At 72.3% G+C, this 57,156-nt stretch carries 51 protein-coding genes and 1 tRNA gene (1 of these 52 only partly in view); 34 read left to right on the top strand and 18 right to left on the bottom strand.

Annotated elements, in window-relative coordinates; genetic code table 11:
• Positions 1-150 carry the beginning of a PPA1309 family protein gene (locus TAE01_RS10905; protein ID WP_147066304.1) on the bottom strand. 381 nt of this gene lie to the left of the window's left edge, so 150 of the gene's 531 nt are visible here — the first part of the coding sequence; it begins with the start codon at positions 148-150; its stop codon lies beyond the left edge, outside the window.
• A gap of 221 nt (positions 151-371) precedes the next feature.
• Between TAE01_RS10905 and TAE01_RS10900 the strand changes: the two genes are divergently transcribed.
• The 3 genes from TAE01_RS10900 (at position 372) to TAE01_RS10890 (ending at position 4,262) form a co-directional block, all read left to right on the top strand.
• Positions 372-3,398 (top strand): UPF0182 family membrane protein, encoded by a 3,027-nt coding sequence (locus TAE01_RS10900; RefSeq protein ID WP_147066302.1) that lies wholly within the window; start codon positions 372-374, stop codon positions 3,396-3,398.
• Positions 3,399-3,542: 144 nt separating this feature from the next.
• A tRNA-Met gene (locus TAE01_RS10895) sits at positions 3,543-3,616 on the top strand.
• Positions 3,617-3,758: 142 nt separating this feature from the next.
• Positions 3,759-4,262: a hypothetical protein gene (locus TAE01_RS10890; RefSeq protein ID WP_147066300.1), complete on the top strand. Its 504-nt coding sequence runs from the start codon at positions 3,759-3,761 to the stop codon at positions 4,260-4,262.
• A 56-nt stretch (positions 4,263-4,318) separates the two neighbouring features.
• On the opposite strand, the gene TAE01_RS10885 is transcribed toward TAE01_RS10890, so the two are convergent.
• Positions 4,319-6,550, bottom strand: a complete 2,232-nt coding sequence (locus TAE01_RS10885; protein ID WP_147066297.1) for a glycogen debranching N-terminal domain-containing protein — start codon at positions 6,548-6,550, stop codon at positions 4,319-4,321.
• A 155-nt stretch (positions 6,551-6,705) separates the two neighbouring features.
• On the opposite strand from TAE01_RS10885, the gene TAE01_RS10880 reads away from it, so the two are divergent.
• The 6 genes from TAE01_RS10880 (at position 6,706) to TAE01_RS10855 (ending at position 13,196) form a co-directional block, all read left to right on the top strand.
• Positions 6,706-7,758, top strand: a complete 1,053-nt coding sequence (locus tag TAE01_RS10880; protein ID WP_147066295.1) for a LacI family DNA-binding transcriptional regulator — start codon at positions 6,706-6,708, stop codon at positions 7,756-7,758.
• A gap of 1 nt (position 7,759) precedes the next feature.
• The gene (locus tag TAE01_RS10875) at positions 7,760-9,019 is read left to right on the top strand and encodes a sugar ABC transporter substrate-binding protein (RefSeq protein ID WP_147066293.1); all 1,260 of its coding nucleotides are present in this window, start codon (positions 7,760-7,762) and stop codon (positions 9,017-9,019) included.
• An 81-nt stretch (positions 9,020-9,100) separates the two neighbouring features.
• Positions 9,101-10,285, top strand: coding sequence for a carbohydrate ABC transporter permease (locus TAE01_RS10870; RefSeq protein ID WP_246111275.1), 1,185 nt, complete (start codon positions 9,101-9,103; stop codon positions 10,283-10,285).
• Positions 10,282-11,142, top strand: coding sequence for a carbohydrate ABC transporter permease (locus TAE01_RS10865; protein WP_147066291.1), 861 nt, complete (start codon positions 10,282-10,284; stop codon positions 11,140-11,142). The genes TAE01_RS10870 and TAE01_RS10865 overlap by 4 nt, the downstream gene beginning before the upstream one ends.
• Positions 11,143-11,230: 88 nt before the next feature.
• Positions 11,231-12,163, top strand: a complete 933-nt coding sequence (locus tag TAE01_RS10860; protein ID WP_147066289.1) for a hypothetical protein — start codon at positions 11,231-11,233, stop codon at positions 12,161-12,163.
• Between the two features lie 133 nt (positions 12,164-12,296).
• Positions 12,297-13,196, top strand: coding sequence for an NADP-dependent oxidoreductase (locus TAE01_RS10855; protein WP_147066287.1), 900 nt, complete (start codon positions 12,297-12,299; stop codon positions 13,194-13,196).
• 22 nt (positions 13,197-13,218) lie between these two features.
• On the opposite strand, the gene TAE01_RS10850 is transcribed toward TAE01_RS10855, so the two are convergent.
• Together TAE01_RS10850 and TAE01_RS10845 are read right to left on the bottom strand one after the other, a co-directional pair.
• Complete coding sequence (locus TAE01_RS10850) at positions 13,219-14,931, bottom strand: aminotransferase class V-fold PLP-dependent enzyme (RefSeq protein WP_147066285.1); 1,713 nt, start codon at positions 14,929-14,931, stop codon at positions 13,219-13,221.
• Positions 14,932-14,992: 61 nt separating this feature from the next.
• On the bottom strand, positions 14,993-15,382 hold the full coding sequence (locus TAE01_RS10845) for a hypothetical protein (protein WP_147066283.1): 390 nt from the start codon (positions 15,380-15,382) through the stop codon (positions 14,993-14,995).
• Positions 15,383-15,503: 121 nt separating this feature from the next.
• Between TAE01_RS10845 and TAE01_RS10840 the strand changes: the two genes are divergently transcribed.
• Both TAE01_RS10840 and TAE01_RS10835 read left to right on the top strand, forming a co-directional pair.
• Positions 15,504-16,910: a M16 family metallopeptidase gene (locus TAE01_RS10840; protein WP_246111274.1), complete on the top strand. Its 1,407-nt coding sequence runs from the start codon at positions 15,504-15,506 to the stop codon at positions 16,908-16,910.
• Positions 16,907-18,295: a M16 family metallopeptidase gene (locus TAE01_RS10835; RefSeq protein ID WP_147066281.1), complete on the top strand. Its 1,389-nt coding sequence runs from the start codon at positions 16,907-16,909 to the stop codon at positions 18,293-18,295. The genes TAE01_RS10840 and TAE01_RS10835 overlap by 4 nt, the downstream gene beginning before the upstream one ends.
• 76 nt (positions 18,296-18,371) lie before the next feature.
• On the opposite strand, the gene TAE01_RS10830 is transcribed toward TAE01_RS10835, so the two are convergent.
• The 5 genes from TAE01_RS10830 to TAE01_RS10810 form a co-directional block, all read right to left on the bottom strand.
• Positions 18,372-18,998: a GNAT family N-acetyltransferase gene (locus TAE01_RS10830; RefSeq protein ID WP_147066279.1), complete on the bottom strand. Its 627-nt coding sequence runs from the start codon at positions 18,996-18,998 to the stop codon at positions 18,372-18,374.
• A gap of 55 nt (positions 18,999-19,053) precedes the next feature.
• The gene (gene hisN / locus TAE01_RS10825; protein ID WP_147066277.1) at positions 19,054-19,845 is read right to left on the bottom strand and encodes a histidinol-phosphatase; all 792 of its coding nucleotides are present in this window, start codon (positions 19,843-19,845) and stop codon (positions 19,054-19,056) included.
• Positions 19,846-19,911: 66 nt separating this feature from the next.
• The gene (rsgA, locus tag TAE01_RS10820; protein WP_147066275.1) at positions 19,912-20,958 is read right to left on the bottom strand and encodes a ribosome small subunit-dependent GTPase A; all 1,047 of its coding nucleotides are present in this window, start codon (positions 20,956-20,958) and stop codon (positions 19,912-19,914) included.
• Positions 20,955-22,316 carry a 3-phosphoshikimate 1-carboxyvinyltransferase gene (aroA, locus tag TAE01_RS10815; protein WP_147066273.1) on the bottom strand — a complete coding sequence of 454 codons (1,362 nt, stop codon included), beginning with the start codon at positions 22,314-22,316 and terminating at the stop codon, positions 20,955-20,957. Before aroA ends, rsgA begins: the two co-directional genes overlap by 4 nt.
• Before the next feature lie 37 nt (positions 22,317-22,353).
• Complete coding sequence (locus TAE01_RS10810) at positions 22,354-22,884, bottom strand: DoxX family membrane protein (RefSeq protein WP_147066271.1); 531 nt, start codon at positions 22,882-22,884, stop codon at positions 22,354-22,356.
• 147 nt (positions 22,885-23,031) lie between these two features.
• On the opposite strand from TAE01_RS10810, the gene TAE01_RS10805 reads away from it, so the two are divergent.
• From TAE01_RS10805 to rsrA, 4 genes are all read left to right on the top strand, one after another.
• Positions 23,032-23,886, top strand: a complete 855-nt coding sequence (locus tag TAE01_RS10805) for an SOS response-associated peptidase (RefSeq protein ID WP_147066269.1) — start codon at positions 23,032-23,034, stop codon at positions 23,884-23,886.
• Complete coding sequence (locus TAE01_RS10800) at positions 23,883-24,524, top strand: alpha/beta hydrolase family protein (protein ID WP_147066267.1); 642 nt, start codon at positions 23,883-23,885, stop codon at positions 24,522-24,524. The genes TAE01_RS10805 and TAE01_RS10800 overlap by 4 nt, the downstream gene beginning before the upstream one ends.
• Before the next feature lie 113 nt (positions 24,525-24,637).
• Positions 24,638-25,456 carry a sigma-70 family RNA polymerase sigma factor gene (locus TAE01_RS10795; RefSeq protein WP_246111273.1) on the top strand — a complete coding sequence of 273 codons (819 nt, stop codon included), beginning with the start codon at positions 24,638-24,640 and terminating at the stop codon, positions 25,454-25,456.
• Positions 25,453-25,746, top strand: coding sequence for a mycothiol system anti-sigma-R factor (gene rsrA, locus TAE01_RS10790; protein WP_147066263.1), 294 nt, complete (start codon positions 25,453-25,455; stop codon positions 25,744-25,746). The genes TAE01_RS10795 and rsrA overlap by 4 nt, the downstream gene beginning before the upstream one ends.
• Before the next feature lie 120 nt (positions 25,747-25,866).
• Here the strand turns inward: rsrA and TAE01_RS21195 are convergent, their stop codons facing one another.
• Complete coding sequence (locus TAE01_RS21195; protein ID WP_369791897.1) at positions 25,867-25,941, bottom strand: 50S ribosomal protein bL37; 75 nt, start codon at positions 25,939-25,941, stop codon at positions 25,867-25,869.
• 463 nt (positions 25,942-26,404) lie between these two features.
• Here TAE01_RS21195 and TAE01_RS10785 point away from each other — a divergent pair, with 463 nt between their 5' ends.
• From TAE01_RS10785 to TAE01_RS10775, 3 genes are all read left to right on the top strand, one after another.
• Positions 26,405-27,718: an HD-GYP domain-containing protein gene (locus TAE01_RS10785; protein ID WP_246111272.1), complete on the top strand. Its 1,314-nt coding sequence runs from the start codon at positions 26,405-26,407 to the stop codon at positions 27,716-27,718.
• Between the two features lie 29 nt (positions 27,719-27,747).
• The gene (locus TAE01_RS10780; RefSeq protein ID WP_246111271.1) at positions 27,748-29,007 is read left to right on the top strand and encodes an HD-GYP domain-containing protein; all 1,260 of its coding nucleotides are present in this window, start codon (positions 27,748-27,750) and stop codon (positions 29,005-29,007) included.
• Between the two features lie 172 nt (positions 29,008-29,179).
• Entirely contained in the window at positions 29,180-30,406 is a 1,227-nt protein-coding gene (locus tag TAE01_RS10775; RefSeq protein WP_246111270.1) for an NAD(P)-dependent malic enzyme, read from the top strand.
• Between the two features lie 3 nt (positions 30,407-30,409).
• On the opposite strand, the gene TAE01_RS10770 is transcribed toward TAE01_RS10775, so the two are convergent.
• From TAE01_RS10770 to TAE01_RS10760, 3 genes are read right to left on the bottom strand one after another with little or no spacing between them, the layout of a single operon-like run.
• Positions 30,410-31,042 carry an energy-coupling factor transporter transmembrane component T family protein gene (locus TAE01_RS10770; RefSeq protein WP_246111269.1) on the bottom strand — a complete coding sequence of 211 codons (633 nt, stop codon included), beginning with the start codon at positions 31,040-31,042 and terminating at the stop codon, positions 30,410-30,412.
• Between the two features lie 26 nt (positions 31,043-31,068).
• Entirely contained in the window at positions 31,069-31,779 is a 711-nt protein-coding gene (locus TAE01_RS10765) for an energy-coupling factor ABC transporter ATP-binding protein (protein ID WP_147066258.1), read from the bottom strand.
• A gap of 22 nt (positions 31,780-31,801) precedes the next feature.
• Complete coding sequence (locus TAE01_RS10760; RefSeq protein ID WP_246111268.1) at positions 31,802-32,536, bottom strand: biotin transporter BioY; 735 nt, start codon at positions 32,534-32,536, stop codon at positions 31,802-31,804.
• 52 nt (positions 32,537-32,588) lie between these two features.
• On the opposite strand from TAE01_RS10760, the gene TAE01_RS10755 reads away from it, so the two are divergent.
• Positions 32,589-33,560 (top strand): zinc-binding dehydrogenase, encoded by a 972-nt coding sequence (locus TAE01_RS10755; RefSeq protein WP_147066256.1) that lies wholly within the window; start codon positions 32,589-32,591, stop codon positions 33,558-33,560.
• Positions 33,561-33,587: 27 nt separating this feature from the next.
• Here TAE01_RS10755 and TAE01_RS10750 read toward each other — a convergent pair whose 3' ends face one another.
• Both TAE01_RS10750 and cofD read right to left on the bottom strand, forming a co-directional pair.
• Positions 33,588-34,646 carry a coenzyme F420-0:L-glutamate ligase gene (locus TAE01_RS10750; protein WP_147066254.1) on the bottom strand — a complete coding sequence of 353 codons (1,059 nt, stop codon included), beginning with the start codon at positions 34,644-34,646 and terminating at the stop codon, positions 33,588-33,590.
• The gene (gene cofD, locus TAE01_RS10745; protein WP_147066252.1) at positions 34,643-35,638 is read right to left on the bottom strand and encodes a 2-phospho-L-lactate transferase; all 996 of its coding nucleotides are present in this window, start codon (positions 35,636-35,638) and stop codon (positions 34,643-34,645) included. Before cofD ends, TAE01_RS10750 begins: the two co-directional genes overlap by 4 nt.
• 245 nt (positions 35,639-35,883) lie before the next feature.
• Here cofD and TAE01_RS10740 point away from each other — a divergent pair, with 245 nt between their 5' ends.
• The 3 genes from TAE01_RS10740 to TAE01_RS10730 all read left to right on the top strand — a co-directional run bounded on the left by TAE01_RS10740 (position 35,884) and on the right by TAE01_RS10730 (position 40,920).
• Positions 35,884-36,150, top strand: coding sequence for a WhiB family transcriptional regulator (locus TAE01_RS10740; protein ID WP_147066250.1), 267 nt, complete (start codon positions 35,884-35,886; stop codon positions 36,148-36,150).
• A gap of 154 nt (positions 36,151-36,304) precedes the next feature.
• Positions 36,305-39,457: a glycosyltransferase family 2 protein gene (locus tag TAE01_RS10735; protein WP_246111267.1), complete on the top strand. Its 3,153-nt coding sequence runs from the start codon at positions 36,305-36,307 to the stop codon at positions 39,455-39,457.
• Entirely contained in the window at positions 39,454-40,920 is a 1,467-nt protein-coding gene (locus tag TAE01_RS10730; RefSeq protein WP_147066246.1) for a DUF5719 family protein, read from the top strand. Before TAE01_RS10735 ends, TAE01_RS10730 begins: the two co-directional genes overlap by 4 nt.
• A 124-nt stretch (positions 40,921-41,044) precedes the next feature.
• Here the strand turns inward: TAE01_RS10730 and map are convergent, their stop codons facing one another.
• A complete protein-coding gene (gene map / locus TAE01_RS10725; RefSeq protein WP_147066244.1) occupies positions 41,045-41,821 on the bottom strand; it encodes a type I methionyl aminopeptidase in 777 nt (258 codons plus the stop codon).
• A gap of 63 nt (positions 41,822-41,884) precedes the next feature.
• Here map and TAE01_RS10720 point away from each other — a divergent pair, with 63 nt between their 5' ends.
• The gene (locus TAE01_RS10720; RefSeq protein WP_147066242.1) at positions 41,885-42,217 is read left to right on the top strand and encodes a helix-turn-helix domain-containing protein; all 333 of its coding nucleotides are present in this window, start codon (positions 41,885-41,887) and stop codon (positions 42,215-42,217) included.
• A gap of 41 nt (positions 42,218-42,258) precedes the next feature.
• Here TAE01_RS10720 and TAE01_RS10715 read toward each other — a convergent pair whose 3' ends face one another.
• A complete protein-coding gene (locus TAE01_RS10715) occupies positions 42,259-42,693 on the bottom strand; it encodes a metallopeptidase family protein (RefSeq protein ID WP_186815153.1) in 435 nt (144 codons plus the stop codon).
• A gap of 127 nt (positions 42,694-42,820) precedes the next feature.
• Between TAE01_RS10715 and TAE01_RS10710 the strand changes: the two genes are divergently transcribed.
• From TAE01_RS10710 to ahcY, 7 genes are all read left to right on the top strand, one after another.
• Positions 42,821-43,213 carry a DUF3499 domain-containing protein gene (locus TAE01_RS10710; RefSeq protein WP_147066240.1) on the top strand — a complete coding sequence of 131 codons (393 nt, stop codon included), beginning with the start codon at positions 42,821-42,823 and terminating at the stop codon, positions 43,211-43,213.
• A gap of 8 nt (positions 43,214-43,221) precedes the next feature.
• Entirely contained in the window at positions 43,222-44,724 is a 1,503-nt protein-coding gene (locus tag TAE01_RS10705) for a phosphomannomutase/phosphoglucomutase (protein ID WP_147066238.1), read from the top strand.
• Positions 44,721-44,960: a Trm112 family protein gene (locus TAE01_RS10700; protein WP_147066236.1), complete on the top strand. Its 240-nt coding sequence runs from the start codon at positions 44,721-44,723 to the stop codon at positions 44,958-44,960. Before TAE01_RS10705 ends, TAE01_RS10700 begins: the two co-directional genes overlap by 4 nt.
• A 5-nt stretch (positions 44,961-44,965) precedes the next feature.
• On the top strand, positions 44,966-46,114 hold the full coding sequence (locus tag TAE01_RS10695; RefSeq protein ID WP_147066234.1) for an SIS domain-containing protein: 1,149 nt from the start codon (positions 44,966-44,968) through the stop codon (positions 46,112-46,114).
• A gap of 94 nt (positions 46,115-46,208) precedes the next feature.
• Positions 46,209-47,600 (top strand): mycothione reductase, encoded by a 1,392-nt coding sequence (locus TAE01_RS10690; RefSeq protein WP_147066232.1) that lies wholly within the window; start codon positions 46,209-46,211, stop codon positions 47,598-47,600.
• Between the two features lie 42 nt (positions 47,601-47,642).
• Positions 47,643-48,584: a DUF808 domain-containing protein gene (locus tag TAE01_RS10685; RefSeq protein WP_147066230.1), complete on the top strand. Its 942-nt coding sequence runs from the start codon at positions 47,643-47,645 to the stop codon at positions 48,582-48,584.
• Between the two features lie 361 nt (positions 48,585-48,945).
• The gene (gene ahcY / locus TAE01_RS10680; protein WP_147066228.1) at positions 48,946-50,382 is read left to right on the top strand and encodes an adenosylhomocysteinase; all 1,437 of its coding nucleotides are present in this window, start codon (positions 48,946-48,948) and stop codon (positions 50,380-50,382) included.
• 100 nt (positions 50,383-50,482) lie between these two features.
• On the opposite strand, the gene TAE01_RS10675 is transcribed toward ahcY, so the two are convergent.
• Positions 50,483-51,889, bottom strand: coding sequence for a hypothetical protein (locus tag TAE01_RS10675; protein WP_147066226.1), 1,407 nt, complete (start codon positions 51,887-51,889; stop codon positions 50,483-50,485).
• A 230-nt stretch (positions 51,890-52,119) separates the two neighbouring features.
• Here TAE01_RS10675 and TAE01_RS10670 point away from each other — a divergent pair, with 230 nt between their 5' ends.
• From TAE01_RS10670 to TAE01_RS10655, 4 genes are all read left to right on the top strand, one after another.
• Complete coding sequence (locus TAE01_RS10670) at positions 52,120-52,671, top strand: hypothetical protein (RefSeq protein WP_246111266.1); 552 nt, start codon at positions 52,120-52,122, stop codon at positions 52,669-52,671.
• A 166-nt stretch (positions 52,672-52,837) separates the two neighbouring features.
• Positions 52,838-53,515 carry an MtrAB system response regulator MtrA gene (mtrA, locus tag TAE01_RS10665; RefSeq protein WP_222594112.1) on the top strand — a complete coding sequence of 226 codons (678 nt, stop codon included), beginning with the start codon at positions 52,838-52,840 and terminating at the stop codon, positions 53,513-53,515.
• Position 53,516: 1 nt separating this feature from the next.
• Positions 53,517-55,256, top strand: a complete 1,740-nt coding sequence (gene mtrB / locus TAE01_RS10660) for an MtrAB system histidine kinase MtrB (RefSeq protein ID WP_246111265.1) — start codon at positions 53,517-53,519, stop codon at positions 55,254-55,256.
• Positions 55,253-57,046 (top strand): LpqB family beta-propeller domain-containing protein, encoded by a 1,794-nt coding sequence (locus tag TAE01_RS10655; RefSeq protein WP_147066223.1) that lies wholly within the window; start codon positions 55,253-55,255, stop codon positions 57,044-57,046. The genes mtrB and TAE01_RS10655 overlap by 4 nt, the downstream gene beginning before the upstream one ends.
• Positions 57,047-57,156 lie beyond the last annotated feature (110 nt).

The following is a 57,156-nucleotide window of genomic DNA, read 5'->3' as shown; positions in this document are numbered from 1 at the left end:
GTCGCGCAGGTGCGGCTCGCGCTCGAGCAGGTCCGCGGTGCGGACGAGGGCGAAGAGCCGGGCCGGTTGGTCCCACCCCGCGGCGGCGACGTGGCGCTCGGTGTCGAGGGCGGCGATGGCGAGGGGGTCGATGACGGGCTGTGCGTTCACGTGCCCATGCTGCCGTATGCCGGCAGGTGGGGTGTCCGTGGGCGGGCCCGATGGGCGGTCGGCAGGCCCTCGGCGATCGGCTTGGTCTCGTGCCGGTCACGTTGACGTATCACGCCGCGGGTGCGATCTGAGCGCGGGTTATGGTTGCCGCAGGCGGCCGGAGGAGGCTGCCCACGGGTCCGCCCGACCACCTGCCCGCCCCAGCACCCAAGGCACTCCACGTGAGCGACAGCAACTTCGGCCCCCCGCCGGGCAACTTCAACGACGACGACTCCGGCTCGCCCCGACGAGGCGACAGCGCCACGCTGCCACCGACACGACGCCCGTTCGTCACCGCGCTCGTCGTGGCCGCGGCCCTGCTCGTGGTGATCGCGATCGCCGCGCAGTACTGGACCGAGGTGCTGTGGTACCAGTCGGTCGGCTTCTCCGGGGTCTTCACGACCCAGGTCGTGACGAAGATCCTGCTGGGCCTCGTCGGCGGTCTGCTCACCGCGGCGATGGTGTGGTCGAGCATCCACTTCGCCTTCCGCAACCGGCCGATCTACGCGCCGGCCCCCGACACCCAGGCGATGGAGCACTACCGCCAGCTCGTCGAGCCGATGCGCCGCACCGCGACGGTCGCCGCGCCGCTCGCCGTCGGTCTCTTCGCCGGGCTGTCCGCCGCCACCCAGTGGGACACCTTCCTGCTCTGGCGCAACGGCAGCCCGTTCGGCACGACCGACCCGGAGTTCGGGCTCGACATCGGCTTCTTCGTCTTCGACCTGCCGTGGATCAACTTCGTCGTCGCGTTCCTGACGATGATCCTCGTCATCGGCTTCATCACGGCCGCCTTCACGCACTACCTCTACGGCGGCATCGTCGCCGGCACGAAGATGCGCTCGACGCAGGCGGCCCGCGTGCACCTGTCGGTCATCGCCGCGGTCCTCGTGCTCGTGCGTGCCGTCGCCTTCTGGGTCGACCGCTACAACCTCGCCACCGCCCAGTCGACGAAGATCACCGGCATCCAGTACACCGAGTCGCACGCGATCATCCCGACCAAGGGCATCCTCGCGATCGCCGCCGTCATGTGCGCCGTCATGTTCCTCACGACGATCTGGACGCGGTCCTGGCGCCTGCCGCTCGTCGGCGTGGCCGTCCTCGCCGTCATCGTCGTCGCGGTCGGTGGCATCTACCCCGCGCTCGTGCAGTCGCTCAAGGTCCGCCCCTCGGAGAAGTCCCTCGAGGTCCCCTACATCAAGCGCAACATCGACGCGACGCGGGCGGCCTACGGCTTCGGCGACATCAAGGTGTCCTCCTACGACAGCAAGACGGTCGCGGCCCCGGGCCAGCTGCGTGGAGACGCGGCCACCGTGCCCGGCATCCGGCTCATCGACCCCAACGTCGTCGGCCCGACCTTCAAGCAGCTCGAGGCGAGCAAGGGCTACTACCAGTTCGCCGACGTGCTCGACGTCGACCGCTACCAGATCGACGGCAAGTCCCAGGACACCGTCATCGCCGCCCGTGAGCTCGACCTGAGCGGTGTGCCGGACGCGCAGCGCAACTGGCTCAACGACCACACGGTCTACACGCACGGCTACGGCGTCGTCGCCGCGAAGGGCAACACCCGCGAGAGCGACGGCCGTCCCACCTTCTTCGAGTCCCAGATCGGCACCGAGGGCGCGCTCGGCGCGTACCAGCCGCGCATCTACTTCGGCGAGAACTCGCCGGAGTACTCCATCGTCGGCGGCAACAAGCAGGAGTTCGACTACCCGGACCCGCAGGGCACCGGGCAGATCAACTACACCTACGCCGGCACCGGGGGCGTGCAGCTCGACGCCCTCAAGCGCCTCGCGTATGCCGTGAAGTACCGCGAGATCAACTTCCTCCTCTCCGACGCGGTGACCAACGACTCGCGCGTGCTCGACCACCGCACGCCGCGCGACCGGGTGCAGCGCGTCGCCCCGTGGCTGACGCTCGACGGCAACGCCTACCCGGCCGTCGTGGACGGCCGGGTGCTGTGGGTGCTCGACGGCTACACGACGTCGGCCAACTACCCGTACTCGGAGAACACGACCCTCGACACGGCGACCGAGGACGCCGTCACGAGCACCCGTACCTCGGTGCGCGCCGTGCAGGCCGGTCAGGTCAACTACGTGCGCAACTCGGTCAAGGCGACGGTCGATGCCTACGACGGCACGGTGACGCTCTACCAGTGGGACGAGCAGGACCCCGTGCTCAAGGCGTGGATGTCGATCTTCCCGGGCACGGTCAAGCCGCTGAGCGCCATCAAGGGCTCGCTCATGGCGCACCTGCGCTACCCCGAGGACCTCTTCAAGGTCCAGCGCACGCTGCTCGAGAAGTACCACGACACCGACGCGGCGTCGTTCTACGGCGGCCAGAACTTCTGGCGGGTCCCGGACGACCCCACCCAGGCCGGCGAGAGCCTGCCGCAACCGCCGTACTACCTCTCGCTCGCGATGCCCGACCAGACGAGCCCCGCCTTCTCGCTCACCTCGACCTTCATGCCGACGGGTGACCGCAACGTGCTCTCGGGCTTCCTCGCGGTCGACGGCGACGCCGGCACCGAGACCGGCAAGAAGTCGCCGAACTACGGCAAGCTGCGCCTGCTCGAGACGACGGGCGGTTCGGTCAACGGTCCGGGTCAGGTCTACAACGACATGCGGACCTCGACCGTCACCTCCAACGACGCCTCCCTCGGGCGGCAGCTGACCCTGGCGCAGTTCATCTCGACGACGTCGTCGACCGGGGCGAGCGTCATCTTCGGCAACCAGCTGACGCTGCCCGTCGGTGGGGGACTGCTCTACGTCCAGCCGATCTACGTCCAGGCCCGATCGACCGGTTCTGGCACCTATCCGCGCCTGTCGGCCGTGGCGGTCGCCTTCGGTGACAAGATCGCCTGGGCCGGCTCGCTCGACGGGGCCCTCAACGACCTCTTCGGTGGCTCGTCGGGCGCCCAGGCGGGAGACAACGGGACGACGCCCACGACGACGCCCACCCCGACGCCGACGGGCACGGCGACACCGACGCCGACCCCGTCGGGGACCGCGTCACCGGCCCCGTCCGGGACCCCGAACGCCACGGCGCTCTCGCAGGCGCTCAAGGACGCGGAGACGGCATATGCCGACGGTGAGGCCGCCCTCAAGCGTGGCGACTTCGCCGCGTACGGCCAGGCGCAGACCAAGCTCAAGGAGGCGCTGAAGCGCGCCGTCGACGCCTCACCGCAGACGCCGCCGACGACGAAGCCCTGACTGTCGGGCACCGGACACCGCCTGTGGCAGTACGCGAATCGCGTGCTGCCACAGGCGTTTCCGGTCGCGGCGGCCTTGGTCTTCGAATGCCGACGGGCTCGATTTGGTCCTGCGCCGGGTTTCGCGTAACGTTGCTCTTGCCGACGCGGGGTGGAGCAGCTCGGTAGCTCGCCGGGCTCATAACCCGGAGGTCGCAGGTTCAAATCCTGCCCCCGCTACTGATCGCGTCAGCGAGAACGAAGGGCCCGGAGAGATCCGGGCCCTTCGTCATGTCCGGTGCAGGTACTGGCGCGGGGCTGCTCCCCGCGGGACGCTGGAACCCACGGTGCCACGGACGTGCGCCTTGGAGGGGAGGGCGCCATGGCCGACACCACCGCGGACCGCGCGGCGCGGCTCATCGCCCGCCGCAACCCGTCGGGTCTGCTCTACGGGGCGATCATCACCGGCGCCGTCATGAGCGCGACCGCCGGCCACGCACCGTCGACCGTCCGGGTCGTCGTGGCATCGGTCTTCGTGCTCGTCGTCTACTGGCTGGCCGACGTCTACGTGCGAGCCTTCGCCGACCAGTTCGACCACGGTCGGTCGCCCCTGCCCCGACGCCTTCTCCTCGCGGCGCGGCACGAGTCCCGGGTGCTGCTCGGCGGAGTGCCCGCCGTCGTCCTGGCGCTCGTGGCCTCGATCCTCGGGGCCGGCACCGAGCTGGCCGTCGACCTCGCCCTGTGGCTCACCGTCGTCGAGCTCGGGGCCGTCGGCTACCTCGCGGCCCGCCTCGTGGGGGCCGACCGCCGGGCCGCCGTGGGGGAGTCGCTCGCCGCAGCCCTGCTCGGGCTCGGCATGGTGCTCGCCAAGACCCTCCTGCACTGAGCCCCACGAGCCCATTGAGCCACCACTAGCCCACTCGGCCCACTGAACCCGGCGGGCTACGGGGTGACGGTTCCGACGAGTGACGCCCGCGGCGCGCCCTGTGGCAGGTCGAGCGCGTAGTCGGCGGGCAGGCCCTCGACCGACACCTCGCCCGAGGCGTCGACGACGACCGAGACCGTCGCCTCGCCCACGCGCAGCCCCTTGACGGCGAGGGCGCCGAACGGGAGGGACGACGGGGGACGCACCCGCACCCGGCGCGCCGGCACGTCGACCGTGATGCCGAGCGCGACCGTGAGCATGGCCACGGACGACGCGGCGGCCCAGGCCTGCGGCCGGCAGGAGGCCGGGTAGGGCGCCCACTGCCCGATCGTGGCCGAGTCGGCGAAGAGCTCGGGCAGCCGGTAGTCGAACGCCTCGCCGACGTCGAGCAGCTTGGTCACGACCCGTGCGGCCTGCGCCGAGTGTCCCTCGCGCGCCATGCCGAGGGCGCAGATGGCGGTGTCGTGCACCCACACCGAGCCCGTGTGGTAGCCGATGGGGTTGAAGCCGCCGTTGTCGGTGGCAAGGGTCGCGATGCCGAAGTCGCCGAGCATCGTCGACCCCACGAGGGTGTCGGTGACCTGCTGCGCCTCGGCCGGGGTCAGCGACCCGGTGCCGAGGACGTGACCCATGTTGGACCCGACGCCGTCGACCGGACGCGCCGTGCTGTCGATGGCCATGGCGAGGTAGCGCTGCTCGGCGGGGCCGACCCAGAAGCGGTCGCGGATCCGCTCTCGTAGCAGGCTCGCCCAGCTCTCGAGCTCTGCCGCTCGCGCGTGGTCGGCCGAGGGCGACGTGCCGTCGGCAGTGTCCTCACCCAGCGCCCGGAGGAGGGCGGCGGCCCCGACGGCGGCCTCGACGGCATACGCCTGCGCCTCGACGAGCGCGATGGGAGCGGCAGCGAGCGAGCCGTCCCGGAAACGCATCGAGTCGCCCGAGTCCTTCCAGCCCTGGTTGGCCAGGCCGTGGCCGCTCTCGTCGACGTACTTGATGAAGCCGTCCTCGTCGGGCGAGGCGTGGTCGGTGAGCCACGACGCGGCCGCCCGGAGGTGCGGCAGGAGCGAGCGCACCTCGTCGGCAGGCAGGCCCCAACGCCAGGCGTCGTGGAGCAGACAGATCCACAGGGCGGTGGCGTCCACGGTGCCGTAGTAGACGGGCGGGAGGGTGAAGTCGACCGACACGTCCTCGTATGCCGTGCGGCGCAGCTCGTGGGGGATCTTGCCGGGCGCCTCGGCCGTGTCGACATCGTGGGCGACGCCCTGGCGGCGGGCGAGGGCTCGCAGCGTCCCGGCCGCGAGGGTCGTGCCGAGGGGCAGCATCATCCGCGCGGTCCACAGCGAATCACGGCCGAAGAGCGTGAGATACCAAGGGGTTCCGGCAGCGGCGAAGACGTCTCGAGGGTCGGCTGGGTCCTTGAGCAGCAGGCTGCGGAGGTCGTCGAGCGAGGCGTCGAGAAGCTTGCCGAGGCGTGGGTCGCTGGCATCGACCGAGAGGCTCCCGGGCCAGTCCACGGCGTCCGAGCCGGCGTCGGCGGCGAAGTGGCTCTCGAGGCGGCGCTCCGTCTGCACGACCACCTCGAGGTGCCGTTCGGTGCCCGGGTCGACCGTGAGGTCGAAGGTCGCCAGCACGCCGTCGGGGCCTGCCTCCAGTCGGTCGGGGGCGGGGGAGAAGGACACCCGGACCGACTGGGCGTCGGTCTGCCAGTGCGCGTCACCACGCCGGTCGGTGTCGGGCCCCGGCTCCCCGTGGCCGGCGTGAGCCTCCAGCAGCTCCCCGGTCGCGACACCGGCCTTGACGGGGCCGATGTCTGCGCCGTCGCCGGCGATCCGGATGACGAGGGGAGCGGCGACGGGCTGCGAGGCGCGCGAGGCCACGATGACGTGCTCGCGGAGCGTGCCGCCGGTGAGGACGCGCCGGCGACGCAGCTCGACCGTGGGGTCGGGCCCCGGGTCCCCGAGTCCGCGCGCCGACGTGAAGAACTCGCTGCGCGGGCCGCGGCTCGAGTGCGCCACCTGCACGAGGTGAGCCGTTCCGAGGGCCACGGTGAAGCGCGAGACGACGCGCTGGTCGTCGACGAAGTAGCCGTGGGCGCCCTGCCCCGTCATCGAGCCGTCCGACCCGCTCAGGGCCGTCCCGTTGCCGTCGACGCAGATCGCCAGGTCGTGCAGCCAGGGCTGCTGGCCGTGCGGAGCGGAGGTCGGCGCCCCCGGCTCCGTGGTGCCGTCGTCCTCGTGGCGGTGCGTGGTCATGGGGCCCTCCGGCTCCTGTTCGTAGCTGCGGCGTCAGTCAGGAAGTGACCCACCCTCTTGACACTCCCGCGCCGAGAGCACAGTATCCGGATGGCCATATGTGCATCTAAATCAGCACGGTTTGAACGTTCCACTCCGAAGAGGCGGCGTCAAGGGTGACATCGAGTTCTTCCGCACGGCGGACGACGATCATCGATGTCGCGCGCGCTGCGTCGGTCTCGCGCCAGACCGTGAGCAACGTCATCAACTCCCCGGAGCGGGTCGCGCCCGAGACGCTCGCCCGGGTCCAGGCCGAGATCGACCGACTCGGGTTCCGTCCCAGCCGTGCGGCGCAGTCCCTGAAGCAGGAACGTGCCGGGGCCTGGGGACTCGAGCTGAACTCCGCCGGCTTCGGCCGCCTCGGCGCGATCCTCGACATCTTCCTCATCGAGCTGACCACGGGCGCCGCCGAGCGTGGCTCGCACGTCGTCCCGTTCACGGCAGCGGACTCCGCCGCTCCGCTCCCGGCCTACGAGCGCCTCGTCGCGAGCCGGGTCGCCGACGGTTTCGTGCTGACCGACACCCGTCGCGACGACCCGCGCCCGGCCTGGCTCGAGGCACACCACGTGCCGTATGCCGCGTTCGGCCGCGTGTGGGACGACCCGGGCATCACCTCCTGGGTCGACGTCGACGGCGCCTCGGGCGTCGAGGCCGCCGTGCACCACCTCGCGGGCCAGGGCTACGAACGCATCGGCTACCTCGGGTGGCCGGAGGGCTCGCCCGTCGGCGACGACCGCCGCTCCGGGTGGGTCCGGGCCACCACCGACCTCGGTCTCGCGAACCCGGAGTGGCAGGCGAGGAGCACGCAGTCGCTCCCGTCCGCGTGCCGCGCCGCCGCCGGCCTGCTCGACCTGCTCGGACGCGGCGCCGCGATCGTGTGTGCCTCCGACACCCTCGCGCTCGGCGCCTGGCGCGTCCTGCTCGAGCGAGGGCTCGAGCCGGGCGTCGACATCGGCCTCGTCTGCTTCGACGACACCGACATCGCCGAGGCCCTCGACCTCAGCAGCCTCCACCAGCCCCTCGACCGCGTGGCCGACCGCGTGCTCCACCTGCTCGCCACCGGCCCCGACCCCCGCGACCCAGCGGGTGGTCTCCTCCTCCCCCCCGAGCTCGTCGTCAGGTCCAGCTCGAAACCTGCGGGCAACCGCACGACACGGAAAGAGAAGTGACATGAGAGCACCCAGCACGCGCGGCGCAGCCGCGCTGGCTCTCGCCGCCACCGGCGCGCTCGTCCTGAGCGCCTGCGGTGGAGGCGGCTTCAGCAGCAGCAACAACCAGGCCCCGCAGAGCACCGCCAAGGGCCCGGTCAAGCTGACCATCATGATCGGCAGCTCCGGTGACGCCGAGACCAAGGCGGTCAAGGCGGCGGCCGACGCCTGGGCCAAGAAGTCCGGCAACCAGGTCGAGGTCATCGCCGCCGCGGACCTCGGACAGCAGCTGGGCCAGGCCTTCGCGTCGACGACCCCGCCGGACGTCTTCTACACCGACGCCTCCAAGGTCGGGACGTTCGCCAAGGCCGGCAACCTCTACGCCTACGGCGACCAGGTCAAGGACGCCGGCTTCCTCCCGGCCCTCGTGCAGGCCTTCACCTACGACGGCAAGTTCTACTGCGCGCCGAAGGACTACTCCACCCTCGCACTCGAGATCAACACCGACCTGTGGAGCAAGGCCGGCCTCACCGACGCCGACATCCCCAAGGACTGGGCCGGTCTCGAGGCCGTGGCCAAGAAGCTGACGTCGGGCAAGGTCACGGGACTCGTCATCGGCAACGACATCAACCGCAGCGGCGCCTTCATCAAGCAGGCCGGCGGGTGGGTCGTCTCAGCGGACGGCAAGACGATGACGGCCGACAGCGCGCCGGCCAAGGCGGGTCTGGCCGAGGTGCAGAAGATGATGAAGGAGGGCAGCCTCAAGTTCAGCTCCGACACCTCGCCGGCCACCGGTTGGGGTGGCGAGGCGCTCGGCAAGGGCGTGGCCGCCATGACGATCGAGGGCAACTGGATCAGCGGCGCCAAGAAGGACTTCCCGAACCTCAAGTACAAGGTCGTCGAGCTGCCGGCCGGTCCGGCCGGCAAGGGCACCCTGCTCTTCAGCAACTGCTGGGGGATCGCGGCCAAGTCGGCCAACCACGGCCCGGCGGTCGACCTCGTCAAGTCGCTCATCACGACCGACCAGCAGATGGCCTTCGCCGACGCCTTCGGTGTCATGCCCTCCACGGAGGAGGGCGCCAAGGCGTTCGCCTCGAAGTACCCGGACTCGCAGGCCTTCGTCACCGGCGGGCAGTACGCCCAGGGCCCGGTCAACCTGCCGGGCTTCGACGACGTCATGAACAAGTTCAACTCGCAGCTGGCCACGATGGGCAAGGGCGGCGACCCGAACGCCTGGCTCGCGGAGCTGCAGAAGAACGGCACGGCGGCGCTCGCCGGCTGACCCCGGACGTGTGGCGTCCGCCCGACCGCACGGGCGGGCGGACGCCACCTCCACCTCGTCACCCACCACAGAGGAGGGGCCATGGCCCGCATCGACGACGAACGTCCCCTCGAGGAGGTCGTCATCTCCCGAGGCGCCCGACACGCCGGGTCGACCTCGGACCAGGTCGGCCGGCCTACCGGCCGGCCCGGCGGCCGCGGGTCCCGGACCCCACGCTCGCGGGGCGGCATACGCGGTCGCGAAGGCACCGCGGGCTGGGTCTTCGTGGCCCCCATGATCATCATCCTGGGGCTCTTCCTCGTCATCCCCATCGGGATGGCGCTGTGGGTGAGCTTCACCAACTGGCAGGGCAACACGAACCCCTTCGCCGTGGGGCAGGGCACCGACGTCGTGGGACTGAAGAACTACACCGACCTGTTCGCCAAGGACGGTCTGACGCGCGACAACTTCATGCAGTCCATCGGCAACACGTTCTACTACGTGCTGCTCGTCGTGCCGCTCCAGACGATCCTCGCCCTCGGGTTGGCCCTCCTCGTCAACAACACGATGCTCAAGGGGCGCAGCTTCTTCCGCACGGCCTTCTACTTCCCCTCGGTGACGAGCTCCATCGCCATCGCGACGGTGTTCCTCTTCCTCTTCTCCAACACGGGCGCCGTCAACGCGCTCCTCGGCTTCTTCGGCATCGACGGCCCACAGTGGTTCAGCGACAGCCGTGGACTGCTCCACCTGGCCTTCAACGCGGTCGGGGTCGACAACCCGGGCTGGGCACAGGGCCAGATCCTGGGCCGAAGCCTCTGGGACTGGCTGTCGGGCCCGTCGGTCGCGATGTTCGTCATCATCTTCCTCGTCGTCTGGACGACCTCCGGCACCTTCATGCTGATGTTCATCGCCGCGCTGCAGGACCTGCCCGTCGAGATCGACGAGGCCGCCGCCCTCGACGGCACGACCGGGTGGCAGAAGCTGCGGCACGTGACGCTGCCGATGATCAAGCCGGCGCTCTTCCTCGTCATCACGCTCGGGCTCATCGGCACGTGGCAGGTCTTCGACCAGATCTACGTCATGGGCAAGGGCGCCCCGGCCGGCACCACGCTGAGCCCGGCGTTCCTGTCGTACCAGCAGAGCTTCGGCAACTTCCGCTACGGCTCGGGCGCGGCCATGGCCTTCGTGGTCTTCCTCATCATCGTCGTGCTGACACGCGTCCAGCGGTACGTGCTGACCGACAAGGACGAACGCAAGCCCATCTTCGGACTCGGAGGACGCAAGTGAACGCCCGCAAGTCCAACCCGGTGAAGACGATCCTGCTCTACACGGCGCTGCTCGCCTTCGCGGTCCTCTTCATCTACCCGTTCCTCATCCAGATCTCGACGTCGTTCAAGACCGACCCGGACGCGGCGAACAACCCGCTGTCACTCGTCCCCAACCCCTTCACCACGCAGACGTGGCAGCGGATCTTCGGTCAGGGCGGCGACACGTCGGTGCCGATCACGACGTGGCTGCAGAACTCCGTCATCATCACCCTCGTCGTCACGGCCGCCCGGGTCTTCCTCGACTCGCTCGCCGGCTACGCGCTGTCGAGGCTGCAGTTCCGTGGGCGCAAGGCGGTCTTCGCCGGGCTGCTCGCCGTCATGTCCGTGCCCGGGGTGGCGCTGCTGATCCCGAAGTTCCTCATGGTCAACTACCTCGGCATCTACGACACGTACACCGCGATGATCCTGCCCCTCGTCGTCGACGCCGCCGGCGTCTTCATCATGAAGCAGTTCTTCGACTCCGTGCCGATCTCGATCGAGGAGGCCGCCCGCCTCGACGGGGCGAGCATCTTCCGGACCTTCTGGTCCGTGGTGCTGCCCATGGCCAAGCCGGCGCTCATCACCCTGACGATCCTGTCGTTCCAGGGCTCGTGGAACGAGTTCTCGCACTTCCTCGTGGTGACCAGGGGGACCCCCGAGCACCAGACCCTCGTCACCGGCCTCGCGAGCCTGACGAGCGGCCAGCTCGGCGCCGGCACGCAGTACCCCCTCAAGCTCGGCACCGCCCTGCTCACGACCATCCCGGTGGCCCTGATCTTCTTCGCGCTCCAGCGCTACTTCATCCGGGGCGCCAACGAGGGGGGCATCAAGGGCTGAGAGCGCGGCGTCCGCGCATTCTCCTGCCGAGCCCGTGTCGGGTCTGGGAGAGTCGCAGTCTCGGGGTCAGGCACGCAGGAGGTGCGTCATGACAACGAGCCCGCCCCGCACGACCGCCCTGCGGCGGTCCCGCACCAGCAGCGGGCAGGTGCGTGGTCGGGTGCGTGCCCGGGCCCTCGCCGCGGCTGCCATGCTCGTGCTCATGGTCGGATCGGTCGTGCTCTCCGCGCAGTCCGCGGCCGCCGCCACGACGCCGGGGCGCGCCCTCTGGGTGTGGTCGTGGACCGATGCCGGGTCGGTCGTGCAGCTCGCCCAGAACCGTGGGGTGAGCACCCTCTTCGTCGCCGTTCCCGTCGACCTCCCGACGAGCGCCGACCTGCCGAAGGTGCGTGACCTCGTGGCGCAGGCCCGCGCGGCAGGGCTACGGGTCGACGCCCTCGGAGGCGACCCCGGGTGGGTCGACAACCCGACGTGGGCGGTCGACCACTGGGTCAGGCCCACGGTCGCAGCAGGCCTGTTCACCGGGCTGCACGTCGACGTCGAGCCGTGGACGACCGCCGCCTGGACGACCCGACAGTCCGCCATGGTCTCGGCCTACCTGACGCTGCTCGACCGCATCGTCTCGGCGAGCACCGGCCGGAGCGTCGAGGCCGACATCCCCTTCTGGTTCAACCAGGTCAAGGCCGGGAAGAGGTCGACGCTCGACCGGGAGACGATGCGCCGGGTCTCGGCCGTGACGGTCATGGCCTACCGCAACACCGCGGCCGGCACCGACGGCACCCTCGCCCTCGCCGCGGCCGAGCTCGCGTCGGCGGCGTCCCTCGGCAAGCCGGTGCGCCTCGGGCAGGAGACCACCTACCTCGGGCCCGACCCCACCGAGGTCAAGCAGACCTTCTTCGGCCAGACCCTGAGCCGGATGAACGACCAGCTCGCCCAGGTCGACGCGGGCGCCTCGGCCTACGCGACGTACGCCGGCATCGCCGTCCACGACGCGACGGGGTATGCCGCGATGGCTCCCTGAGCGCCCCTCAGCCGTCGTGGCCACGGCGCGTCCCCGCGGTGACCACGGGCCGGACGCGACGGCATACGCCGGCGGTCGGCGTCGTTGTTCTGATGACGTCGCCCACCGGGCGGCCCGCGCACCAGGAGGCACCATGAAGGCCATCGTCATCGACCGGTTCGGCGGACCCGAGGAGCTGCACGAGGCGCAGCTGCCCGACCCGCAGCCCGGACCCGGGCAGGTCAGGGTCCGCGTCGAGGCCGTCGGGGTCAACCCCGTCGACGGCAAGGCACGCTCCGGGGCCATGGCCGCGCCCGACACGGTCTTCCCGCTCGTGCCCGGACTGGAGGCGGCCGGCGTCGTCGACGTGCTCGGTGACGGTGTCACCGACGTCACGGTCGGCGACCGCGTCGTCGGCTTCGCGGAAGGTGGGGCCTACGCCGAGCTCGCCGTGCTGAGCACGTATGCCGTGCTGCCCGACGCGCTCGACGCCACCGTCGCCGTGTCGCTGCCGGTCGCGGGAGAGACGTCCCGGCGCGTCCTGCGCCTGCTCGACGTGAAGCCCGGCGAGACGCTGCTCGTCCACGGGGCCAGCGGCGTGGTCGGCGAGGTCGCGACCCAGCTCGCCGTGGCCGGTGGAGCCACCGTGATCGGGACGGCCTCGGCCGCCAACCAGGAGCGGGTGGCGGCGCTCGGCGCTACGCCGACGACCTACGGTGCGCGCTGGCTCGAGCGGGTGCGCGAGCTCGCGCCCGGCGGGGTGGACGCCGTCCTCGACGCCAGTGGCGCCGGCGTGCTCGACGAGTCCGTCGAGCTGCTCGGCGGCAAGGACCGGCTCGTCACCATCGCCGACCCCGCGGCCTTCACGAAGGACATCACCTTCAGCGGCACGGCGCAGCGCTCGGCACAGGAGCTCGCCGAGCTCGTGGCCCAGCGGGCCTCGGGCGCCGTCACGACGACGGTCTCGAAGGTCCTGCCGCTCTCCGAGGCGGCGGCGGCCCAGGAGCTGAGCGACAGCGGCCGGGCCGGAGGCAAGCTCGTGCTCGTCCCCTGAGCCCGGGGCCGCAGCCTCGCCCTCAGTCCGACGGACCGAGGGCGAGGCTGCGGACGGGCAGCTCGAACCACCTGAGGTGGTCGAAGTCGACGTTGACGTGGGCCTCGTCGCACCGCTGCGGCGTCGCGGCGGCGAGGACGGCTCGCGCGTCCGCCAGGTGGTCGGCGAGCGCGTCCTCGCCGAGCCGTTCGTGCTGGGCCGGGTACGTCAGGTGGCCCTGCTCGAAGCCGACCTGGTGCAGCCGCAAGGGCGGTTCGACCGGACCGTCGTGATGTCTCCAGAGGCCGGTGGCCGGCTCGAAGACGTAGTCACCGAGCAGACGCCACCCGTCGCGCGCGACGAGGCGCACCGCCTCGATGACGTAGTCGGCGACGACGTCGGAGATGAAGTAGTTGAAGTTGACGCGCACCCAACCCGGTTTGATGCCCTCGCACCCCCGACCGATCTCGCGCTCGAACTCGTGCGAGCGCTCGAGGTCGATGCCGAGCAGGTGGTGGCCGTAGGGTCCGGCGCACGAGCAGCCGCCTCGGGCCTGGATGCCGAAGAGGTCGTTGAGCACCGCGACGACGAAGTTGTGGTGCAGGTAGCGCTCGCCCTGGGCGTGGACGACGAACGAGACGATCGAGAGCCGCTCGGCGTCGAGGTTGCCGAGGATCTCGATCGTCGGTTCCTCGCGCCACGCCGCGACGGCCCGCTGGAGGAAGTGGTCCTCGCGGGCCCGGATCGTCGGCGTGCCCACCGCCTGCTTGAGCTTGAAGACGAGGCCGGCGCGGATCGACTCGATGATGGCGGGGGTGCCGCCCTCCTCGCGGTGGGCGGGGTCGCCGAGGTACGCGTGGTCGTCGGGGTTGACGTAGGCGACGGTCCCGCCGCCGGGCACGTCCGGCACCCGGTTGGTCATGAGCTCGCGGCGCACGACGAGCACCCCGGGCGTGCTCGGTCCCCCGATGAACTTGTGCGGGCTGAGGAAGACGGCGTCCTTGTATGCCGCGGGGTCGGCGACCCCGGGTCCACCGCGGCCGTACATCTCGATGTCGACGTACGGGGCAGCGGCGGCGTAGTCCCAGAAGGCCAGGGCGCCGTGCGCGTGAAGCAGCGAGGAGATGGCGTCGGTGTCGGTGACGATGCCCGTGACGTTGCTCGCGGCCGAGAACGAGCCGATGAGGAGCGGACGGTCGGCGTGCTCGACGAGGCGCTCGCGGAGCACCTCGATGTCCACGTGCCCGTCGAGGTCCTGGGGGATGACGACGACGTCGGCGACGCACTCACGCCACATGACCTCGTTGGAGTGGTGTTCGTAGGGTCCGATGAAGACGACGGGTCGTTGGTCGGCGGGCACGAGATCGCTGGCGTGCCAACGGTCCTCGAAGTTCGACGGGATGCGCAGACCGAGGATGCCGACGAGCTTGTCGATGGCCCCGGTGCACCCGGAGCCGGCGAAGACGACGACGGTCTCGTCGTCACCGCCGACGGCGTCGCGGATCGTGCGGCGGGCGTCCTCGCGCAGCCGCGTCGTCTGCAGACCGGTGCCCGAGCTCTCGGTGTGGGTGTTGGCGTAGCGGGGGAGCACCTCGTCGCGGATGAAGTCCTCGACGAAGGTCAGGCCGCGACCCGATGCGGTGTAGTCGGCGTACGTGACGCGGCGCGGTCCGTAGGGGCCGTGCATCACCTGGTCGTCGCCGATGACGCTGCCGCGGATGGTGGCGAGGAGGTCGTCGTCACTCGTGGGTGCCATGCAACGCAGCATAGCGGCATGTGATGCTATCCCAAGAAATGATAACTGTTGATTATGACTGTCATGACGTCGGGCGATCGTTCACCGACCGGCGCGGGTCGGCCACGCAGATGACGGTGCCCGCGCCGCCGGCGGAGTCAGCGCTCGTGAAGGCGCCCTGGGCCCCGTGCGCGGAGCAGAGCCGGAGAGCCGAGGCCTGGTCGGTGGGAACGTTCGTCTCGATGAAGGTGACACGGCCCAGCGACGTCGGGTCGGCGCAGTCGACCTTGCTGAAGTCGTCGGCGCCCACCGCCGCGACGCACTCGCCGGTCCGGATGCCGTGGGTCCCGTCGTCAGCCGTCAGGGCACGGAAGAGGAGGAACGCCAGGATCGCGACGAGCGGGACGGCGAAGGGCCGAAGGCGGGCCAGACGACCGGGGGGAGCGGCCGCGGGCACGGGACTGTCGGTCATGGGTGAGCGGCTCCTGACGGGTCGGTGGCGGGTGCGCCGAGCGCATTGTCCACCGGTCCGGCACCCATCGGGTGCAATCACGCCCACTCACGAGCAGGGCGGCGTCGCATAGGGTCGAGCCGTGACAGCGATCTCCTACCCGCTCGCCGAGCGCACCCTGGCCAACGGCCTGCGCGTCATCGTCAGCGAGGACCACACGGTGCCCAACGTCGCGGTGAACCTCTGGGTCGGCGTCGGCTCCCGCCACGAGACCCCCGGTCGCACCGGGTTCGCCCACCTCTTCGAGCACCTGATGTTCCAGGGCAGCCGCAACGTCGCGTCGGGCGAGCACTTCTCGGCGCTCATGGACGAAGGCGCCCGGCTCAACGCGACGACGTGGTTCGACCGCACGAACTACTTCGAGACCGTGCCGACCGGTGCGCTCGAGCTCGCGCTGTGGCTCGAGGCGGACCGGCACGGACACCTGCTCGACGCCCTGACGCAGGAGAACCTCGACAACCAGCGCGACGTCGTCAAGGAGGAGAAGCGCCAGCGCTACGACAACGTCCCCTACGGGTCGGCGCTCATCGACATCTACGCGACCGTCTTCCCCGAGGGCCACCCCTACCACCATCCGACGATCGGCTCGATGGAGGACCTCGACGCCGCGACGCTCGAGGACGTCCACGCCTTCTTCCGCGCGCACTACGGGCCCAACAACACGGTCCTGACCCTCGTCGGAGACGTGACCCCCGAGGAGGGCTTCGCCGCCGCGGAGACGTACTTCGGCCCGCTGCCCGCGATCGAGCTGCGCGAGCGCGAGCGGCACCCCCAGCTGCCGCCGCTTCGCGAACCGGTGCACCTCGACCGGGTCGGTGACGTGCCGAACGACCGCCTCTACATCTCCTTCCGGCTCCCCGTCGACACGACGCCCGACTACCTCGCGTGCCAGGTCGCCGTCGACGTCCTCGGTGGCCTCGCCAGCTCCCGGCTCGTGCGTCGCCTCGTGCGCACCGACGAGACGGCCGTGGCCGTGGGTGGCTGGACCATGGGTCTCGTCGACGGGTCCGGGCTCGGCACGATCACCGTGGACGTCTCGGTGGGCGCGGACGTCGACGAGATCGAGGCCGCCGTGTGCGAGGAGATCCGGCGGTTCATCGAGGAGGGGCCGGATGCCGCCGAGCTCGAGTCGGTCATCGCCGACACCGAGCGCTCGTGGCTGAGCGCGCTCGCCAGCATCGAGGAGCGGGCCGACCACATCAGCCACCACGCGTTGCTCACGGGCGACCCGGCCTATGTCAACACCTTCGTCGACCGCATTCGCGCGGTGACCGCCGAGCAGGCGCGAGCCGCGGCGGCGGCCTGGCTCGACCCGGCGTCGCGGGCGGTCGTGCGCTACCTCGCCGACGAGACCGACGAGACCGACGAGACCGACGAGACCGGCGAGACCGGCGAGACCGGCGACGGTGCCGGTGCCGGTGCCGAGCAGCCGGCCCCCGCCGACGACCAGACCGACACGGACCGCCGCGAGGCGGAGGAGGCCTCATGACCACCGTCGCCCGCCCCGTCGTGGCACCCCCCGAACCGTGGGAGTTCCCCGAGGGTGCCACCTACGACCTGCCCAACGGCCTCCGGCTGGTCACCTACGACGTCCCCGGCCAGTACGTCGTGTCGGTCCGGCTCGGTCTGCCGGTGTCGCTGCGTGACGAGCCGCGCGACCGCGAGGGGGTGGCCTCGATCATGGCCCGAACCCTCGACGAGGGCACCGAGCAGCACACCGCCGAGGAGTTCGCCCGGCTGCTCGAGCGCAAGGGGGTCAGCTTCGGCGCCGGGATGGCCGACGCCGGCCTGTCGATCGACCTCGACGTCGTCAAGGGCAACCTCGAGCCGGCGCTCGACCTGCTGCGGCAGATCCTGACCGAGCCGGCCTTCCCCACGTCCGAGGTCGCCCGCCAGGTGCGCACCCGGATCGCCGAGATCGAGCAGGAGCGCTCGATCGCCGCGCACCGGGCGGGCCTCGAGTTCGTGCGGACCTTCTATGCGCCCGAGGACCGGTCGTCGCGCCCGACCGGTGGCACGCGCGAGACGGTCTCGTCGATCACCCGCGACGACGTCGCGGCCTTCCACGCCGAGCACGTCGTCGCCTCCGGCGTGACGGTCGTCGTCACCGGTGACCTCTCGGGACTCGACGTGCCGGTGCTCGTCGAGGCGGCGCTGGGCGGCTGGGCCAAGGGGCCGCGCCAGCGGGAGCGGCACCTGCAGCACGCCGCGGCCCTCGCGCCGGACCGCGGTCGCATCGTGTTCGTGTCCCGACCGGGGTCGGTGCAGACCGAGTTCGTCATCGGCGCCCCCGGCCCCGACCGGTCGGTCGAGGGCGGGTGGGCGCCCTACCCGGTGCTCGGCTTCGTCCTCGGCGGCTCGCCGAATGCGCGCATCGACGCCGTCCTGCGTGAGGAGAAGGGCTACACCTACGGCATCAGGTCGAGCTTCCGCCCGCGACGTCGCGGTGGTGTCTTCCTCACCTCCGGGTCGGTACGAGCAGACTCCACCGCCGAGTCGCTCCGCCTCCTCGTCGAGATCCTGGAGGGCGGCCGAAACGGGTTCAGCGACAAGGAGATCCGCTCGGGCGTCGACTTCATCTCCAAGACGGCCCCCGGCCGCTACGCCACCGCTGACGCCATCGCCGACGAGGCGGTCGGCATGGCGCTCGACGGTCGGACGACGGCCTTCACGACGGCCAACCTGCGCGACCTCGCAACGGTCGACCGCGCTCGGGTCGCCGCGGCCTTCGCGCACTTCGCCGAGGGCGCGGGCATCGGCGTGGACGCCCCGGGGGCGGGCTGGACCATCGTCATCGTCGGTGACGCCGCTGCGCACCTCGAGGCGGTCGAGGCGCTCGGACTCGGCGCCGTCACCGTGGTCACCGACCCCTGACCCTCGATCCGACGACCCCCGCGGTTCGAGGTGGTGTCGGCACCCTGGCGAAGTGCGGGATCACCTCGAACCACCGTCACGTCGAGCCGTGGGCACCTCGGTCCGGAGCGCTCGGCCCGAGCGAACGCTCCATGACGTAGTCGTCCTCGTGGACGCCGCCGACGAGGAAGCGCTTGGTGCCGACCCGCTCGAAACCGCTCTTGCCGTAGAAGCGCTGGGCGCGCTCGTTCTGCTGGTTGACCCCGAGCCACACGCCGACGGCACCCACGCCCCGCGCCCACTCGAGGGCGGCGGCCATGAGCAGCGACGCGGCTCCGGTGCCGTGGGCCTGCGGCAGCACGTAGATCTTCGACAGCTCGACGGTCGGCCGGAGCCGGATCGCGGCCCGGACGTCGTCGTCGGTCGGCTCGCCGACGACGAGCATCGCGTAGCCGAGCGCGAGCCCGGGACCCTCGGCCAGCAGGAGGTGGCGCGCCGGGTCGGCCAGGTAACCGGCGAAGCGCTCGGGGGAGAGGACCTCGGCGATGAAGGCCTCGACCCGGTCGAGGCTCATCGACGGCGGGCAGGCAAGTCCGAACGTCGCCGCTGCGACCCTCGCCAACGTCGCGATGTCGTCGGCTCCCGCGGGACGCACGGTCACGCCCGGGGTCGTCGGGCCGAGCGGGCGGGCCCCGGTGCGCGAGTCTCCGGGACGGCTGTTCATGCCGAGAGGCTCAGCAGCCCGGCGTGGCTCGCCCGTTCGTGGATGCTCGACGGTCTCACTCCGATGCCGTCCCGATGCGCGAGAGGACCTCGTCGTGCAGCAGCCCGTTCGTGGCCAGGGCGTTGCCGCTCCAGCAGCCGTCGCGGCCGTCGAGGCCGGTGAAGCGGCCGCCGGCCTCCTGCACGATGGCGACGAGAGCCGCCATGTCGTGCACGGCGAGCTCCGGCTCCGCGGCGATGTCCGCAGCCCCCTCGGCGACGAGCATGTAGGACCAGAAGTCACCGTAGGCGCGGGTGCGCCAGCAGTCGTCCATGAGGTCGAGGAAGTCGTCGCGGCGGCCACGGACGCGCCAGCCGGCCAGGGAGGAGTACGACAGCGACGCGTCGCCGAGCCGCCCCACCTGCGAGACGGAGATGCGCCTGGCCGACGACAGGGAACGACCGCTCCAGGCGCCCGAGCCCGTGGCGGCCCACCAGCGGCGCTGCAGCGCGGGTGCCGCGACGAGTCCGAGCACCGGCACGTTGTCGACGACGAGGCCGATGAGGGTGGCCCACACCGGCACGCCGCGGACGAAGTTCTTCGTGCCGTCGATGGGGTCGATGATCCAGCGACGCGGGCCGTGGCCCGTCGCCTCGAACTCCTCGCCCTCGACGGCGTCACGCGGCCGGGTGCGTTTGAGCTGGAGCCGGACGAGCTCCTCGGCGGCGCGGTCGGCGTCCGTGACGGGCGTGAGGTCGGGCTTGCTCTCGACGACGAGGTCGGCGGCGCGGAAGCGCGCCATGGTCACCCGCTCGACGGCATCCGCCAGGACGTGGGCCAGCCGGAGGTCGTCGTCGTAGGAGGTCACCGGGTCAACCTAGCGGCATCCGGCACGGGCGGGGGAGTCGACACCGGGGCCGTATGCCGCTGCGGCTCAGTGCTCCTCGGTCGTGCTCCTGCTGCCGAGCAGGCGACGGAGCGACTCGAGCCGTGACGCGCCCGCAGGGCCGGCGTGACCGTCGGCGACCCAGGCGTCGAGCGCACACTCCTCCTCGTCGTGCGTGCAGCCCCGGGGGCAGTTGTCCGTCCCCTCGGCCAGGTCGGGGAAGTGGTCGATGATGTGGTCGACGTCGATGTGGGCGAGTCCGAACGAGCGGATGCCGGGCGTGTCGATGACCCAGCCGTCGTCGGAGCCGTCGGCGGCGCGCAGGCGCAGCGCCACGGCGTTGGTCGAGGTGTGTCGGCCGCGACCGGTGGTGTCGTTGACGATGCCTGTCGCCCGCAGGGCCCCCGGCACGAGTCCGTTGACGAGAGTGCTCTTGCCCACCCCGGAGTGTCCGACGAGGACGGAGACCTTCCCGGAGAGCCGGGCCCGCAGGTCGTCGAGGCCCGAGAAGTCCCCGTCCTTCCACGACGTGACGACGTGCTGGACCTCGAGAGGGGTGTAGTTGGCGAGGAAGTCGGCGGGGTCGACGAGATCGGCCTTGGTCAGGGCCAGGAGCGGCTCGAGGTCGGCGTCGTAGGCCGCCACGAGGCACCGGTCGACCATCCGCGGTCGGGGCTCGGGGTCGGCCAGGGCGGTGACGATGACGAGCTGGTCGGCGTTGGCCACGATGATCCGCTCGTAGGGGTCGGTGTCGTCCGCGGTGCGACGCAGCACCGAACGGCGCTCCTCGATGCGTACGATCCGGGCGAGCGCGTCCGGCCCGCCCGCCAGGTCACCGACGAGGGCGACGTCGTCGCCCACGACGACTCGGGTGCGCCCGATGTCGCGGGCCTTCATCGCGGTGACGACGCGCTCGGGCTCCTTCTTGCCCAGGACCCCCTGGGGGATCAGGCACGTGTAGCGACCGCGGTCGACCCCGATGACCATGGCGACGACGGCGTCGGCGTGCGCCGGCCGCTCCTTGGTGCGAGGCCTGGACCCCTTGCGGCTCGGCCGGACCCGGATGTCGCCCTCGTCGAGGTCCCTCCAGCTCATCGCGCGAGCACGACGCTGCCGGAGGGGTCGAGCATGCCCTGCCACAGGCCGACGAAGTCGGGAAGGGTCTTGCGCGTCGTGTCGATGTCCTCGACGTGGACGCCAGGCACCCGCAAGCCGATGATCGCGCCGGCAGTGGCCATGCGGTGGTCGTGATAGGTGCGGAAACGCCCGCCGCGCAAGGGTGCCGGCGAGATCCGGAGGCCGTCCGCAGTCTCGACGACGTGCGCGCCGACACCACCGAGCTCGGCGGTCAGGGCGGCGAGGCGATCTGTCTCGTGGCCCCGGATGTGGGCGACACCCCGGATCCAGCTCGGGGTCGAGGCGAGGGCGGCGAGCGCGGCGACCGTCGGGGTCAGCTCGGCGGCGTCGTGCAGGTCGATGTCGATGCCGACGAGCTCGCCGCTGCCGGTGACCGTGAGTCCCGACCGGTCGAGCCGCACGTCTGCCCCCATGGTGTCGAGGATCTCGCGCAGGAGGTCGCCGGCCTGTGTCGTGTGCTGCGGCCAGCCTGGGACGCGCACGGTCCCGCCGGCCACGAGCGCTGCCGCGACGAAGGGTCCGGCGTTGCTGAGGTCCGGCTCGACCGACACGTCGAGCGCGTTGATCTCCGAGGGCTCGACGCGCCACGTGTTCGGCTCGCTGTCGTCGACGATGGCGCCGGCGTCGCGCAGCGTCTCGACGGTCATGAGGATGTGCGGCTCGCTCGGCACGGGCTTGCCGTCGTGGTGGACCGTGACACCGTCGTCGTACCGGGCCCCGGCCAGCAGCAGGGCCGAGATGAACTGCGACGACGCCGACGCGTCCATCGTCACGGCGCCGCCGGGCACGTGGCCGCGCCCGTCGACCGTCACCGGCAGGTGTCCCTCGTCGTCGTCGACGTGCACGCCGAGGGTGCGGAGCGCGTCGATCACCGGACCCATCGGCCGCACCCGGGCCTGCGGGTCGCCGTCGAGACGGACCGGCCCGTCGGCGAGGGCGGCGACTGCCGGGAGGAAGCGCATTACGGTGCCGGCCAGCCCGCAGTCGATGCCGACTCCACCGGTGAGCCGCTCGGGTGGCGTGATGACCCAGTCGGGGACGGTCTCGCCGCCCACCGCCTCACCTTCCGGCACGACGTCGTCGATGCCCACGCCCAGCGACCGCAGGGCGTCCGCCATGAGGAGGGTGTCGCGGGACCGGAGGGGCGCCCGCAGACGGGACCGCTCGGTCGCGAGGGCCGCGAGGACGAGGTAGCGGTTGGTCAGCGACTTGCTGCCGGGCAGGACCACCGTCGCGTCGAGCAGGCCCGGGGCGACCGGCGCGGCCCAGTCGGGCTGCGCCGAGGTGTGGGCGGCGCCGTCGGTGTCGGTCGTCACGGACGTGGGGTGGGGCGATGGATCGGCGGGACTCAACTCAGCTCACGACGTCCTGTGCTCGATGGGCCAGCAGGCGGGCCTCGCGCCGGGCGGTCCGCTGGGCGTGGCGGGCCTCGCGACGCGTCGTCTTCGTGGCGTGCTGGGCGCGCCAGGCGAGGCCGGGTCGGCCCTCGGTGTCGACGGCGGCGAGGAGCAGGCCGCCGAGCAGGCCCACGTTCTTGAGGAAGAGGCTGCGGCTCTGCGACTTGCGCGTCGGGTCGGTCTCCTCCCAGAAGGCGTGCTCGATCGCGGTCGTCGGGACGACCGAGGCGGCGAGCACGGTCGAGGCGAGGCGCGGCATACGACCGGTGGCGAGCAGGAGGCCCCCACCGAGGAGGGCGGCGCCGTTGACCCGGACGAAGAGGTCGGGGTCCTTCGCGGCGACGTCGGCTCCGGGGACCTGGCCCGGCACCTTCTGGAGCAGGTGTGCAGCCTGTGGGGTGCGTGCGGCGGGGTTGCGCAGGGCCTCGACGCCGGCGGCGACGAAGACGGACGCGAGGAGCGGACGGGCGAGACGGCGGACGATCATACGATTTCCTCCTCTGGCCGCAGTGCGTGCGAACGCGCCGTGGCCATCGTGGACGTGTGGACACCTACGGTATCGACATACCCCGAGGAGCCGGGGGCACGCCCACGTCGGGACGCCGGGCGGCCGCCCCGGCATACGCTGTGGCGCATGTGCGGGAGGTATGCCGCGAGCGCGCGGCCCGACGAGCTCATCGAGGCCTTCGACGTCGACGAGGACCACACCGGCGAGCCGGCGCGCAGCGTGCTCAAGAACCCGCAGAGCCCACCGGCGGGTGAGCCGGACTGGAACATGGCTCCCTCGAAGCAGGCGCCGGTCGTGCTGACGCGTCGTCCGCGGGGAGACGACGCGGCAGACCCCGCGGACGGGCCGGTGCCGGCCACGCGCCAGCTCCGGCTCCTGACCTGGGGCCTGGTGCCGTCGTGGTCCAAGGACGTCAAGATGGGCCTGCGGATGACGAACGCGCGGGCCGAGTCGGTCCTGGGCAAGGGCGCCTTCGCCAAGGCCGCGCTCTCGCGGCGCTGCATCGTCCCGGCGGAGGGCTGGTACGAGTGGCAGGTCTCGCCGACCGCCGTCGACGCCAAGGGCAAGCCGCGCAAGCAGCCGTTCTTCATCCACCGCGCCGACGGCGCCCCCGTCGCCTTCGCCGGCCTCTACGAGTTCTGGCGCGACCGCGAGCTGCCCGACGGCGACCCGGCGGCCTGGCTCACGACGTTCACCATCATCACGACCGCGGCCGACCCCGGCATGGACCGCATCCACGACCGACAGCCGCTCGTGCTCGAGCCCGAGCAGTGGGAGCAGTGGCTCGACCCCGACGAGAAGGACCCGGGATACGTGCAGGGGGTGCTCGACTTCGCCGACCCCGGCCGCTTCGAGGCCCACCCCGTCAGCCGGGCCGTCGGGGCCACGGGCAACAACGGGCCCGCGCTCGTCGAGCCCGTCCCGGAGTCCGAGCTCGAGGGCGTCGTCGACCCGATGACCGGCGAGGTGATCGGCGCGTGACGGCACTGACCCGCACGACCGTGCGCGAGATCGAGACCCCCGGCGGTCCCGGTCGCGCCCACATCCACCGACCGCCGCGCCCCTGCGGCACCGTCGCGCTCGGTCACGGCGCGGGGGGAGGGCTCGGCGCGATCGATCTCGCCATCGCCCGGGAGGTCCTCGTCGCGGCAGGCTGGGCGGTCGTCATCGTCGAGCAGCCGTGGCTCGTGGCCGGCCGTCGGGTGGCCGGCCGCCCGCCGACCCTCGACCTCGCCTGGGTGCCGATGGTCGAGGCGCTCCTGACCGGCCGCGGACACCTGCCCAGACCGCTCGTCGTCGGCGGCCGCAGCGCGGGGGCGCGCGTCGCCTGCCGCACGGCGGGGGCACTCGAGGCGGACGCGGCCCTGCTGCTGAGCTTCCCCCTCCACCCGCCTGGACGGCCCGACCGGTCGCGTGCCGACGAGCTCGCCCTCGCCCCCGACCCCTCGTGGGTCATCCAGGGGTCGGGGGATGCGTTCGGCACCCCGGACGAGGTGCGCCCCCACCTGCCGCGAGGCACCACGCTCCTCGAGGTGCCCGGCGCCCACAGCTTCCCCGGCAGCTCACGCGCGGCGCTCACCGAGGCGGTGACCTCGGTCGCGGGAATGCTGCCCGGCTAGGCGTCGTTGCACCGGGCATGGTCACCTGCCCCACCCGTGAGCCCGAGAGCGTCAGGACCGTGCCGGTCGAGCGCGGTCTGCTGCCGCAGCCCACCGGTCTAGGCTGGGAGGCGATGGCAAAGGACAAGAAGACCGATCCGAGCGCCGCCGTGCGGCTCGCGGACCCCAGCACCGAGGCCGCCACGACGGCCGCTACGGCCACGACCTCCTCCGCGACCTCCCCGGCGACCTCCCCGGCGACCTCGACGCCGGTCCCGGCCCCGGGTGCCGACCCCGAGGACGTCGCGCGGGCCGACGCGAGCGTCGACGTCTCGAGCGAGACCGAGCCGCAGCGCCGGGCGCGCTTCGAGCGTGAGGCGATGCCGCTGCTGGACCAGCTCTACAGCGCCGCCCTGCGCACGACGCGCAACCCGAGCGACGCCGAGGACCTCGTCCAGGAGACGTTCGCGAAGGCGTACGCCGCCTTCCACCAGTACAAGCCGGGCACCAACCTCAAGGCGTGGATGTACCGCATCCTCACCAACACCTACATCAACAGCTACCGCAAGAAGCAGCGCCAGCCGCTGGAGTCCGACGCGGCCCAGATCGAGGACTACCAGCTCGCGCGTGCCGAGTCGCACACGTCGGTGGGGCTGCGCTCGGCCGAGGCCGAGGCGCTCGACCACCTGCCCGACAGCGACGTGAAGCGGGCGCTGCAGGCGATCCCCGAGGAGTTCCGCCTCGCGGTCTACTTCGCCGACGTCGAGGGTTACTCCTACAAGGAGATCGCCGAGATCATGGACACGCCCATCGGCACCGTCATGAGTCGTCTGCACCGCGGTCGACGCCAGCTGCGCGAGCTGCTGTCGGAGTATGCCGCCGACCGGGGCTTCGCGGCCGCCGGCACGGCCAAGGGCGCCAAGGACGCGAGCACCGAAGGAGGTCGGTCATGAGCGACCAGACGACTGCCGGAGCACCGGGCGGGGAGACGTCTCGCACGGACTGCTCCGAGGCCCTGCTGCGGGTGTACGAGTACCTCGACGGCGAGCTGGGACCCGACGAGTGCGCGAAGATCCAGGCGCACCTCGACGAGTGCGGGCCGTGCCTCAAGGAGTACGACCTCGACACGACCCTCAAGTCGCTCATCAAGCGGTCGTGCGAGTGCGAGCAGGCGCCCGAGGCGCTGCGCATGACGATCATGTCGCGCATCTCGATGACGATGATCCAGGTCGACCGGGGCTGACCGCACTCCCGACGCCACTCCCGACGCCACTCCCGACGACGACGATCCAGGTCGTCGGCCCCCGGACACGACGAAGGCCCGCCCCGAGACGATCGGGTGCGGGCCTTTGACGTCTGCGGCTCAGGCGTTGGGCTTGCGGCCGTGGTTGGCGGCGTTGCCCTTGCGGGAGCGGCGCTTGCGGGCGCGCTTGCTCATCGTCGGCTCTCCTTGGAACTGCTGGGTGCTTCGGCCCGTGCGGGCACGATGCACCGATTCTTCCACATCGGCACCCAGCCGGCCCAATCGGCTGCGGGGTTGCCCCTCGAACCTTAAAATCTTGGTATAGATCCGCCCGTTTCGGTCGGGTCTTGTTCCGTGCGCCTTCCTATCGTGGGCATCATGAGCGCTGAGGGAAACCTCAGTTGTTCTGTGCTGCCGCGAGCACCGCCCCTCCATGGCGCACGCATCCGGAACATCAACGCAATGAAGGAGCCCCCACCATGTTCGCTGCCCTGCTCTCCGCTCTCGCTGCCAACTCCTCTGACTTCACCACCCGTGCTCTGGCCTACTTCGCCAACACGTGGACGTGGGGCAGCTGAGACACGTCCTACCAAGACACCGTTCGGTCCTGCGGCCTCCATGGTTGCAGGACCGAACCGTCTTCGGGCATGAATAGGACGTGACCAGCCGAACCGAGATCCCGTCGCCGTCGCGGGCGGGTCCGTACTACATCGCAGGCCTAGCGGTCGCGTCGATGGCGCTCGGCCTGCTGGCCTGGCGCTACGGGCGCCACCCGGACCTGGCCCCCCTGCTGCTGCTGTCGGCGATGGGGATCCTCAGCTTCAACTTGCGCGAGCCCACGGTCACGTCGCGGATCGGCTTCTCGTTCCTGTCGATCATCCTGCTCGCCTCGGCCGCGATCCTGGGTCCGTTTGGTGCGTGGTGTGTCGGAGTGCTCTCGCAGGCCATCGAGCGCGACCCCAAGGTCATGTGGTTCCAGCGGGTCTTCAACATCGCGATGACCGGCATCATCGGACTCGTCGGTGCAGGCGTCTACCTCGCCATCGGTGGAGCCCAGGATCTCGACCAGGTCTCCGGATTCGGGCAGCTCGCGCTGCGGGTCGGGCTACCCCTCATCGTCGCCGACGTGATCCAGTGCCTGACCAACGCGGTCCTGCTCTCCGGCGCCATCACCCTGTTCCAAGGGGTCCCCTTCTGGGTCTTCGTTCGCCGAGTGCTCGTGAGCTCGGGCGTCGCCTACGTCGGCTACGGCGTCATCGGCTTCCTCTTCGTCGTGCTGTGGTACCCCGTCGACCTCGGTGCCTTCAGCGCCCTGCTGATCATGGCGCCGTTGCTCGCCGCCCGATGGGCCTTCGTCCAGTTCGGTGAGGAGTTGCGCTCCCACGAACGCGTCGTCGAGACGCTGGTGACGGCGCTCGGCACCAAGGAGCCGTCTGCGGTGGACCGGAGCCGGCGCGAGGCTCGCCTCGCCGAGTGGATCGCCGAGGAGCTCGGGCTAGGACCGCACCAGATCGAGACGGTGCGCTACGCCGCGACTCTTCACGAGATCGGTCACCTCGGGGTACCGACGCGGCTGCTGCGGCGCGCCCCCGAGGCGGTCAGCGTGGCCGAGCGGCGCGTCATCGACCGGCACTCCGTCATGGGAGCACGGATGATCGAGGGCATCGACTTCCTCGAGGACGCGCGGTCCGGCATCCGCCACCAGCACGAGCGCTTCGACGGTGACGGGCGTCCCGACGGTCTGGTCGGGACGGAGATCCCCATCGCGGCCCGGATCGTCGCCGTCGCAGGGGCGGTGGAAGATGTGACGGGCATGGCAGGCACGCTGCTGCCCGACATCGACACCGCCGACGTGGCGCGCACGCTCCAGTCCGACCCGGGCCGATTCGACCCGACCGTCGTCACCGCGGTTCTCGCAGCCCTGGAGAAGCACGGTCGCCCGCAGGCCGCGTCGACAGTGGTGGACCGGTGATCGGCGCGGCCCGACGGCCTTTCGCCCTGGTGCTCGGGCTCTCAGGCCTGCTCATCTCCGTCGTCGTCACCTTCGTGACCGGTGACGTCCCCACCGGCGGTGCCCGGGACGGGCTGTGGCTCTCCGCCGCCTTCGCCGTGGCCATCGTGCTGGGCGAGTGGCTTCTGCTTTCGGCGCCGGGGTTCCGTGGCTCGGCACCCATAGCGATGGCCAGCGCCTTCGCCTTCGCGCTGACGACCGAGATCTCGCCCGGGCGCTTCGTGACCTACGGTGCCGCATTCGTCGTGGCCGTCACTGCCTTCGCGATGACGGTGGGCACTGCCACGCGCGTGCTGGCCGGCCGCGCGTCGAACATCGTCGAGACGACCGGGCGCCTCGTGGCGATCGCCGTCGTGACCATCCTCTACCGGGTGGCCCACCTCGGTCAGTCGCCCGGGGCGCCGGCCCCGCCCGACGGCCTCGTGCCGTGGCAACGCGCGGTCGTGATGCTGGGCATCACGATGCTCGCCCTCGTGGCCGACACCCTGTTCACCTCGGTCTTGCGCGTGCTGTCGGCCGCCGCCAACCTGCGACGCACCTTCGTCGAGGAGGTCCGGTCGTCGTTCGCCATGTCCATGGCCGTCGCGGTCACCGGCGTGCTCATCGCGCTGGCCGCGCCGGCGATGGGCATCGCGGCGCTCCCGCTCTTCCTCATGCCGCTCGTGCTCACCCTCTTCGCCTTCCGCCGGTACGTCAGCATCCGCGCCACGTACCTCCAGAGCATCAGGACCCTGTCGCGACTGACCGACGTGGCGGGTTACACGCCGTCCGGACACTCCGAGCGGGTGGCCGCCCTGTCGGTCCGCGTCGGCAGGGAGCTGGGACTCTCGGAGCGCGAGCTGCTCGATCTCGAGTACGCCGCGCTGCTGCACGACATCGGGCAGGTGGCGCTGGTCGAGCCGATCCCCGGCGGGGCCACGGTCCTGGCCGCGCCGGCGGACCAGCGCCGCATCGAGGCCGACTCGGTGGCCATCGTCCGCGAGACCGGCGTCTTCGAGGGCGTGGCCCGGATCCTCGAGCACCAGACGACGCCCTACCGCCAGGTGCGAGAGCTCGGGGAGGAGATCCCGCTGACGAGCCGCATCGTCAAGGTCGTCAACGCCTACGAGGACCTCACCGCTGGAGCGCGGAGCGCGCGGGCACGAGAGGCAGCCGTCGAGCGGATCTACCTGGGGCTCGGCTACGAGTACGACCCGCGCGTCGTCGACGCCCTGCTCACCTCGATCGGCCCGGGCGCGGACCAGGACTGAGAGAGGCGTCACAAGGGCTCCGAGGCCCTTGGGTGCGCGCCGCAGGCGTGCCATGATGGCGACTTCGGGCAACCCCCGTCGCGAGAACGAGCTTGCAGGCCAGACCCCCGGCACTGTCACACCGGTGAGGGCGTCTGCCCTCGCCCTCTCCATGCGAACGAGGTGTCCCAGCATGAGTGCGTTGCCCTGTATCCCGCCCTTCGACCCCGCCGACCCGGTCTTCCGCGTCCACGAGGGAGGCAAGCTCGGGGTGCACGCCACGTCGGACCTGCGCGATGCGGCCGACCTCTCCCTCCTCTACACCCCGGGCGTCGCCCAGGTCTCGCTGGCCATCGCCGCCGACCCGATGCTCGCCTCCGTCTACACGAGCCGGCGCAACACCGTCGCCGTCGTCAGCGACGGGACCGCGGTCCTCGGGCTGGGGGACGTCGGGCCCCTCGCGGCGATGCCCGTCATGGAGGGCAAGGCCGTCCTCTTCAAGCACTTCGCCGGCGTGGATGCTGTGCCCGTGTGCATGGAGACGGGCAGTGTCGACGAGATCGTCGACGCCGTGGCGCGGATCGCGCCCACCTACGGCGGGATCAACCTCGAGGACATCTCGGCCCCCCGCTGCTTCGAGATCGAGCGGCGTCTCCAGGCGCGCCTCGACATCCCCGTCTTCCACGACGACCAGCACGGCACGGCCATCGTCGCGCTCGCGGCCCTGCTCGGCGCCGTGCGGGTGGTCGACAAGGACCTCACGGACCTCACGGTCGTCGTGTCCGGAGCCGGGGCGGCCGGCGTCGCGGTGAGCCGCATCCTGCTCGCGGCCGGGGTGGGTGACGTCATCGTCGTGGACTCGCGCGGGGTGCTGGGGCCGGACCGGGACGACCTCGTGCTCCACAAGCAGCAGCTGCGCGAGGTGACGAACCGTCGCGGCGTGACCGGCTCGATCGGTGACGCCCTGTCCGCAGCCGACGTCCTCATCGGGGTCTCCGGCGGCACCGTGGCCGAGCGCGACCTCATGCGGATGGCACCGCGGGCCATCATCTTCGCCCTCGCCAACCCGGACCCCGAGGTGCACCCGCTCGTCGCCGGGCGCTTCGCCGAGGTGGTGGCGACCGGCCGTTCGGACTTCCCGAACCAGATCAACAACGTGCTCGCCTTCCCCGGCATCTTCCGCGGGGCGCTCGACGCGGGAGCCCGCCGGATCACCGAGGAGATGAAGCTCGCGGCGGCACGTGCCATCGCCGGCCTCGTCGAGGAGCCGACTGCCGACCGGATCGTGCCCAGCGTCTTCGACGAGCGGGTGGCGCCGGCCGTCGCCGCCGCGGTGGCGAACGAGGTCGCGGGCACGCCTCGGCGACCGAGCGCCCCCGCGTCCCACGCCTCGAGCGAGGGCGTCGCGACCGCGCGCTGAAGCTCAGGGGCTCCCGGTCGGCGCGGTGTGCCGGCCGGGAGCCTCGTCGTCGCCGGCAGGGTCGGTCAGGCCGCGGGCAGCCAGAGCCTCGCCCGTGGCCCGGGCGAACGACACGACGTGGACGACCGACGGCACGACGACGGCTCGCGGGTCACGGTCGAGGCCGCGGGCCCGGGCCGACTCGCGCACGCTCGCGAAGGACCCGGCCACCCAGGGCACCGACCGCACGACGATGCCGAGGGTGAGGGCGACGACCTCGGGGTCGATGACTCGCCCGAGGGGCCGCGCGGCCCGGACCACCCCGTCGAGCAGGTCGGAGACGGGCGTCGTGGCGGTGAGGATCCCGGCGGCGACGAAGGCGTTGACGATGCCGAGGACGACGCGGACGGCATACGCCAGGTCGTGCGCCCACCACTGGAAGGCCAGCAGCACCACCAGGACGGGCAGGAGGCCGCGCATCGAGCGCGCCAGCCTGCGTGCCGGTAGCCGGGCGACGAGGACGACCCCGACGAGGGCGATCGTGACGACTGCGAGCGGCCACCCCGCCGACGTCACCCACGGCAGGATGCCCACGCAGAGCACGCCGACGAGCTTGAGCCACAACGGCGTCCGGTGCACGAGCGAGGTGCCCGGCACGGGGGCGGCAAACAGGCCCTGACCCCTCACGACCCGTCGACCAGCCGCACGTAGTGCTCGACGGCCGCTCGCGGTTCGCCGTCGAAGACGATGCGACCGCCGTCGACGACGAGGGTCCGGTCGGCGTCGGCGGCGAGGTCCAGATCGTGGGTCGCGACGACGACGCTCTGCGGCAGCCCGTCGAGCAGGGCTCGCAGCCGCAGGATGTTGCGACGGTCGAGGAGCGTCGTCGGCTCGTCGAGGACGAGCAGGCCGGGATCGGTCGCGAGGACGACCGCGACGGCCATGAGCTGGCGCTCGCCCCCGGACAGGTCGTAGACGCTCTGGTCGGCCAGGTGGGAGAGCCCGAACCGGTTCAGGACCGCGTCGGCCGCGGAACGGCGCTCGGCCCGTGACCGGTGCTTCCGGCGGAGCGAGAGCTCGACGTCCTCGCGCCCCGTCGGCATGACGAGCTGCGAGATCGGGTCGGTGAAGGCGAAGGCCACCCGCCGGCGCACTCGGCCGCCGTCACGCACGGTGTCGAGACCGTCCACCGTGACCGAGCCCGACGTGGGTGCGACGAGACCGTTGAGCAGGCGCAGCAGGGTCGACTTGCCCGAGCCGTTGGCGCCGACGACGCTGACCCGGCGCTCGTCCAGGACGAGGTCGACGGGCCCGAGGATCGTGCGCGGCCGCCGTTCGGGTGAGCCGTCGTCGGGCACCGTGACCACGGCCCGGTCTAGGCGGACCTCGGTCACGGAGACGTCGTCGCGGACCGGGTCACGCGCGCCTGCGGACGAGCACGTCGGTGAAGGCCCGGTGCACGGCGACGGCCGCGACCACGGCGACGACGTCCTTGGCCAGGTCGCCGGGCAGGAAGGGCAGGTCGGCGCTGACCGCGGCCGACAACGGCAGCTTGAGGTTGACCATGAGACCCACGACTCCGAGCACGTGGACGACGGCCACGGTGGTGACGAAGGAGGCAGCCAGCAGCAGGGCCACCCAGAGGGAACGGCGGCTGCGGCGCACCACCACCTGCGCAGCGAGCCCGACCACGACGGCCGCCACGAGGAACGACACGAGGTAGCCGGCCGTCGGTCCGCTCAGGACCTGCGGGCCGGACTGTCCCCGGCTGAAGACGGGCAGGCCGACGAAGCCGAGCAGGAGGTAGAGCAGGACGGCGAGACCGCCGCGGACCGGACCGAGCACGAGCCCGGTGAGCATGACGGCCAGCGTCTGCAAGGTGATCGGCACGCCCAGGCCACCCACGGGGATGCCGGGCACGACGGCCGCGGCCACGAGCAGCGCCGTGAAGACGGCGACGAGCGCCACGGACTGCGCGTCGACACCTCGGCCCGCGCGCCCCGCGCCGCGCCCGCGACCCGGGTGGTCGTGTGGCGAGCCGGCCCCGGTGATGTCGGCGGCCTCGGTGGTGTCGAAGGTGTCGGTGGGGCCGGCGTGCGGGACTGACGGCGCCTGACGGGGCGCGCTGCGCACGGGGGTGTTGTCGGTCACGCGCAGGACCCTACCGGGGCGCGAGAGGCACCCCGGTCACTATGGTGCTGGGATGCTCGCTGCCTACGCCGTCAGTCAGTCCTCCTCCGACCCGCTCTCGGGCCTCGTGGTGGGCGAGCGCCCCGATCCGGAGGCCCGTCCGGGCTGGACCGTGGTCGACCTGCGGGCCGCCGCGCTCAACCACCACGACGTCTGGTCGCTGCGCGGGGTGGGGCTCGCCGCGGACCGTCTGCCGATGGTGCTCGGCTGCGACGGGGCCGGGGTCGACGCCGACGGCAACGAGGTCATCGTCCACGCGGTCGTCCCCTCCGACGGCTGGCGGGGAGACGAGACCCTCGACCCGCGCCGCACGCTCCTGTCCGAGCTGCACGACGGCACCCTCGCGGAGAAGGTGCTCGTGCCCGCCGGGAACGTCGTGCCCAAGCCCGAGTCCATGTCGTGGGAGACCGCGACCTGCCTCTCCACGGCGTGGCTCACGGCCTACCGCATGCTCTTCACCAACTCCGGCGTGCAGCCCGGGGGCACCGTGCTCGTCCAGGGCGCCGGGGGCGGCGTCGCGACGGCCCTCATCCAGCTGGGCTCGGCCGCCGGCTACCGGATGTGGGCGACGTCCCGTGACGAGGCCCGCGGGCAACGCGCGCTCGAGATCGGCGCCGACCGCGTCTTCGCATCGGGGGAGCGGCTCCCCGACCGGGTCGACGCCGTCATGGAGACCGTCGGCGCGGCCACGTGGTCCCACTCGGTCAACTCGCTGCGGCCCGGCGGCACCATCGTCATCTCGGGCGCGACCTCGGGTGACGCGCCGGCCAAGGCGGAGCTGACCAAGATCTTCTTCAAGCAGCTGCGCGTCGTCGGATCGACGATGGGCACCCGCGAGGAGCTGGCCCAGCTCGCGCGTCTCGTCGAGCAGCGCCGGATCGAGCCGGTGGTCGACTCGGTGATGCCGCTGACCGACGCCCGCGACGGCTTCGCCCGCATGGTCGACGGCGACGTCTTCGGCAAGGTCGTCTTCACCGTCGGCTGACGCGTCGCCGGCGGCGGGAGGCTGCCGTCAGGCCGGGTGGGCGCCGGAGATCCGCACGACCGTGGAGAGGCCGTCGGCCGACGGCGGTCCGGCCTCGCCGACGAGCCACTCGCACCACAGCGCCGTGGTCAGTCGGCTCACGAGCCGTCCCAGCTCGTAGGGTCCGTCGGCGCCGAGGGTGACCGAGAGCCTCCCGACGTCGGCCGTGCCGGACTCGATCCCGTGCAGGGCCACGCGCACCGCACGCGACACCGCGTCGAGACGGGTGTCCTCGGCCGCCGGTGCGACCCCGACCGCTGCCGCCTCCGGGCTGCCGGGCTCGATGCCGAGCGAGGCACGCACGGCCTCGACGCGGCCGTAGCCGAACCAGTCACCGGGACCCGTGCGCACGAGGTCGCGCCCGCGGGGGTGTGCCTCGAGCGGCTCGTCCACGAGGACGCCGGGGAGGCCACGCACCACCGCCACGGGCACCGCGGCCACCTTGCCCTTGACGAGGTCCGCGGCAGCCGCGATCTCGTCGGCGACGGCGCGGGCCGTCACCTCGAGCGGCTTGCCGTCGGCGTCGGTGCCGCCGCGCAGGTCGTCGAGGACCCGGAGCCCGTGGGCCCCGAGAGCGAAGTCGACCTGCCCGACGCGCCAGGCGCGCCCGGCCGTGTCGCTCAGGACGACGCCGACCCGGACCCCGTGTCGGGCCACGAGGGCGTCGTGCACCTGCTCGCAGACGCCGTCGGGGTCGTGGGGGAGGAGCAGCCAGCCGCCGCGGTCGCCCGTGTTGGAGCCGTCGACCCCGGCCGCGGCCATGATCGGCCCGGCCTTGGCGCGCACGACGCGGGTGACCCGGTCGCCGACGGCGCGCTCTGCGACGACGTACTCGCTCTCGCCGCGCACGACCCGGTCCTTGTCGGGGTCGTGGGTCACGAGGCCGAGCGCCTTGCTCGCGACCTTGCTCGAGATGACGACGACGTCACCGTCGACGAGGTGCAGCCCGGCTTGGTCGAGCCCGACCTGCACGACGTCGGCGAGGTCGTCGCCCTCGTGCACCTCCGGTATGCCGGTGAGCGGGGTGACCGTGACCGGTGCCGTCACGCCGTGGCCCGGTCGGCCCGCAGTCGCAGGCCGAGGTCGAGGGCCGCACCGGCCATCTCGGCGGCGGCGTCCACCGAGCTCATGAGCAGGGGCCGACGCAGGACCTCGAGGCCGCGGCCGCCCGGCATCGGGTCCTCCTCGTCGACGAGCCAGCCGTCGAGGAAGTCGGCGTACAGACCCGCGACACCGGCGCTCGTCTCCTCGACCCCGATCGTGCGCAGGCACACGTCGGCGTGCCCCCGAACGGGCCGACCACCGACGAGCGGCGAGACGCCGATGACCGGGGCGCGGGTGCCCCGCAGGGCGTCACGCACCCCGGGGACGCCGAGGATGATGCCGATCGAGACGACCGGGTTGCTCGGGGGGAGGATGACGACGTCGGCCTCGCGGATCGCCTCCAGGACGCCCGGGGCGGGAGTCGCCCGGTCGAGGCCCGCCACGACGAACCGTTCGGCGGGCAGCTCGGCCCGGTGCCGGACCCACCACTCCTGGAAGTGGATGGCGCGCTGCTCGCCGTCCTGCTCGACGACGACATGGGTCTCGACCGGGGTGTCGGTCATCGGCAGGAGGCGGACCCCGAGGTCGCCGAGGCCCCAGCGGGACGAGAGCCGGTCGACGACCGCGCTCAGCGGCATACCCTGTCCGAGCAGCTGCGAGCGGTAGACGTGGGTGCCGAAGTCCTTGTCGCCCAGCGTGAACCACTGCGGCTCGGCGCCGAGGGCGGCCAGCTCGGCGGCGAGGTGGTGAGACTCGTCGGCACGGCCCCACCCCTGGCCCTCGTGGATGCCCCCGCCCAGCGTGTAGAGGAGGGTGTCGATGTCGGGGCACACCCGGAGCCCGAACAGCGTGATGTCGTCGCCGGTGTTGCCGATGACCGTCAGCTGCAGGGGATCGGAATCCGGGGTCACGGGGTAGGTGTGTCGGGCGTGGTGGAGCAGGCCTCGGAGGAACCGGGCGCCGCCGACTCCTCCGGCCAGGGCGGTGATGCGCATGCGCCGATCCTCTCAGCAGCCTGTCCGCGATCGTGCGCGCGGGGTGGGCCCGGGCACCTCGAACCTGCGAATATCACCGACGGGCTTGACGCGGGGCGTATGACACGCATGTAATTTCATTGTTGTAGTCGGTCGGGGACGTACTTCTGGAACCAATGGACCTATTTGTCCAGAACCTCCTGAGAACGAACTCGCTCGGTGCGACAGTGCATCCACACAGTGCACGTCAGGGTCGAGGAGGGGTCATGCACGATTTGATGGTGGTTTGGTCGGACACGGGTGAGCAGGAGGGCGAGCTCTCCTGGCAGGAGCGCTCGCTCTGCGCCCAGACCGACCCGGAGGCGTTCTTCCCGGAGAAGGGCGGCTCCACGCGCGAGGCCAAGAAGGTCTGCGTGGGTTGCGAGGTGCGTTCCGAGTGCCTCGAGTACGCCCTGTCCAATGACGAGAGGTTCGGCATCTGGGGCGGCCTGTCCGAGCGAGAGCGCCGCAAGCTGAAGAAGCGCGCGGTCTGATCGTGAGGTTCGGACCCGGTGCCCTGCAGGTGTCCGGGTGAAGGTAGCCGCTGTGCCCGATGAGCTCGCTGAAGACCCAGGTGCCCCCGCCGCCGCGCGGGGCGCGTCGTCCGCGTCGTTGTCTGCCCCTCCCTCCACCGGGCAGCGACCGGACGTGGCCGTCGAGGCGATCGTCGTCGTGCACAACGGAGCCACGTGGCTGGCGCAGTGTCTCGACGGCGTGGCCGCCCAGACGCTGCCGCCGGCACGGCTCGTCATCGTCGACGTCGCGAGCACCGACACCTCGAACGCCATCGCCCACGCGCACTCCGGTGTGCGGCGAGCGATCGCGTCCGTCGAGGTCGTGCGCCTCGACGCGCGCGTGCCCCTCGGCCGCGCCGTCGAGCGCGGCATCGCGACGCTGCCCGAGGCGAAGGACCCGACGGCGAGCTGGGTCTGGGTGATCCACGACGACTCGGTCCCGCGGGGCAACGCGCTGGCGCAGCTGCTCCAGGCGGGCCTGCGCTCGAAGTCCGTCGGAGTCGCCGGGCCCAAGCTCGTCAGCTGGGACGACCCGCGGCGGCTCGTCGAGATGGGGATCCAGATCACGCGCACCGGACGCCGGCTCGGCTCGCCCGTGCGCGGCGAGGCCGACCAGGGCCAGTACGACCACCGCGCGGACGTCCTCGCGGTGAGCACGAGTGGCATGCTCGTGCGGCGCTCCGTCCTCGATGACATCGGCGGCTTCGACTCCGCCTTCGTCGACCACGGCGCCGACCTCGACTTCGGCTGGCGCGCCCAGCTGGCCGGGCACCGGGTCATCGTCGTGCCCGCAGCCGTCGTGCGCGACGCGTCGGCCAGCCTCGAAGGGCGACGTCCGGGCGTCGCGTCGCCGCGCGAGCTCGAGCGACGGGGCCGACGGGCCGCCCGCCAGGTGACCCTCGCCCGGTGCTCGCCCTTCGCCGCCCCCTTCCTCGCGATCTGGATGGCGCTCTCGGCGCTCGTCGCGTCCCTGACCCTGCTCGTGGCCAAGCGCCCGAGGCAGGCCTGGCGTGAGCTGACCGACGTCTCGGCCCTGCTGCACCCGTTCGCGACCCTCGGGGCGCGGTGGCGCGGCCGGCGGACCAAGCGACTTCGTCGCGACCACCTCGGCACACTCTTCGTCGCCCCGTCCGTGGCGGCCCGCACGACCATCGACCACATCCAGGACGCCATCACGCCGGAGCGTGCTCGCGCCCGCCGCGAGGCCGCGGCGACGACCGAGACCGGTCCCGTCGCCGACGAGTCCGAGTCGCTCGACAACCTGCCGGCCTCGCTGCCCCGCCGCGTCGTCACCCACCCCGGCTTCCTCGCCGTGGCCGCCGTCCTCGTCGCCAGCGTCGCCGCGTGGCGCGACACGATCCGTGCCGGCGCGCTCTCCCCGACGAACGCCGGCGTCGCCGGTGGTGAGCTGCGTCCCGTGGCCACCGACTCGGCGGGCCTGTGGCACGCCTTCCGCGACGCCTGGCACGGGGCCGGCCTCGGCACGGGTGCCCAGTCCGGCCCGCACCTCGCCGTCCTCTCGGCCCTGACCTGGCTGGCCGAGCAGGTCCCGGGAGTCGCCGAGAGCCGGTCGAGCGCCGGAGTCACCATCGCCTGGCTGCTCTTCCTCACGCCGGTACTCGCCGCCTGGTCGAGCTACCTCGCGGCGCGCGTCGTCACCTCGTCGCGTCCTGCCCGGGCACTGGCCGCGCTGACCTGGGGCACGGCAGGAGTCGCCGTCTCGGGTCTCGGCGAGGGGCGGGTGACCGTGGCGGTCGTGCACGTCCTGCTGCCCTTCGTGCTCGCCGGGTTCTGTCTCGCCGCGCGTCGTGACGGCACCTTCACCGCCACCTTCGCGACGGCGCTCGCCACCGCGGTGCTCGGCGCCTTCGCGCCACCACTGCTCGCCCTGGCCGCGGTCGCAGCCCTGGTGCTCCTCGTGCTCGGTCCCGGGATGCGCCGCGCCCGGGCGCTCGTGCTGCTCGTCGTGCCCGGGGCCCTGCTGGGGCCGTGGATCGTCCGTTTCGTCGACGACCCCCGCCTGCTCCTGTCCGGCCCGGGCCTCGTCGCCACCTCCGTCGACGGAAGCCCGTGGGGTGTCCTGGGCCACGTCCTGGGCGAGACCGCGGCCACCACCTGGGTGGCGTGGCTCGGAGCGCCCCTCGTGCTGCTCGGGATCGTCGGACTCGGCGTGCGCGGCCGCAGCCGTGCCGAGTCCGTCGGGATGCTCGCCGGCGGACTGCTCGCCGTGGTCGGGCTCGCCGGTGCGCTCGCCTCGGAGCGCGTCGTCCTCGGCTCGGCCGAGACCGGTGTGGGTCAGTCGGCGCCGGCCCACCTCTGGGCCGGTCTGGGTGTCCAGCTGTGGTGGGCCGGCCTGCTCGTCGGCGTCCTGGCAGGCAGCCGTGTCGTGCTCGAGTCCGTGGTCCGTCCGGGGCGACGCTGGGGCTTCGTCGTCGCCGTCGTCGTCGCAGCCGTCGCTGTCCTCCCGGTGCTCGCAGGTGCCGCAGTCTGGGGCGTCCAGGGCATCGGCCGCACCCTCTCGGTCGGGCAGGCGACGCTGCCGGCGGTCGCCATCGAGCAGGGCAGCGGTTCTCTCGGCAACCGGCTGCTGCTGCTGCGCCCCTCCGACGACGTCGTCGACTTCGTCCTCGCCGGCCAGGAGCCGGGGGAGCTGCTCCGTGACCTCGACCGACCGGCCGACGCCGACGACGCGCCGCTCGTCGACGCCGTCGCCAACATCGTCGGTGGCCGGGGTGCGGACTCGCTCGACTCCAAGGCCCTGGCCCGCCTCGGCATCGGGTTCGTCCAGGTGGCCGGCGCGGCCGACTCGCCCCTCGCTCGACGGCTCGACGCGTCGGAGGGTCTGAGCCGGCTCGGCTCGAGTGCGCGCGGCATCCTGTGGAAGGTCCAGCCGCTCCCGGGCGCCGACGGCGCCGAGGCTGCTGCTGCTCCGTCGCGCGCACGACTCGTCGACGCCGACGGGAGACTGGTCGCAACGGTCCCGACGGTCGGCCCGCACGCTGCCGTCGACACGGTCCTTCCCGCCGGTGCGGCGCCACGTCTCCTCGTGCTCGCCGAGCCGCGGGAGTGGTCCCGACAGGCTCGCGTGACCTTCGACGGCGCCGAGCTGCAGCCCGTCGCAGGCGCCGCACAGCCGACGTATGCCGTGCCCGGCACCTCCGGCACGCTCGAGGTGGATCTCGCGGCCGCGCAGCCGTGGTGGCGCCTCGGCCAGGCGGTGCTGCTCGCCTTCGTCGTGTTCATGGCGCTGCCCTTCGGCAACCGACGTTCGAGGAGGCGCACATGAGGAACGTGTCCGGCATCGTCCGGTCGGCGGCGGTGGCGCTGGTCGCCACCGGTGTCGCGGTCGGCGCGACGCGAGTGGGCGGCTCGGTGCAGCTGGCGACGGCGGGTGAGCGTGTCGGCCTGCCCGAGTCGTCCAACGTGCTCGTCGACGCCGCGTCTCTCGTGTGCCCCGGTCAGCAGCGCCTCGGCGCGGCCGGCCTGCGTGACGTCCAGGGGAACGTCTCGGTCGCCGCGGCTGCGCCCGACACCGGCGTCGTGTCCGGCGCCCCGTCCGGCGGCGCCGGGGGCATCCAGCTCCTCGCCGGGCCATCGGCCAGGGGGCTCGCGCAGACCTCTGACCGGGGCGCCGTGGTCTCGGCCGGCGTCAGCGGCTCCGACGTCGTCGTCGCCAAGGCCGACGGGGCCCTCGCCCCCGGCCTCGTGGCCACGCAGGTGTGGCGGCACACGGGTGACGACGACCGTGGCCTCGTCGTGACGCCGTGCCAGCTGCCCTCGTCCGACGTGTGGCTCGTCGGTGGTGGCGGTGGTCCCTCGCGCACCGAGCGGATCATCGTGAGCAACCCCGGTGCCAACGCGGTCAGCGTCTCGTTCGAGGTCCTCGGCACCGCCGGGCCCGTCGACGCGGCGAGCCAGCGCAGCGTCTCCATCGCCCCGCTGTCGCGCGAGGTCGTCTCGCTCGACGCCATGGCACCCAACGAGGCCGCGCCCGTCGTCCACGTGAGCGCGACCGGCGGCGTCGTCTCGGCGGTGCTCGACGACCAGTGGATCCTCGGCGCCACCGGACGCGGCATCGACGACGCGACGAGGGCCAGCGCCCCGGGCACCGACCTCGTCGTGCCCGGTGTCGAGACCGGAGGCGACGCCTTCGTGCGACTGGCCAACCCCGGCGAGGCCGAGGCGCTGGCGCAGGTGCGTCTCCTGACCGACAAGGGGCCGGTGCAGCCCGACGAATTCAGGGCGGTCCGGGTCCCCGCCGGCTCGACCGTCGACGTCCCGCTTCCCGCCAACGGTGCCGCCATGGGCCTCGGCATCCGCTCCGACCAGCCGCTCGTGGCGGCGGCCTGGGCCGAGCGCCGAGCGACGACCGCCGACCAGATGGGTGACTTCGGCTGGTCGCCGGCGACCCCGGGGCTGCGTGGAGTGGCCGGCGTCCTCCTGCCCGGCCTCGAAGGCACGACGAAACGCCTTCTGCTGACTGCGGGCTCGTCGCCTGCCCGCGTGGAGGCCCGTCTGGGCACGGGTGACGGGGCACAGGTCTCGACCGTCGACGTCCCGGCGGACTCGACCGTGGCCGTGCCCGTCGGCGATGCCGACAGCGTCTGGGTCGTCCCGACGATGGGAGCGCCGCGCGCAGCGGTCTCCGTCTCCGGGGTCGACGGGGGAGTCCCGTTCTTCTCCGTGGCCTCGCTCACGGACGCGCCCGTCCGAGCCCTGTCCGTCCCGGTGCGCCAGGTGCGCAACTGACGGGAGGCGGCCGAGACGCGCACCGGTCGCCCGGTGCGCGTCGTGGACCCAGACCTGTCTGGCCCAACCCGGACCACCCGGACCCACCCGGGCGGCTGGGTCCGGGTGGGGTGGGCCGGTGCCGTCAGGTGGTGGCAGGCTGCGTCAGGACCTCTGCGCCGTCCTCGGTGATGGCGACGGTGTGCTCGCTGTGGGCCGTCAGGCAGCCGGTCGCGCTGCGCAGGGTCCACCCGTCCGCGTCCGTCACGAGCTCGGCCGTGTCAGCCATGACCCAGGGCTCCAGGGCGAGCAGGAGGCCGGGCCGCAGCCGGTAGCCGCGGCCAGGGCGACCTGTGTTCGACACGTGCGGGTCCTGGTGCATGCTCGACCCGATGCCGTGGCCGCCGAACTCCGTGTTGACGGCGTAGCCCGCCGCCGTCAGGACGCTGCCGATGGCGTGGGAGATGTCGCCGACGTGCGCACCCGGTCGGGCGGCCGCGATGCCCGCGGCGAGAGCCTGCTCGGTGGCCTCGATCATCTCGGTGCTCCCCGTGGGCCTCGAGCTGCCCACGACGAAGCTGATCGCCGAGTCGGCGACGACGCCCCGCAGGGAGACCGCGAGGTCGAGCGAGAGCAGGTCGCCGTCGGCGAGCGTGCGGTCGTGGGGGAGGCCGTGCAGCACCGCGTCGTTGACCGACGTGCAGACGTGGTGGCCGAAGGGGCCACTGCCGAACGAGGGCGCGTAGTCGACGTAGCAGGACAGCGCCCCCGCGTCGGCGATCATCTCCCTCGCCCAGTGGTCGAGCTCGAGCAGGTTGGTGCCGACCGCGCTCCGGCTCCTCAGGGTCTGCAGGATCGCGGCGACGAGCGCGCCGGCCTCGCGCGCCCGACCCAGCTCGGTCGGGTTCAGGATCTCGATCATGCTGGCCTCTCTCGTCCAATAACTATCCCGGCAATGTTATCCCGGTGAGCTAGAATCCGCTGCATGGTCAGGCTTCCGCTCACCCCCGCCGAGCTGGCCCGCGGGCAGCGTCTCGGGGCGCTCCTGCGTCGCGCCAGAGGGGAGCGCTCGATGCTGGAGACCGCGCTCGACGCCGGGGTCTCACCCGAGACCCTCCGCAAGATCGAGTCGGGCCGGGTCGCGACCCCCGCCTTCCCCACGATCGCCGCCATCGCCGACGTGCTGGGGCTCTCGCTCGATGCGGTGTGGGCCGAGGTCAACGTGCACGGGGCCGAGGCCGGCGCCGAGCGCAGGAGCCGCCGGCGTAACGACCGCAGGACCGACGCGCCCGGTCGGGTCGGCGACCTCGCGTCCTAGGGCCGCCCCGGGACGTCATCTGGCGCACGGTGGCCGGAGGCTCACTCCCCGAAACCGGGGTCGAGCTCCTCGGGGGACACCCCGAGCAGCCCCGCGACCTGCTCGGTCACGATGTCGGCGACGAGAGCGGCCACGTCGCGCCGGTCGGTGACCCGGGTCTCGACCGGTCGCCGGTAGACGACGATCCGGGCCGGACGGGCGCTCGTCGCCGGGAAGAGCCGGCCGAGCGGCACCTCGCGGTGGTCCCACGGGGCCGGGCCGCGGGGTACGTCCTCGACCGCGAACTCCACGGCCGGGAAGGCGCGCCCACACGTCGCCTCGAGGCGGGCAGCCGCGTCGAGGACGAACCCGTCGAACTCGTCACGGCGCGAGACCATCGCCGGGACCGGCGGCCAGGCCAGCGGTCCGCGACGGCCGCGACCGTGCCGGTCACGCGGTCGGCGACGCCCGGAGCTGCGGGGGGAGGCGGTGTCCACGAGCCCACTCTAGATCGGCCGCCACGATCCACGCCGCCGCCGCGGACGGCATACGCCGGCGGTCATCTCGTGCTGGGACGGCGTGGTGATTCGTCCATGTCCGGAGGGCGGGCTAGAGTCCCGGATCGTGGGTCTGACACGTGGTTGCTCGAAGACGGGATGCGCCCGTCCCGCCGTCGCAACCCTGACGTATGCGTATGCCGACCGCGCCGTCGTCGTGGGGCCGCTCGCGACCTACGCCGAGCCGCACACCTACGACCTGTGCCTCGAGCACGCGGAGCGCATGACGGCTCCCCGTGGCTGGGAGGTCGTGCGCGTGGGTGGGGAGTTCCCCGAGCCCGCCCTGGCGGCCGACGACCTGCTCGCCCTGGCGGACGCCGTGCGCGAGGCGGGCCGCCCACGGGCGAGCCGGCCGGCCGAGACCCGCACGACCTCGCGTGGGCAGGCGAGCGCCGAGGCCGACTCCGGCGCCGTGGAGTCCGGCCGTCGCGGACACCTGCGCATCCTCAAGGACTCCTGACCACTAGGGTGTTCGGCGTGCCCCACCTCGCAGACTTCGTCAAGGCCTACGACGTGCGTGGACTCGTCCCGGACCAGCTCTCGCCCGAGGTGGCCCACTCCATCGGTGCCGCGTTCGCCGAGGTGGTCGCGGTGCCCGACGGGTCCGACGGCGTCGTCATCGGCCACGACATGCGTCCCAGCTCGCCGGAGCTCTCCGCGGCCTTCGCCGCAGGCGTGACCTCCCGTGGCGTCGACGTGACGCTCATCGGGCTCTGCTCGACGGACGGGCTCTACTACGCCAGCGGTGCGCTCGACCTCCCCGGCGCCATGTTCACGGCCAGCCACAACCCGGCGCAGTACAACGGCATCAAGCTCTGCCGTTCTGCGGCACGGCCCGTGGGCCAGGACTCGGGTCTGGCCGAGATCCGCGACCTCGCCCAGTGGATGCTCGGCGGAGGCACCGGCCTGGCCCTGCCCGCCGGCGGACCCGGTTCCGTCACGACCCGCGACCTGCTCGGCGACTACGCCGCCTTCCTGCGTGGCCTCGTCGACCTCTCCGGCTCGCGTCCGCTCAAGGTCGTCGTCGACGCCGGCAACGGCATGGGCGGCCACACGGTCCCCGCGGTGCTCGGGACGGGCGCCGGCCTGCCGGAGCTGCCGCTGGAGATCGTGCCCCTCTACTTCGAGCTCGACGGCACGTTCCCGAACCACGAGGCCAACCCCCTCGACCCGGCCAACCTCGTCGACCTCCAGGCCGCGGTCCGCGAGCACGGCGCCGACATCGGTCTCGCCTTCGACGGCGACGCCGACCGCTGCTTCGTCGTCGACGCCGACGGGGAGCCGGTCTCGCCGAGCGCCGTCACCGGCCTCGTCGCGGTCCGGGAGATCGACCGGGCCCGGGCCGGCGGCGACACCACGGTGTCGATCGTGCACAACGTCATCACGAGTGCCGCGGTGCGCGAGATCGTCCTCGAGGCCGATGCCACGCCGGTGCGCACGCGCGTCGGGCACTCGTTCATCAAGGCCGAGATGGCCCGCGCCGGAGCGGTGTTCGGTGGGGAGCACTCCGCGCACTACTACTTCCGCGACTTCTGGTTCGCCGACACCGGGATGCTCGCGGCGATGCACGTGCTGGCCGCCCTCGGCGAGCAGCCGGCCCCGCTGTCCGAGCTGTGCGCCGAGTACGAGCGTTACGTCGCGTCGGGTGAGATCAACTCGACGGTGACCGACCAGGCCGCGGTCGTCGAGCAGGTCCGCGCCTGGGCGCAGGTCCGCGGCGCCACGACCGACGTGCTCGACGGGCTCACCGTGAGCAGTCCCGCGGGCGAGGCGCCGATGTGGTGGTTCAACGTGCGCGCCTCCAACACCGAGCCGCTCCTGCGCCTCAACGTCGAGGCAGCCGACCGTGAGACGATGCAGGACGTGCGCGACGAGCTGCTCGCCCTCATCCGGTCGGGCGCCGACGGCGCCACCGCACCACCCCACGAGGGCGGCCCCGCCGCCGCCCAGGACGCAGGAGACGCTTCGTGAACCAGAGCCAGCAGACGATCGAGCCGTGGCTGCGCGGGATCATCCGCTGCCCGCAGTGCAAGGGCGAGGTGATCGACGCGACCCACGCCGGCGATGACGCCGCCGCCGCTGCCGGCGCCTCGTCCGCAGGCACGTCGGTGACCGAGCTGCGCTGCGACACCTGCCACCTCGCCTACCCGGTCGAGAACGGGGTCCCGGTCCTCCTCGTCGACCTCGCCCGCCGCACCGACAGCTGATTCCGGTGGGCGCCGTGTTCGACGAAGCCCGCCTCGACGACGAGGGCGCCCTGAGCTCCCTCGACTCCAGCGACACGCTCCGCGCCCTCGCGGGAGCCGGCGCCCAGGTGCGGCGGACCATGGCGGCCGCGGGGGAGGCCGGACTCGACCGGTTGCGTGACGTCGAGCCGCGTGGCGTCGTCGTCGCGGCCGCAGGCGGGTCCGTCGCCGTCGCCGACCTCTTCGAGGCCGTCTCGCGCGGCGCCGCTGCGCTCCCGGTCCAGAGCTGCTCCTCCGGATCGCTGCCGGGGTGGGTGGGGGCGCTCGACGTCGTCATCGCCGTGTCGCAGTCCGGCCGGGCGGCCGGGACCCTCGCCCTCGCCGCGGAGGCCGCCCGTCGTGGCGCGTTCCTCGTCACGGTCGGGGCCGCGGGGTCCCCGCTCGCCGACGTGTGCGCCCGGGCGCACGGGGTCCACGTCCCCATCGACGTGGGGGGTTCGTCGTCGCGCACCTCGGTGTGGGCCCAGGCCACCCCGGCGCTGCTCGCCGCCGACGCCATGGGCATCGCCTCGGTCAGCCACGCGACGTTGACCGAGCTCGCCGACCTGCTCGACCGCGTCGCCACCGACGCGCGCCCGTCGTCCGAGTCGTTCGTCAACCCGGCCAAGATCCTCGCGACCGAGCTGGCCGAGTCGACCCCGATCGTCCTCGGGGAGGGGCCCTTCGGTGACGTCACGGCGCGCCGAGCCGCTGCGATGTTCGGGCGCACGGGCCGCGTCCCGGTGGCCCACGGCTGTCTGCCCGATGCGGCGAGCCAGATCGTGGCGTGCTTCGACGGACCGCTGGCCCCCGGTCAGTCGGGCGGGGGCGGCAACGACGACATCTTCGCCGACCCCTTCGTCGACGGCCCGAGCCGGCTGCCGTTGCGCCTCATCATGCTGCGCGACACCTCGGCCGGCGACGGGCACGAGCTCGCCGACACCGTCGTCTCCGTCGCCGAGGACGCCGGGGTCCGGGTGTCGCTCGTCGACGCCCCGGCGGCCGACCCGCTGCTGCGCCTCGCGCACCACGTGGCCCTGACCGACTTCGCCGCGACCTACCTCGCCCTCGGCTTCGACTTCGACCCGGCCACCTCGCCGCACGTCCGCCTCCTGCGGGGTGCGCGCGGGGCGTGAGGCCTCCGGCCCGACGGTCGTGTGCCGTGGGACCACGACGTGAGCCCGCGGCCCCGTCCCGGGTGGGCGGGGAGCGCCGACGTAGGCTGCGAGCGTGACCCAGCACTTCGACCTCGCCATCATCGGGAGCGGCTCGGGCAACTCGCTCGTGACGCCCGACTTCGACGACAAGCGCGTCGCCGTGATCGAGGGCGGGACCTTCGGCGGCACCTGCCTCAACGTCGGCTGCATCCCGACCAAGGTGTTCGTCTACGCGGCCGACATGGCGCGGGACGTGCGCGAGGCCGGTCGCTACGGCGTCGACGCGACCCTCGACGGGGTGCGCTGGGCCGACGTGCGCGACCGCGTCTTCGGTCGCATCGACCCCATCTCCGAGGGCGGGCGTCGCTGGCGAGCCGACGGGCCCAACACGACGGCGCTCCTCGGTCACGCGCGCTTCACCGGCGACCGCACGCTCACGGTCGACCTCGCGGACGGCGGGCAGCAGACGCTGACGGCCGACCAGGTCGTCGTGGCGGCCGGCGCCCACCCCGTCGTGCCCGAGGTCGTCACGGAGTCCGGGGTGCCGTTCCACACCTCCGACACGATCATGCGCATCGACGCGCTGCCCGAACGGCTCGCGATCCTCGGTGGCGGCTTCATCGCGGCCGAGATGGCGCACGTCTTCGCCTCGTTCGGCGTGCACGTCACGGTCGTGGCACGGTCCTCGACCCTGCTGCGCCACCTGGACACCGACATCGCGCAGCGGTTCACCGACCTCGCGCGGGAGCAGTGGGACGTGCGCACCGGCGCCACCGTCGCCCGCGTCGAGCCCGGCAGCGGAGGGGCCGGCGTGCGCCTCCACCTCGACAGCAGTGCCGTGGTCGACGCCGACCTGCTGCTCGTGGCGACGGGACGCCGGCCCAGCACCGCCGACCTCGGTGTCGAGGCCGGCGGCCTGCGCCTGCTCGACGACGGACGCATCGAGGTCGACGAGCACGGCCGCACGAGCGCCCCCGGCGTGTGGGCCCTCGGTGACGTCAGCGCGCCCTACCAGCTCAAGCACGTCGCCAACGCCGAGGCGCGGACCATCGCCCACAACCTCGTGCACCCCGACGACCTGCGCCGGCTGCCGCTCGAGCACGTGCCGTCGGGCGTCTTCAGCCACCCCCAGATCGCCACCGTCGGCCTCACCGAGGCCGAGTGCATCGACCAGGGGCGCGCGCACGTCACCAAGGTGCAGGCCTACGGCGACACGGCATACGGCTGGGCCATGGAGGACACGACGAGCGTCTGCAAGCTCGTCGCGGACCCGACCACCGGCCTGCTGCTCGGCGCCCACCTCATGGGGCCACAGGCGACGACGCTCATCCAGCCGCTCGTGCAGGGGATGGCGTTCGGCACCCCGGTGCGCGACCTCGCCCGGGGGCAGTACTGGATCCACCCGGCGCTCGCCGAGGTCGTCGAGAACGCCCTGCTCGGCCTGGAGCTCGACGCCCCCGCCTGAGCGCGTTCCCAGCGGACTCCCAGACCGCCCTAGGATGACGCCATGGCAGGCGGACTGGTAGCCCTACTCGACGACGTCGCGGCGCTCGTGAAGCTCGCGGCGGCGTCGGTCGACGACGTGGGCGCCGCCGCGGCCAGGGCCAGCGTCAAGGCCACCGGCGTCGTCGTCGACGACACCGCCGTGACCCCGCGGTACGTCCAGGGCCTCGCTCCCGAGCGCGAGCTGCCGATCATCAAGCGGATCGCCCTCGGCTCGCTGCGCAACAAGCTGCTCGTCATCCTGCCGGTCATCATGGTGCTCAGCCAGTTCGTGCCGTGGCTGCTGACGCCGATCCTCATGCTCGGTGGCACCTACCTCGCCTACGAGGGCGCCGAGAAGGTCTGGGAGATCGTCTCGGGCCACCGCGAGGAGCAGGCCGAGGTCGGGGAGGTCGACGAGAACGCGGTCGTGACGGGGGCCGTCCGCACCGACTTCATCCTGTCCGCGGAGATCATGGTCATCGCCCTGAACGAGGTCGACACCGAGCCGTTCCTGGCGCGCCTCATCATCCTCGTCATCGTCGCCCTGCTCATCACGGCGCTCGTCTACGGCGTCGTGGGTCTCATCGTCAAGATGGACGACGTCGGGCTGCACCTCGCCGGGCGCGAGTCAGGCACCTCGCAGCGGGTCGGTCGGGGCCTCGTCAAGGGCATGCCGAAGCTGCTCTCCGTCCTGTCGACCGTCGGCATCGCCGCGATGCTGTGGGTCGGTGGGCACATCCTGCTCGTCGGCGTCGACGAGCTGGGCTGGCACGCCCTCTACGACCTCGTGCACCACCTCGAGGAGGGCGTCTCGGGCGTCGGCGGCGTCGGCGGCTTCCTCGCGTGGGTCGTCAACACCCTCGCCTCGGCCCTGGTCGGGCTCGTCGTGGGCGGGCTCGTCGTCGCCGTCCTGCACGTCCTCCCGCGCCGCGCCAAGCCCGACGAGGGCGCGGCGGCGCACTGAACCGCTCGGCTCGAGCCGGCCGTGTGGCGTATGCCGTGTGCTGACCGATCGTGGAGTCGCCGAGGAGGCCTCGGGGCGGCAGCTGCCTCAACTCCGCCGGGGCGGGCTTGAGGTGGCGGTTCGGGTCCGGTGACCGCCACTACTCCGCCGGGGCGGAGTAGTGGTGGCGGTTCGGGTCCGGTGACTGCCACTACTCCGTCGGGGCGGAGTGGGCGTGGCGACGCAGGTTCGACACGGCATTCGAGGACGACGCCCTCCCGCGGCTAGACTGGGCGACTGCCGGCGTGGGTGATGACCCGCCACGAGAGCCCAGAGGGGCGCGCCGGGTCTGCACACCGACGATCAAAGGAAACGATCACTCATGTCCTTCGACTACAAGGTTGCCGACCTGAGCCTCGCCGAGGCCGGCCGACACCAGCTCCGACTCGCCGAGCACGAGATGCCCGGCCTCATGGCGATCCGCGAGGAGTACGCCGCGAGCCAGCCGCTCAAGGGCGCCCGCATCGCCGGCTCGCTGCACATGACCGTCCAGACGGCCGTGCTCATCGAGACCCTCACCGCGCTCGGCGCCGAGGTCCGCTGGGCCTCCTGCAACATCTACTCGACGCAGGACGAGGCCGCCGCGGCCGTCGTCGTGGGCCCGAAGGGCTCCGCCGACGACCTGCAGGGCGTTCCCGTCTTCGCCTGGAAGGGCGAGACCCTGCCCGAGTACTGGTGGTGCACCGACCAGATCCTCACCTGGCCCGGCGGTGAGGGCCCGAACATGATCCTCGACGACGGCGGCGACGCCACGATGCTCGTCCACAAGGGCCGCGAGTGGGAGCAGGCCGGCCAGGTCCCGCCCACCACCGACGAGGACTCCGAGGAGTTCGGCGTCTTCAAGGAGCTCGTGCGCCAGACGCTGGCCACCGACCCGCAGAAGTGGACGACGGTCGCCGCCGGCATCAAGGGCGTCACCGAGGAGACCACGACCGGTGTCCACCGCCTCTACCAGCTGGCCGAGGCCGGCGAGCTGCTCTTCCCGGCCATCAACGTCAACGACGCGGTGACCAAGAGCAAGTTCGACAACACCTACGGCTGCCGCCACTCGCTCATCGACGGTCTCAACCGCGCCACCGACGTCCTCATCGGCGGCAAGGTCGCCGTCGTCGCCGGCTACGGCGACGTGGGCAAGGGCTGCGCCGAGTCGCTCCGCGGCCAGGGCGCTCGCGTCATCGTCACCGAGATCGACCCGATCTGCGCGCTGCAGGCCGCCATGGAGGGCTTCCAGGTCGCCCGCCTCGAGGACGTCGTCGAGACCGCCGACATCTTCATCACGACGACCGGCTGCTACGACGTCATCACGGCCGAGCACATGACGAAGATGAAGAACAAGGCCATCGTCGCCAACATCGGTCACTTCGACAACGAGATCGACATGGCCGGCCTCGGTCGCGTCCCGGGCATCCAGAAGACCGAGATCAAGCCGCAGGTCCACGAGTGGACCTTCACCTCGGGCAGCTCGATCATCGTCCTGTCAGAGGGGCGCCTGATGAACCTCGGCAACGCCACCGGCCACCCGAGCTTCGTCATGAGCAACAGCTTCAGCAACCAGACGATCGCCCAGATCGAGCTCTTCACGAAGACCGGCGACTACGCCAAGCAGGTCTACACCCTGCCGAAGCACCTCGACGAGAAGGTCGCCCGCCTGCACCTCGACGCCCTCGGCGTCCGGCTCACCGAGCTGACCAAGGGTCAGGCCGAGTACCTCGGCGTCGACGTCGCCGGCCCCTACAAGCCGGAGCACTACCGCTACTGATCCGTTCCCCGTCGGCCGTCGCCCACGGGCCAGGAGCACGAGAACGTATGCCGTCCCCCTCGCGAGGGGGACGGCATACGTCGTTCCCGGGCGGGAGGACTCAGCCCGCGGCGGCGGGAGCACGCAGCAGCAGGTAGCTCGAGTCCCGCGCCGTCACGGTCCAGCGGGACTGCCGGACGAGCGCGTCGGAGACGGGCAGGTCCGTGGGGAGCAGCGCCCAGCGGCAGCCGGTCCGGCCGAGGTAGGACTGCCAGCCGGGCGCTGCGTCCTGGAAGGTCAGGTAGGCGTCGACGTAGGACACGGCATACACCTCCGTGCGACCGTCGATGGCCGGGCGGACGTTGGGATGCCTCCAGATGAGCCATCCGCCGATGCCGTAGTCGTTGCACAGCACCGTCCCCGCCGGCAGCGCGGCGATCTGACGGTCGAGGTCGTCGGGACCGAAGCCCGGCTGCGCGCCACGGGACGGCGCGAGCAGGCCGGCGACGGCGAGCGCCGCCGCCGCGAGACCGAGGGTCAGGGCCACCTCGCGTCGCGCCACAGGCTCACGAGGCAGCCTCGCGACCCGGGCGACGGTGAGCGCCGCGAGCGGGGCGACGACGGCGGCGCCAACAGCGATGGTGCGCACGTAGAGCAGGGCGAAGCCGACCGCGAGCCCCATGAGGAGGATCTCGGTCCACGGCGTGGTGCGGCGCTCGCGCGACCAGACGAGCAGGGTCACGGCAGCGCAGACGAGGAACGCGACGAACGGGACGTCGGTCAGCGCCGGGGAGCGCCACTCCGCGACGAACTGGGCGTACTCCCGCACGGCGAAGGGCGCAGCCAGCAGCTGGGGACCCACCGGCGTCAGCGCGGCGGCGACGAGCGACGCCAGCGGGATGAGGGCCAGGCGCATCGCCGAACGTCCTCGGGCGGCACCGTCGAGGACGAGGCCGACCACCGCGACGACCCCGACGGCCACGCCGACGAACCACATCCCGTGGCTGCACGCCCAGGCCCATGTCAGCGGGACGAGCCACCAGCGGGGGCGGCCGTCGCGGCGCATGGCCAGCCACGCACCGGTCGTCACGGTGGCGCAGGCGAACGACACGAGGTGCGGGCGCAGCGACAGGCTGCCGCTCATGGCCACGAGCGCGACGACGAGGACGAGCGTCGTGACGAGCAGGGGTGCCTCACGGCGCAGCACGAGCCACAGGCAGAGCGCGATCGCGGCGACGCCCACGGGCAGCAGCCACGAGACGCCGGCGAGCCCGAAGGTCTGTTGGGTCAGGCTCATGACGAGCTCCGGCAGCCACTCGTGCAGCCGCCACGGCTGCGTCGACATGGTGCTGAAGGGATCGGTGCCGCTGAACGACCACGTCTCGCGCAGGTGGTCACCGGCCGCGAGGTGCCAGAACGTGTCGGGGTCGCTGACGGGCCGGGCCGCGCGCAGCACCGCGAAGAGGACGACGAGGCCGGGCAGCGCCTGACGCAGCAGCAGCGGCAGCCCGGAGGCTCGGTCAGCCACCGGCCGCTCGGCGCCGGCCGGCTCCGGGACGGGCGCGGCACGATCCCGGGTATCGCTCCTCACCTGCAGATCATGCCGCGCGACCATGAGCATCGGGGCGTTTCGGGCGATTCGCCCCGATTCCCGCCTTCTGATCGCCGACCGGTGCAGGGCGGCCTCAGCCGGTCGCGACGCCGGGCGCCGTGGGAGGATCGGAGGACTCACCGCTCACCGTCTGGCAGGGACCCTCCATGAACAAGCTCCTGGCCGGTGCACTGGCACTGGCGCTCTCCGCCTCGCTCGCCGCCTGCTCGAAGTCCGTCGACCCGACGGCGACACCGACCTCGGCAGGCTCGTCGGCGGGCTCGTCGGCGGGCTCGGGCGCGACGACCCCGACCGACTCGATGTCGGCCGCGACGACCGACGACACCGGAGCGAGCACGGGCGCGGCCACCGTCGGACCGGTCGACCAGTCGACGCCCGAGTCGGTCATGACCTCGTGGCTCGAGTCCATGGTGGCGGGCGACGGCAACACGGTCTGCGGGCTCATGGCCACGGGAGGCAAGGCCATCTCGAGCATTCCCGGGGCCGCTGCGGCCTGCGGCAAGACGATCACGCCGATGCTCGACCAGATCAAGGAGCTCGGCGCGGCGTTCAAGGGGCTCAAGATCAGCGGGGCCACCGTCAAGGGCGACCAGGCCACTTTCGAGAGCGTCACGACCGAGCCGGCCCTGGCCGCCGACGTCGTCGCGAGCTTCAAGGCCGCCAAGATCGGCGGCAAGTGGTACGTCACGCAGGGCTGAGCCCGGCCGCCTGAGACTCACGACCACGCCGGCGAGGACGGCCCGCCGTCACCCGGCCACGGGTGCCGGTGTGGGCCGATGAGCGTCAGCGGTCGGTCAGGCGTGTGTGATGATTTGGTCAGGACATACGGGGCGCGTGATCCGCGGCCTCGGGAAGGAGTCTGACGTGAAGGGTCGGGTACTGGTCGTCGACGACGACCTCGCACTCGCCGAGATGCTCGGGATCGTGCTGCGCAACGAGGGGCTCGAGGTCACGCACGTGGCCGACGGCTCCGAGGCGGTGGCCGCCTTCCGCGAGTCGCGGCCCGACCTCGTGCTGCTCGACGTCATGCTCCCGGGGCTCGACGGGATGGAGGTCTGCCGCCGCATCCGCTCCGAGAGCGGGGTGCCCATCGTCATGCTGACGGCCCGCACCGACACGGTCGACGTCGTCGTCGGGCTCGAGTCCGGCGCCGACGACTACGTCGTCAAGCCGTTCAAGCCGCAGGAGCTCATCGCCCGGGTGCGCGCACGCCTCCGTCGCGGCGACGAGCCGGCCCCCGAGCGGCTCACCATCGGTGACCTCGAGATCGACGTGGCCGGACACTCGGTCAAGCGGGCGGGGGAGTCGCTGTCGCTGACCCCGCTCGAGTTCGACCTCCTCGTCGCGCTGGCCCGCAAGCCGTGGCAGGTGTTCACGCGCGAGGTGCTGCTCGAGCAGGTCTGGGGCTACCGTCACGCGGGCGACACCCGCCTCGTCAACGTCCACGTGCAGCGGCTGCGCTCGAAGATCGAGCACGACCCGGAACGGCCCGAGATCGTCGTGACCGTCCGCGGGGTCGGCTACAAGGCGGGTCCGTCCTGAGATGACGGAGCGCGCGGCCGGGAGCGGACCCGCGGGCGTGGCCTCGCGGGTCGGTGCTCCGCTGCGCGCGGGCTGGCGGCGGGTGCTGCACCTGTGGCGGGCCTCCTTGGGCTTTCGCGTCGTCATCGTCACGATGCTGCTCGGCATCCTCGTCCTCACGGCGGTGGGCACCTACCTCTACGGCTCGATCGCCCAGGGACTCGTCGACAGCCGGCAGCGGATCGCCTCCGAGGACAGCCTGCGTGACGCGACCGACGCACAGGGCCAGTTCGACTCGACCGACCAGACCGACACCCAGGCCAAGCTGACGCAGTTCGCGACGACGCTGATCAACACCTACCGTCGCGACGCCGGCAACGAGACCCGCTACGTCGTCCTGACGCGGTTCGACAACAACAACTCGCCGTTCATCGTCGGCCCGATCGAGAGCGGCAGCGTCGGGGTGCGGTTCATCCCCGACGAGCTGCGCCAGCAGGTCGCGGGCCAGCCGGACCGCCAGCACCTCCAGGTCGCGACCATCGACGAGGGCGGCGGCAGCATCTCGGCGGTCATCGTCGGCCAGAAGGTCGAGCTGCCCGTGGCCGGCAACTACGGCCTCTACTTCATCTACCCGATGGACCGTGAGCGCGAGATCATCAGCTTCATCGGGCAGACGTTCCTCTTCGGCGGGGCCGCGCTCATCCTGCTCATCGGCGCCATCGCCTTCGTCGTGACGCGTCTCGTCGCCGACCCCGTGCGCCGGGCCGCGGCGGTCGCGGAGCGCTTCGCCGAGGGCAACCTCAACGAGCGCATGCGGGCCAAGGGGGAGGACGACCTCGCGCGTCTCGGCAACTCGTTCAACGGCATGGCCGCCTCGATCCAGCAGCAGATCGCCCAGCTCGAGAACCTCTCGCGCGTGCAGCAGCGCTTCGTCTCGGACGTCTCCCACGAGCTGCGCACCCCGCTGACGACGATCCGCATGGCCGGTGACCTGATCCACGACTCGCGCGGCGACTTCGAGCCGACGGTCGCGCGGTCCGCCGAGCTGCTCCGGGGCGAGCTCGACCGCTTCGAGTCGCTGCTCAGCGACCTGCTCGAGATCTCCCGCTTCGACGCCGGGGCGGCGGTGCTCGAGGTCGAGGCGAGCGACCTGCGTGCCTGCGTCGAGCGGGCCGTCGACGCGCACCGCACGCTCGCCGCACGCAAGGGCACCCAGCTGGTCGTCAACGCCCCGACGAGCCCGGTGGTCGCGGACATGGACTCCCGCCGGATCGAGCGGATCCTGCGCAACCTCGTCGCCAACGCCATCGAGCACGGCGAGGGCAAGCCCGTCGAGGTGACGATCGGGGCCAACGACTCCGCGGTCGCCGTCACGGTGCGCGACCACGGCGTCGGCCTCCGACCCGGTGAGGCGGCCCTCGTGTTCACGCGCTTCTGGCGCGCCGACCCGGCCCGCGCGCGCACGACCGGCGGGACCGGCCTCGGACTTGCCATCGCGCTCGAGGACGCCCGGCTGCACGCCGGTCGCCTCGAGGCCTGGGGCGCCCGCGGCGAGGGGTCGTGCTTCCGCCTGACCCTGCCGCGCCGCGCCGACGCGACGATCACCAGCTCGCCGCTGCCCCTCAGCCCGCTCGCGGGCGAGGCGGCCCGGTTGCGGGCCAGCGGCGACGACCCCGACGACTCCCCACCCTCCGGACTCGGTCGTCCCGCCGACGACGACACGCTGCGCCTGCGCCGCATCGTCGTGGAGCGCGCGCCGTGAGATCCCGCCGGTTCGCGGCGCTGCTCCTCGTCGCGTCCACGGTGCTCGCGGCCTGCGGTGGCCTCCCGGGCACCGGTCCGGTCGTCGAGGGACGCCCGCTCGGCGAGGTCATCAACGAGCCCGTGCGCGTCGTGGCCGTCGGTCCCGTCGACGGCGCGAGCCAGGAGGCCATCGTCCGAGGCTTCCTGCGAGCGGGTGAGGACACCGACGAGACGCACGCCACGGGGCGGTCCTTCCTCGCGCCCCAGTCGGTCGACCTCTGGAGATGGTCGAGCGAGGACGTCGTGGTCTACGACGGGGACCTCACCGTCAAGCAGCTCGGGGACGACAACGTCCAGGTCACGGCCACCGGGATGGCCCGCCTGACACCCGACGGCCGCTACATCGAGCAGCCTCCGGGGACCCGCGAGAAGGTCACCTTCGGGGTGACGAAGGTCGGCGGGGAGTGGCGCATCGAGCTCCCGGCCACCGGCTTCGGGCTGTGGCTCGACAACGACCAGTTCAACCGCGTCTACGTCAGGCGCTTCATCCACTACGTCAGCCGCAACGGGCGCGACCTCGTGCCCGACGCCCGTTGGTTCCCCATCGGGACCCGGCTGGCGACCACCCTCGCTCGGGCCCAGCTGAGCGCCGTGCCGCCCTACCTCTCCGGCGCCGTCTCCACGGGCGTGCCGACCGGAACGCGGCTGGCGGTCAACGCCGTCCCCGTCACGGCCGGCAAGGCCCAGGTGAACCTCAGCAGCCAGGCGCTCTCGGCCGACCCTGCCAACCGGGCCGCGATGTGGGCACAGCTGACGAAGACGCTGAGCCAGGTCTCCTCGGTGGCCTCGGTGTCCCTCGCCGTCGACAACACCCAGCTCGAGCTGCCGGGCGGGGTGACGTCCGTGTCGTCGGCGGCCGACCTCGGCTACGACACGGTGCCGCAGAGCATCTTCGACACCGCCCTGCTGCGCAGCGGCGACGCGATCCGCCGGTTCGACCCGCGCTACGTCCCCGACACGCAGGCCTCCAAGCGGCCCGACCTCAAGCCGAAGGACGGTGACATCGCCCGGGTGCCCGACACGTGGGTCGACCTCGCGCTGTCCGACGACGGCAAGCAGGTGGCAGCCGTCTCGGCCGACCGGAGCGAGCTGTCGATCTGGCGCGCCACCGAGCAGACGCGGTCCGTCCCCCCGTTCGCCACCTCGCTGACGAAGCCGGTCTACGACGCCAACGGCTACCTCTGGACCGCCGGACGCGACAGCAAGGGTGACGAACGCGTCTTCGTCCTCGACTCCGCCTCGAGCGACCCGAAGACGGCGGCCAAGGCGATCGACACCCCCTGGCTCGGACAGCGCCGCGTCACGGCGCTCGCGGTGTCGCCCGATGCGGCGCGCATGCTCGTCATCACCACCGACCGGTCCGGGGGGGACGTGCGGCTGGGGCTCACCGGGATCGTGCGCGCCACGAACGGCGAGCCGCAGTCCCTGGCCGAACCGCTCGACCAGGCGCAGTCGCTGACCCGCATCCAGGACGTCACCTGGCTCGACCCCGCCACCTTCGCCGTGCTCGGACAGGTCGGGGAGAAGGACCCGATGCGTCCCTGGCTCGCCTCCATCGGGGCGGGCGTCGACGGGACGCGCCCGGGCATCGGACGGCTCAACGCCGTTCCCGGCGCGGTGCGGATCACGACCGTCGGCGGCCCGCGGGGCATCCTCATCGTCACGAGCGACAAGCGGGTGCTGGCTCGTGCCGGCACCAACTGGCCCCTCATCGAGCGCGGCAGCGACGTCCTCGTCCCCGGCAGCTGACCCGTCCGCGAGCTGTCTCCACACCCCCGGTCACGGCGGCCGTCCGTCCCCAGCCGGTGCTCGAACCGTCGCGCCGGAGCGTCGGGAGGGCTGTGCTGGGGGGATGTCGA

The sequence above is a fragment of the Terrabacter aerolatus genome, from assembly GCF_007991735.1.
Lineage (GTDB): Bacteria > Actinomycetota > Actinomycetes > Actinomycetales > Dermatophilaceae > Terrabacter > Terrabacter aerolatus.
This window is presented reverse-complemented; position numbering and strand designations above follow the sequence as displayed.

What these genes read in the sequence shown, in the direction of transcription:
- TAE01_RS10890 (WP_147066300.1), top strand. Translation starts at nt 3,759, where the DNA reads ATGGCCGACACCACCGCGGACCGCGCGGCGCGGCTCATCGCCCGCCGC.
- TAE01_RS10885 (WP_147066297.1), bottom strand. Translation starts at nt 6,550, where the DNA reads ATGACCACGCACCGCCACGAGGACGACGGCACCACGGAGCCGGGGGCG.
- TAE01_RS10875 (WP_147066293.1), top strand. Translation starts at nt 7,760, where the DNA reads ATGAGAGCACCCAGCACGCGCGGCGCAGCCGCGCTGGCTCTCGCCGCC.
- TAE01_RS10870 (WP_246111275.1), top strand. Translation starts at nt 9,101, where the DNA reads ATGGCCCGCATCGACGACGAACGTCCCCTCGAGGAGGTCGTCATCTCC.
- TAE01_RS10860 (WP_147066289.1), top strand. Translation starts at nt 11,231, where the DNA reads ATGACAACGAGCCCGCCCCGCACGACCGCCCTGCGGCGGTCCCGCACC.
- TAE01_RS10855 (WP_147066287.1), top strand. Translation starts at nt 12,297, where the DNA reads ATGAAGGCCATCGTCATCGACCGGTTCGGCGGACCCGAGGAGCTGCAC.
- TAE01_RS10850 (WP_147066285.1), bottom strand. Translation starts at nt 14,931, where the DNA reads ATGGCACCCACGAGTGACGACGACCTCCTCGCCACCATCCGCGGCAGC.
- TAE01_RS10845 (WP_147066283.1), bottom strand. Translation starts at nt 15,382, where the DNA reads ATGACCGACAGTCCCGTGCCCGCGGCCGCTCCCCCCGGTCGTCTGGCC.
- TAE01_RS10835 (WP_147066281.1), top strand. Translation starts at nt 16,907, where the DNA reads ATGACCACCGTCGCCCGCCCCGTCGTGGCACCCCCCGAACCGTGGGAG.
- TAE01_RS10830 (WP_147066279.1), bottom strand. Translation starts at nt 18,998, where the DNA reads ATGAACAGCCGTCCCGGAGACTCGCGCACCGGGGCCCGCCCGCTCGGC.
- rsgA (WP_147066275.1), bottom strand. Translation starts at nt 20,958, where the DNA reads ATGAGCTGGAGGGACCTCGACGAGGGCGACATCCGGGTCCGGCCGAGC.
- TAE01_RS10810 (WP_147066271.1), bottom strand. Translation starts at nt 22,884, where the DNA reads ATGATCGTCCGCCGTCTCGCCCGTCCGCTCCTCGCGTCCGTCTTCGTC.
- TAE01_RS10805 (WP_147066269.1), top strand. Translation starts at nt 23,032, where the DNA reads ATGTGCGGGAGGTATGCCGCGAGCGCGCGGCCCGACGAGCTCATCGAG.
- TAE01_RS10795 (WP_246111273.1), top strand. Translation starts at nt 24,638, where the DNA reads ATGGCAAAGGACAAGAAGACCGATCCGAGCGCCGCCGTGCGGCTCGCG.
- rsrA (WP_147066263.1), top strand. Translation starts at nt 25,453, where the DNA reads ATGAGCGACCAGACGACTGCCGGAGCACCGGGCGGGGAGACGTCTCGC.
- TAE01_RS10775 (WP_246111270.1), top strand. Translation starts at nt 29,180, where the DNA reads ATGAGTGCGTTGCCCTGTATCCCGCCCTTCGACCCCGCCGACCCGGTC.
- TAE01_RS10755 (WP_147066256.1), top strand. Translation starts at nt 32,589, where the DNA reads ATGCTCGCTGCCTACGCCGTCAGTCAGTCCTCCTCCGACCCGCTCTCG.
- cofD (WP_147066252.1), bottom strand. Translation starts at nt 35,638, where the DNA reads ATGCGCATCACCGCCCTGGCCGGAGGAGTCGGCGGCGCCCGGTTCCTC.
- TAE01_RS10740 (WP_147066250.1), top strand. Translation starts at nt 35,884, where the DNA reads ATGCACGATTTGATGGTGGTTTGGTCGGACACGGGTGAGCAGGAGGGC.
- TAE01_RS10730 (WP_147066246.1), top strand. Translation starts at nt 39,454, where the DNA reads ATGAGGAACGTGTCCGGCATCGTCCGGTCGGCGGCGGTGGCGCTGGTC.
- map (WP_147066244.1), bottom strand. Translation starts at nt 41,821, where the DNA reads ATGATCGAGATCCTGAACCCGACCGAGCTGGGTCGGGCGCGCGAGGCC.
- TAE01_RS10720 (WP_147066242.1), top strand. Translation starts at nt 41,885, where the DNA reads ATGGTCAGGCTTCCGCTCACCCCCGCCGAGCTGGCCCGCGGGCAGCGT.
- TAE01_RS10685 (WP_147066230.1), top strand. Translation starts at nt 47,643, where the DNA reads ATGGCAGGCGGACTGGTAGCCCTACTCGACGACGTCGCGGCGCTCGTG.
- ahcY (WP_147066228.1), top strand. Translation starts at nt 48,946, where the DNA reads ATGTCCTTCGACTACAAGGTTGCCGACCTGAGCCTCGCCGAGGCCGGC.
- TAE01_RS10670 (WP_246111266.1), top strand. Translation starts at nt 52,120, where the DNA reads ATGAACAAGCTCCTGGCCGGTGCACTGGCACTGGCGCTCTCCGCCTCG.
- mtrB (WP_246111265.1), top strand. Translation starts at nt 53,517, where the DNA reads ATGACGGAGCGCGCGGCCGGGAGCGGACCCGCGGGCGTGGCCTCGCGG.